Source organism: Mycobacterium sp. IS-836 (assembly GCF_001954275.1).
Taxonomy (GTDB): Bacteria; Actinomycetota; Actinomycetes; order Mycobacteriales; family Mycobacteriaceae; genus Mycobacterium.
This window is the reverse complement of the sequence record NZ_MBEU01000062.1, coordinates 1-57,671: the sequence shown is the minus strand read 5'-3', so window position 1 is coordinate 57,671 and position 57,671 is coordinate 1. Positions and strand designations below refer to the sequence as shown.

The following is a 57,671-nucleotide window of genomic DNA, read 5'->3' as shown; positions in this document are numbered from 1 at the left end:
CACGTTCGGGCCCGCCTTGACCACGGTCACCGGGACGACCCGGTTGTTCTCGTCGAACACCTGCGTCATGCCCAGCTTGGTACCCAGAATGCCTTTTCTTGCCATGAGTTCTGGATCTCCTACTGGATGTTGACGTCGACACTGGCCGGAAGATCGATGCGCATGAGCGCGTCAACGGTCTTCGGCGTGGGATCGAGGATGTCGATCAACCGCTTGTGGGTCCGCATTTCGAAGTGCTCTCGCGAGTCCTTGTACTTATGCGGAGAGCGGATGACGCAATACACGTTCTTCTCAGTCGGCAGCGGCACCGGCCCTACGACGCTGGCACCCGTACGGACGACGGTCTCGACGATCTTTCGCGCCGATGCGTCGATAGCCTCATGGTCGTAGGCCTTGAGCCTGATGCGGATCTTCTGTCCCGCCACGCTTCTCCTACCCTCACTCCACTTAAGGTCCGGGTCCGGACCTGGTGCCCCCGGCGCGCCGAATCGACCCGGCCGGTCAGGGCCGATCGAGCGTCGCGCCGGATACTGCGCCGCTGTTTACCTGTCGTGGTCCACCGGCCCCCGCGGTCGGGCGTGTCACCCTTACGCAGCCTCGTTCGCGGCCAAATTAGTCGCGTTCCAAGGATGGGACCGGACGCGCCCGGTTGGGCGCTGGTCGTATGCCCGGCCAGGAGAACCCGGCGCAAGGCAACCCGAACAGTATGCCTGACGATCGCGGCTCTGGCCAAATCTCGGGCAAACCTCGCCGGCATGGTCCCACCCGGCGGGGAATCCGGTGGTCAGGCCCCCGTTTGCCACGGCCGAATCGGGGTCAGGCGCCCGCCGATTCGGCACTCGCCGCGGCGCTTCTGTTCTGCGCCCGCTGAACGTGCAAGAAGCCGTCGACGGCGGCGCGCGCACACTCGCGGTAATCGAAGTCCGGCAGGGTGGACAGGCGCCCCAGCACCAGCGGGCCGATCAGCAGCGCGATGGCGCGCGATCGGTCAACCTCCCCGAGCTCTGCCGCGGCCTCCGGGCTGTCGAATACGGCGTCGAACGGCGCCGCGTACTGCGCGGCGATGCGTTCCCGCAACGTGGTGATCGAGGAGCTGTCGGCGCCGCGGGCGTGCCGGGGCCCCGGCATCTCTTCGAGGTCGCGCCCGAGGGCCAACCAGGACATGGCGGTCATGACGGCCGGCGCCTGGGCCACCGCTTCGGCTTGGGCCAGCACGATCGCGATCAGCCGATCCCGCAGCGAGCCCTCGTCCGGCGGGGCCGGTGACGGCGGTATGAGGCTGTTGAACGCCGCCGCCAGCAAATCGTTTCCGCTGGGAAAGTGGCGATACAGGGTGGCCCTCGCTACGTTGGCGCTTCGGGTGACCGCATCGACGGTCACCGCGCTGGGACCCCCCGAGCGCAACAGCGCCGCCGCGGCTTCGAGCAAGCGAGCCCGGGACCGCGCGGGACGGGGATCGGTAGTCGCCTCGGTAATTGTGAGCCACCTCCGTGTTTGAAAACAAGACTATCGGTCTACCTACAAGACCATTAGTCTCAAAACCTCTACGCCCCCGAGGGGAGGCGCTTTTTTATGGTCGCAACCCTTATCCGGCCTGACCAGCGTACTGATGCGGCGAGCATTGGCGGTAGTCCCCGAGCGCGCGCCTGGACGCTGACGGTCGCCTGCATGGGCGTCGCCCTGGTCGTCGGGTCGATGACGGCGCTGAACACCGCCCTGGGAGACCTCGCGGTGGCCACCTCCGCGACGCAGACCCAACTGACGTGGGTCGTGGACGGATACACGCTGGCGCTGGCCTGTCTGCTGCTGCCGGCCGGGGCGATCGGCGACCGCTATGGCCGGCGGGGTGCGCTACTCGCTGGATTGGTGGTGTTCGCGCTCGGCTCGGCCGCGCCGGCGATATTGCACAATCCGCTGCAGATCATCGCGGGCCGGGCGGTGGCCGGTATCGGCGCCGCCTTTGTGATGCCCGCGACGCTGTCGCTGCTGACCGTGGCCTACCCGAAGGAAGACCGGATGAAGGCCGTCGGTATCTGGGCCGGCACGGCCGGTTCCGGCGGAGTCCTCGGCATGCTCGGTTCTGGCCTGCTGCTTCGGTTTTGGGATTGGCACGCCATCTTCTGGTCGCTAGGCGCCGCCGGACTGGTGATCTTCGCCCTCGGCTGCACGGTGTCCTCGTCGCGCGAAACCCACGCTCCCCGAGTCGATTGGCTCGGTGCGGTCCTCATCGGCGCGGCGGTGGCGATCGCCGTGTTTGCCATCCTGAACGCCCCCGAGCACGGGTGGAACGATCCGCTGGTGTGGGGCGGAATACTCGTAGGCATCGCCGCCGCGGTGGTGTTCGGGGTGGTCGAATTGCGCAGGCGGCACCCGCTGCTGGACGTTCGATTGTTCGCCGATCCCAATTTCGCCACCGGCGTCGCGGCGATCGTCATTCTGTTCGGCGCAACGTTCGGGTTCTTCTTCATCGGCATGCAGTACGTCCAGCAGATCATGGGCTACTCGGCACTGACGACGTCACTGGCCTTCGGTCCGTTCATGGTTCCGTTGGCAATTTGCTCCGCGTTGTCTTTCTGGTATGTGCCGAAATTGGGCCTGCGCCTTGTGCTATTCATCGGCACGCTGTTGATGGCGGTTGGCTTCGCCTGCATGTCTTTCCTGACCCTGCACTCGACGTACACCGAATTCGCCTGGCCAACATTGATATTGGCCACCGGCATCGGAATGTGCACCGCGCCGACGACGTCGGCCATCATGGGGGCGGTTCCCGACGAGAAGCAGGGCGTCGCCTCCGCGGTGAACGACACGTCGCGGGAGATGGGCGGGGCGCTGGGAATCGCGGTGGCCGGCTCGATCCTGGCCGGACGCTATTCCCACGAGCTCGCACCGAGACTGGCGACCTTTCCCGCGCCGGTCCGCGGCCCCGCCACCGACTCGCTGGCCAAGGCCGTCGAAGTGGCCGGCAGGCTCGGACCGCAGGGCACGGCGCTGGCCGAGGTCAGCAAGGCCGCGTTCCTGACGGCCATGCACGCGTCCACGATCGTGATGGCCGCGATCGTCGCCCTCGCCGCGGTCCTGATCGGGCTCTGGGCCCCCGGACGCGACGGCCGGCAGGTGCGGCCGATGCGCCGGCTCCGCGGTGAAATATTGTGCGGGAGAACAACAACGGGCGCCTAGACGTCGCCCGACCCGGCCCGATTAAGTTCGTTCGGATACTTGAAACGATGCGTTTGTTCTGGTATCAGAAATATATATCGACAGGTACAGATCATCTCGCAGGGTGAGGTGGATGTGATGTTGATGGACGTGCCCACGGTGCGCGGCGACGCGCCGGCGGTGGTTGAACCGGTATGCCCGGCGGTGTTCGAGGCGGCGGCGATTGTGGAGGCCGAGTGGATCCGCCTGAGGCGCTCGAGCGCGCCGGTTCACCATGCCAGCTGCGGGCTTCGCGCGAGCCTGCGGACTCGGCGCCAACTTCGCACCGGGGTCGCCACCATGTCGACGTCACAGCCCTTGACAGCTAAGCGCGGCCGGCTGCGACCGCGGCGGCCGGTCGGCGCCGTGTGGGCGCGGGAACGCTCGCCTCCGATTCGGTCGTGATGCGTACCCTGCCAGCGGTATTCGTGATGCGAGGGGGTGATCGGGAGAGGAGTCACGACGCAACCACAGGGAGCGGCCGTCGCGCCGTCCGCGAATATTGCGACGCATAGTCGCGCTGACGCACTTCTGCGCGCGCATCGCCACTTGTCGTGGCCATCTACGTGGACCGCACGAACGTTTGCTCTCCCGGGGGCGGGCCGCGCCGGGCTTGGCGTTAAGCGGGTCGGCGGCCCGCCCTCACTCAACGAACTCGGCCGCCCGGTGCCCGAGCATCACGATCGTCGCGTGCGGACCGCGGCTGGTGACCATGGGCAGGACTGACCCGTCGATCACCCACAGGTTCTCCACCCCGCGCACCCGGCACCGGTGATCCACGACGGCCCGTGGGTCATCCTCGGCACCCATCGGTGCGCTGGCGCACAGGTGCTGGCAGGTCGACCACACGGGCGACCCGACATGGGTTGCCGCACCGGCTAATTCGCGTGCCAATTCGCTGCCCTGGCGCAGCGCCGCGACGTCATCGGGCTCGCTGTCGTAGCGGTGCTCGATCCGCGGCCCGACGCGGGGGTCCGGCGAGGTGAGCGTGATCCGTCCGCGGGAGCGGGGCGCCATGAGCGCCACCCCGATGTGCGGCCAGTCCGGATGGCCCGCGGTGCCGTCGCCGGTCATGGCGACGAAGCCTCCCGTGTACGGCCTGATCTCAAGACCGTCGGTGGTACTCAGGATGACCTCGACGACGGGCCGGCCCGGGGCCACGGTCCAGTTGGTCGGCAGCACCCACTCGGGGTGGTCGCTGCAGAACATTCCGACCGGCAGGGGCGCCACCAGCGGCACGCCGGCGGCGCGCAGCATCGACTCGTCGCCGACGCCGGAGAGCATCAGCAGGTGGGCCGACTGAATCGCGCCGGCACACAACACGATTCGATCGGCACGCAGACTGACCGGCCCTTCCGGGCCGATCGCGTCCACCCCCACCACGTCGGCGCCGGAGAAACGCAATCGAGCGGCCCGCGTCGCCGCCAGCAAGGTCAGGTTCGACCGCCCAAGGGCGGGCAACAGGTATCCGACACCCGATCCGATGCGGACGCCGTCGACGATGTTGAGCGGGACCGCGCCCACGCCCGATACCAGTTCCGGCCCACAATCGTTGAGGTCGGCGATCCAGGAAAAGCCCGCACGTTCGGCCGCGGTGATGAAAAGCTCGGTGGTGCCGGTCATTTCGCGCGTTCGACGCACCAGGATGGGGCCGCTGTCGCCGTGGGCGGGACCGTCGAAATCCAGGTCCGTCTCGATGGCGCGGAAATGGCTCAGCACATCCGACCACGCCCAGCCGGGCATCGCGGCGCGATCGAAGTCGCGCGGCAACCCGCGGCAGAAGTAACCGCCGTTGATCGCCCCCGAGCCACCGACCGTGGATCCGCGCACGATCGGCAGCTGCAGAGCGTGCCGGTCGGTGAGCCGGGTCAGATAGCGCAGGGCCAACGGGCTGCCGACCCCGATCGGCAGTTGCAACCCATTGGTGGCCTGAGCCAGTAGTTCCGGATCGGCGAGCGCGGGCCCGGCCTCCAGGACGGTCACCGTGCGGCTGGGATCTGCGGAAAGACGTTCGGCGACAACCGATCCAGCACTTCCCGCGCCGATGATCAGCACATCGCTGTGCGGGACGGCTTTACTCAAGGCGAAGTCAAGGCGACGGCTAACTCCGAATCTGCGGTTTGAGCGCGCGCAGGTTGCGCTCGCGGACCACACCCCACCACAGCCCCAGGCCATAGGCCAGGTCGTCGACGCGCTTCAGCAACAGGTAGGTCAGCAGGCCGATCGGCTCGTCGTCGTCGCCATTGGCGTCCCGGCGGCTGAGCCAGTCCACCACGCCGTCCATCACGGCCGCGACGAGCACAACCCGTCTACAGTGCCGCGACACGATGGCCGCCAGCAGCGCCAGGGGCCAGTAGTGCCGGCACAGGGCCGACGCCAGCTGCAGGGCCGCCGACCACAGGCCGCGAGCGGCGATCAGCAGCACGTCGGCGACCGAGGTCTCGGCGGTGCGCATGGCTTTGGCGATCCGGCGACCCGTCAGGATGGCGACCACGAGCGACGCCATCCGCGAAACGCTCGTCCCGAGGGCCATGAGTATCCAGGCCATCAGCGCCCAGCCGGATATCACCACCGGCGCCGTCTTGTCCGGGTGACGCACCGACAGCGGGGCCGCCGAGCCGCCGTAAAAAGCCTTGCGCGCCAACCAATCCCGTAGTTCGGTACGGTGATCGTGGGCGACCAGCGCGATCGGCTCGTAGCGCAGCCGAGCGCCCGCTTCGATGAGCCGCCAGCACAGGTCGACGTCCTCGCCGGACTGCATGGACTCGTCGAACCCCCCGACAGCGCCGATCGCCGACCGGCGGCAGATGATCGCCGCGCTGGGCACATACGACACCGTGCTGTGGGGTAACACCGGGGCTTCGCGTTCCCCGAGGTCCAGCGACGAGTGCACGGCCTCGTAGCGCGCCACCAGGTTCTCGCTGTGGGACAGGCCGACGATGCGCGGTGCGACCAGGGCGACGGTGGGGTCGCAGAAATGACCGAGCAGGGCCTCCAGCCAGCCGCGGCGCGGCGCGACGTCCGAATCCAGGAAGGCGACGAAGTCGGTGGCGCAGGCGGCCAGCCCGGTGTTGCGGGCCGCCGCCGGACCCTTGCTATACGTGTGGCGCAGCACCTCGATGTCGCAGTGGGCGCCGACGAAGTCCTCGGGCTCTATGGGGGGCGACGATCCGTCGTCGACCACGATGACGCGCAGCCCGCGCAGCGAGCTCACCAGGCGACGGACACCAGAAACGTTGTTCCGCACCGGAATTACCACGGTCACGTCGCGATGCGACGGCCCACCCGCGGGCCGCGGATGGGCCACCGTGGCGTCCAGCAGGGTGCGCGCCAGTTGGGCGCTGACGTCGTCGCGAACCTTGAGCCGGCCATCGGCCAGCATGTCCTGAGCGGCGGGTGCCAGCTTCAGCAGGCGGGTCGGCGAGCCACCCAGCAGGGCCGAGCCATCGCCCAGCACCCGCACGCGGCGATCGACCTGCACGGCGAATCCATCCGGCAGTCGGGGCCCACTCATGTCAGCATCCCGTCGGGCCCGGGCGCCCACCGGACGACTCGACGCACGCACCCGTCGACCATCTCCGCCAAGATGCGCTTCCCCTCGGCGGCGGTCGCGGTGGTCGGATCCCCCAGCACACCCACGCGGCTGACCGCCGCGACGCCGCCCCGGCGCATCGGTTCGAGCAACTCGGGCAGGGGCGCCCGGTTGCCCGGGAGCCACCGGTCGGTCAGCACGTCGGTCGGCGAGATATGGAGCAACAGTGACGTTTCGGTATGGCCGGCATGGGCGTCGCCGCCCGCGGCGGCGCACGGCGACCACCCGACGTCCCGGCCTTCCGCGCGCAGCGTGGCGACCGCCTTGTTCAGCGCGCCGACATTGCCGCCGTGGCCGTTGACAAAGGCCAGCCGCCGGGCCCAGCACGCGGCTGACCTGCCATACTCCACCAGCATCGTCGTCAGGGCCTCGGCGCCGATGGAGATCGTTCCCGCGAAACTTTGATGCTCGCCGCTGGCGCCGTAGGCGATGGCCGGAGCCACCAACCACTCTTGCCCGAGCCGCGTGGCAGCCCCCCGGGCGACCGCGGTCGCGATCCTGGTGTCGGTGTCCAGCGGCAGGTGTGGACCGTGCTGTTCGGTCGATCCCAGCGGGATAATTATCGGCGGCGAGGTGCTTAATAGCTGGCTCGACGTCACAGTTCCTAATTCGCCGAGTACGGGCACTGGCTGATGGTAGGACGAATTCACCTGGCGTGCACCAATTGTTGTACGTTCAAAGGAAATTTTTTTCTCGGCCGTTCATTGATCGGCCCGATTTTCGGCTCGTCCGTCACGGTCGCCACGTCGGTACCACGATTTTCGCATCGATTATGTGGGGAAAACTGCCCGGTTTGACCTGAATTAGCGCGCGTTCCGCGCACCGGGAACGCCCAGCGCCCGCGCGAAACCAGCGGGCATCACAACATCGTCCGGACACAACGCGTGCACAGAGGAGTGCCCGAGGCCCATCAGCGCGCAGTCGATGCCCGCGCGCAGAATGTCGAGAACGTTTTCGACGCCGGTCTGGCCGGCCGCCGCGAGGCCCCACAGATAGGCGCGGCCGATCATCACGGCGCGCGCCCCCAGGGCCACCGCCTTGACGACGTCGCTCCCCCGCCGGATGCCACCGTCCAGCAACACCTCGACCTGGTCACCGACCGCCGCCACGACCGCGGGCAGGGCGCGGATCGACGCCGGCGTCCCGTCGAGGTTGTTGCCGCCGTGGTTGGACACCGATATCGCCGAAACACCCGCGTCCACAGCTCTTTTCGCGTCGTCGACGCGCATCACGCCCTTGAGCATGAACGGCCCACCCCAGAGTTCCCGCAGCCAGGCGATGTCCTCCCAGGTCGGCGGCGGCGTCGACATCCACTCCCCGTAGGCGGCAAAGAACGGCGGGCCGGGCTCGCCGCGGCGGCCCTGGTTCGGCACCCGCAGCTCGGGTGGCCTGCCCGTCTTGCCGAACTTCCACAGCCAGCGCGGCCGCAGGATCGCCTCGGGCGACAACCGCAGGATGGTCCGCAGGTTCATCGCCTCGGGAATCTTGGGGCTGCCCCAGTCGCGGCCGTGCGAGAACGTCCAGTCGGTGGTGACGATCAGACCGACCGCGCCGGCCTGACGCGCCCGTTCCACCCGCTCGGCGATCGCGTCCCGCCCGCCGAGCCAGTACACCTGGAAGAAGACTTTGGGGTTTGCTGCGACGACATCTTCGATGGGTTTGCTAGCAAACGACGAAAGCCCCATCGCCGTTCCTCGCGCGGCCGCGGCACGCGCGACAGCAACCTCACCGTCCGGGTCGACCGCCTGCACGCCGGTCGGCGAGATGATTACTGGCAGCGAAATATCTTGTCCCATAACGGTGGTCGACAGATCACGCTTTTCCTGCGCACCGATGACATGCGGCGCAAAGCCCAGCTCACTGAAGGCTTCGACATTGTCGGAGACCGTAATTCCTTTTTCGCTCGCTGAAATCAGCGAGGAATAAACGGATTTTGGTAGCCGTCGCTTGGCGCGTTGCTGGGCGATGGCGACCGTTTCAAACCATTCGTCGGCCATTTTATAGCGGGCTTTCATTGCAAAGGCGCTCCGGCGGATTTGCCGGCGTTAGCGCCGAAGGTCGCATGGTCAGTGTCAACGGCACCGGCTGGCGCACCCCGCGCGAGTGGTCGGCCCGGGGCCGGGGCGTTTCGCGCGTCCGGTCGAGCGCCGCGACGCTGTGCCCCTGGACGCATTCGGGATCCGGGCCGTCCAGCGGCAGGCCGGTGAAGAACTTGGCCGCCATGCATCCGCCCCGGCAGCTGTCGTAGTGCCCGCAGCTGCCACACGCGCCCGCGGACTGCGGTTCGCGCAACTCGCGAAACAGCGGGGCGTTCTTCCAGACATTGTCAAACCCACCGTCGGACAACACGTTTCCGGCCAGGAAGCGGTCGTGAATGGCGAACGGGCAGGCGTACACGTCGCCCACCGGGTCGATGAGGCAGACCACCCGCCCGGCCCCGCACATGTTGAGGCCGGCCAGGGCGCCGGAGGAGCCAAGCGGCGACAGATGGAAGAACGAGTCGCCGGTGAGCACCCTCTCCCCCTTGGCGACCAGCCAGTCGTAGAGCTGCACCTGCTGGGCGGCGGTGGGATGCAGATCGTCCCAGACGTCCGCGCCGCGCCCTGACGGACGCAGCCGGGTGATCCGCAGGGTGGCACCGTAACGGCCTGCCAGCGCGGCGAATTCGTCGAGCTGGTCGACGTTGTGGCGGGTGACCACGACGGAGATCTTCGCGTCACGGAAGCCCGCGGCGGCCAGGTTCTCCAGCGCCCGCACCGCCATCGCGAAGGACCCCGGCCCGCGGACGGCGTCGTTGACCTCGGCGGTGGCCCCGTCGAGCGAAATCTGGACGTCGACGTAGTCGCTGGCCGCCAACCGCGCTGCGACCTCCGGCGTGATCCGGACCCCGTTGGTGGAGAACTTGACGCCGACGTGGTGCGCGGTGGCGTAGTCGACGAGCTCCCAAAAATCAGGCCGCACAGTGGGTTCCCCGCCACCGATGTTGACGTAGAACACCTGCATGCGTTCCAGCTCGTCGATGATGTCCATGCAGTCACGGGTGGACAATTCGCGCGGGTCCCGTTTGCCCGAGGAGGACAGGCAGTGCACGCAGGCCAGGTTGCACGCGTATGTCAGCTCCCAGGTCAGGCAGATGGGGGCGTCCAGGCCATGCTCGAACTGCTCGATAAGTCGCGGTACGGCCAGCGTCATGAAGCCTCCTGAGGCACCAGCATGTTGGATTCGGCGAGCACACCCAGCGCGTGCAGATACGGCTGCTGTCCGGAGTCGTCCACCCCGGCCGCGCGGCAGGCGGACCGGACGTCCGGATGGTCGGCCAGCGACCGCACCACCTCGAGGATGGTGCGGTTCTTCAGAAAGGACAGCTTGCGGGTGCCGAAGTGATAGAGCAGTGCGCCAAAGGGTTCCGGGCGAACCGCCACCTGAGGGTGCAACCGCCAGCCGCGGTCGGGGTCGAGCACGGGAGTCAGTAGACCCCGCACATCCCGTCGATGGACACCTCTTCGACCAGAGTCTCGGTAACGAGCTCGGCGTCCGTGTCGGTCTCGCGGTCCATATGCATTGCCTCTCGTCAGGTCTCGACAACGATCGTCGAGCTTGTCACAATCGTCGTCAGAATATGGCATCGAGTGCCGAAATGGAAGGGCGGGTCTGATGCTGCCGCAGTCGCGGGTGGGCCGGCGCCGCTCGACGACACCGGAACACATCACCGACGTCGCTATCGAGTTGTTCACCGCCCGGGGTTTCGCCGAGGTGAGCGTCGACGACGTCGCGCAAGCCGCCGGCATCTCCCGCCGCACGCTGTTTCGCTACTACGCGTCCAAGAACGCCATCCCCTGGGGCGAGTTCGATATCCACCTCGCGCACCTACGGGAACTGCTCGACAGCGTCGACCCGCGCGTCCCGCTGGGCCGGGCGCTGCGCGCGGCCCTGTTGGCCTTCAACACTTTTGACGAGTCCGAGAGCGTCCGGCACCGCCAGCGCATGCGGGTCATCCTGCAAACGCCGGAACTGCAGGCCTATTCGATGACGATGTACGCCGGCTGGCGCGAGGTGATCGCCGAGTTCGTCGCCCGCCGCTCGGGCGTCAAGACGACCGACCTGCTTCCCCAGACGGTCGCCTGGAGCATGCTCGCCGTCGCGTTGTCGGCCTACGAGCACTGGCTGGGCGACGGATCCGTCACGTTGCCGACCGCGCTCGGCGACGCCTTCGACGTCGTCGGCGCGGGGCTGGGGAAGCTGGGGCGATGAGCGGTACCGCGCACTTGGTGCACACCCTGCGTTCGCAGGGGCGGTTCTGCGGCGCCTCGGGATCCCCGATGTACGACGAGCTGTTCGAAATGGTGGCCGCCGACGTCGAGGCCGGCGGTGTCTTCGCGAGCATCCTCTCCGGCCACGAAGACGATCCGTCGCGTGAAGCCGTGCCGCTTCGGCTGCTGGGCGGCTTGCACCGGTTGGTGCTCGACGGGCGAGCCGCGGCGTTGCGCCGCTGGTATCCCAGCACCGGCGGCACGTGGGACGCCGAACCCGCGTGGCCCGCGATCACCCGCGTCGCGGGCGACCACGCCGACGCGCTGCGCGATGCGCTCGCCCGACCACCGCAAACCAACGAGGTGGGCCGGTCCGCCGCGCTAATCGGCGGCCTGCTGCGGCTGGACCGCGGATTCGATTTGCCGGTAAGGCTTTTCGAGATCGGCTCGAGCGCCGGGCTGAACCTGCGGGCCGACCACTACCATTACCTGTACGCCGGCGGCCGGTGGGGACCCGCCGGCTCGCCGGTGATCATCGACGACGCCTGGCGCGGGCGGCTGCCGCCCGACGGCGCGGTGCGGATCGTGGAGCGCCACGGCTACGACATCGCGCCCGTCGACGTTACCGGGACCGACGGGGAAATGACCGCGCTGAGCTACGTCTGGCCCGACCAGGCCGCCCGGCTGGATCGGCTACGCGGCGCCATCGCCGTCGCGCGCGAGGTGCCCGCGCGGCTGAACCGCCGGCGGGCCGGCGACGCGGTCGCCAACCTGACGCTGGCCGACGGCGCGCTGACCGTGCTGTGGCATTCGATCACCTGGCAATATCTCGCCGCCGACGAACGCGCCGCGATTCGCCGCGGCGTCGACGCGCTCGGCGCGAGGGCCACCGCGTCCGCGCCGTTCGCCCACCTCACCCTGGAGCCCGCGCGCGACGGGCCCGGCACACCCGTCAGGTTCCTGGTCCGGGCGCGTCGCTGGCCGGGTGGCGAGCTGGAGATTCTGGGCGAATGCCATCCGCATGGCCCGCCCGTGAACTGGCAATAAGTGCGATCCCCAAAGATTTTCGCTAACACCCCGTCGGAGTTCGCCTCGCCGCGACGACGATAAGGGTGTGAGCGCCGAAGCGGACCACCGATCGGATCCTCGACGCGCGCTGCTGGCGCTGTACGACGAGGCGTTGCCGGTGGTGTACGGCTACTTCGCCCGTCGCTGTGGCGATGCCGCCGAGGACCTGACGTCGGAGACGTTCCTTGCGGCGATGGATGCCGCGCGCAGGAGCGACGCGCCGGCGATCTCGGTGCCGTGGTTGCTCGGCGTGGCGCGGCACAAGCTGGCCGACCACTATCGGCGGCGGGCGGCCCGGCCGACGGTGCCGGTAGCCGAGCCACCCGAACCGGTCGGTGCTGCGACGGCCGACGACTGGGACGCCGAGCTGGATCGCATGATCGCCGAAGCGGTGCTGGCCAGGCTGGCCGAGCCTCACCGCACGGTGCTCGTGCTGCGCTACATGGACGACTGCTCGGTGCCCGAATGCGCCGAGCTGATCGGCCGCACCGTCCATGCCACCGAGGCACTGCTGGTCCGCGCCCGGCGCGCTTTCAGACAGCAATATCCGGAAGGAGGCACGTCATGAGTCAACACAACGATCCATTGAGCGTGCTGCGCACCGATGACCTTCCGGTCCAACCCGATCCGGCGTTCGCGGCCCGGCTGCGCCGCCGGCTGGAATCCGCACTATCCCTCCCGGAAGGAGTCGTCATGAGCGGTACCGCCAGCACGATTTCCGAGTTGACCCAACCGTCGGCTCCTCAGCGGGATCCGCGTCCGGCGGCGTTGCCCTATCTGAGCGTGGCGGACGCGCGTGCGGCCATCGCCTGGTATACGGACGCTTTGGACGCGGCGGTGGTCGGTGAACCAATTGTGATGGACGACGGGCGAATTGGTCACGCCGAGCTGTCGATCGCGGGCGGCGTGCTGTATCTCGCCGACGAGTATCCAGAACTCGGGCTCAAAGCGCCTGCGCCCGGCTCGGTTTCGGTCAGCCTGATGCTGCGTGTCGACGACACCGATGCGGCTCTGCAGAAGGCGCGTGACCACGGAGCCGCCGTCCAACGCGAGATCTACGAGAACTACGGATCCCGCAGCGCCACCATCATCGACCCGTTCGGCCACCGCTGGATGCTGTCGGGCCCGACGGTCGCCGGCATCCGCCACGGCGACATCGGTTACGTCTCGGTGTGGGTCCCCGACGCCGACCGCGCGGCCGCCTTCTATGGTCACGTGCTGGGCTGGTCGTACGATCCCACGACTCGTCAGGTCACGAATACCGAACTGTCGACCGGGATTTCGGCCAGCTCCGGGCCGCCGACCCTCTTCTGCTGCTACGCCGTCGACGACATCGCGGCGGCTCGGACGGCGATCGCTGAGGCGGGCGGGACCCCGGGCGAGACCCGTCGCGCCGACTTCGGCACCGTGCTCGACGCCACCGACCCGCAGGGTGCGGCGTTCGCGGTATACGAACCGGCCCAGGGGCAAAAGCGCCCGGAACTCAACGGATCTGGACCCGGCGAGCTGTCGTACGTCACCTACGAGGTGCCGGATTCGGCCGGCTTCCGCGATTTCTACGGCCGGGTGCTGGGTTGGACATTCGAACCCGGCCGCGTCGCGGACGGCTGGCAGGTGGTGGGAACGCATCCGATGGCCGGAGCCGCCGGCGGCGGCCGGCGTTCGACCACCGTGCCGATGTGGACGGTGGCGGACATCGAGGCGGCCGTCGCACGCGTGCGGGAAGCGGGCGGCACCGTGCTGGCCGAGCCGGCCCGTCAGCCCTACGGCATCTCCGCCGAATGCGTCGACGATCAGGGCGCGCGCTTCTACCTCGGCGAGCTCTAGGCGGGATTCAGGATTTCCGAAATGGGTGTGGCGGCGGCGATCTTGGCCCGGACCTTCATCACCTTGCCGGGCATCCCGCCGCCCACCACACCGACGACCACCCCGTCGCGCTCGTAGTAGGCCAGGAACTTGCGTCCGTCGTCCTCGACGACGTGCACGATGTCGGTGGCCTCCGGCTCGCCCAGGCACTGGATCTTGATGTCGTACTGGTCGCTCCAGAAGTACGGCACGACCACGGCCGACGGCACGTCCTGGCCGAGCATCGCAGGCACCACCACCCGGGCCTGGTCGGCGACGTTGCTCCAATGTTCCACGCGCGCTTGGTGTCCCGTCGCATCACGCCACGAGGCGACGTCGCCCAGCGCCCACACGTTGGGCGCGCTGGTGCGCCCGGCCTCGTCGCAGATGACTCCGTTGTCGACCTCGACGCCGCTGCCCTCGAGCCACTCGGTCGCCGGCCGTGAGCCGATCCCGACCACCACCAGGTCGGCCGCCAGTTCGGTGCCGTCGGTGAGCACCACGGTGTCGACGCGGGAATCGCCGCGCACTTCCGCCACGCTGACACCGAGGCGAACGTCGACGCCTTCGTCGCGGTGCAGCCGCGCCACCAGCTCACCGATCTGTTCGCCGAGCACCGATGCCAGCGGTGTCGGCTGCGGCTCGACCAGCACCACGTCGACGCCCAGGCTGCGCAGGCTCGCCGCGACCTCGCAGCCGATGAATCCGGCGCCGATGACCACGGCCCGCTGCGCCTGCGACGCGTGCTGGCGCAGCGCCATGCTCTCGTCGAACGACCTCAGCACCCGAATGCCCTCGAGGTCGGGGAACGCCGGAATGCGCCGCGGCACCAGGCCGGTCGCGACGACGAGCTCGTCGTAGCCCAGCTCTGTGCCGTCGTCGAGGGTCAGGGTCCGCGCGGTCGTGTCGAGACGTGTGGCGGCCGAGCCCAGTCGCAGCGTGATGTCGTTCTCGTCGTACCACTCGCGCGGTTTGAGGGCGACGTCGTCGACCTCTTTGCGCAGTACTTCCTTGGACAACGGCGGGCGATCGTAGGGCAGATGAACCTCGTCGCTGACGATGGTGATGCGACCGGAGTAGTCGGATCGACGCAGTTGCTCGGCCGTCCGCGCACCGGCGAGCCCGCCGCCGACGATCACAACCCCCTTTTCGAAGCCCTTTTCAGTCACGTGGAGTTCTTACCACGCTGGCCCGCTAGTACTTCAGGGCGCCCTTGTCGACGGGGATCTGGGTGCCCGACAGGGTGCCTGAGCCGTCACCGGCGAGCCACACCACGACGTCGGATACTTCGTCGGCCGTCATGAACCCCTTGTACTGCAACGGCATTGGCGGGAAGCTGTGCACGAATCGGGGGTGCTTGGCGAAGATCTCCATCATCGCCTCCGGCTCGATCATCGGGGTGTCGATCGAATACGGGTGGATGGAGTTGACCCGGATGTCGTATTCGCCGAGTTCGATCGCCAGGGTGTTGGTCAGCGCGGTCAGCCCGTGCTTGCTGGCCGCGTAGTGGCCGTTGCCGGGCGTCGCTTTGATGCCCGCCGACGAGCTGACGACGATGATGGAACCGCCGTTGCCGGCCTCGATCATCGCCGGGATCGTGGCGCGCAGGGTGCGCCAGGTGCCGGTCAGGTTGATCCCGATGACCGTGTCCCACTGCTCATCGGTGAGTTCCCAGACCCGGCCCCAACCCAGCACCCCGGCGTTGGCGACCAGAACGTCGAGGCGGCCGAATTGTTCGACACCGTCGGCCACCAGTTGGCGCAGCGCGGTGTCGTCGCGGATGTCCACCTCGCGGGCCAGCACCTTGCGGCCCTCGGCTTCCACCAGGCGGACGGTCTCGGTGAGATCCTCGGGCGTGGCCGGCGTGTAGGTCAGGGTGTCAGAGGCTCGCGCGCAGATATCGAGCGCGATGATGTCTGCGCCCTCGCGGGCGAGTCGCACCGCGTGCGACCGACCCTGGGCGCGGGCGGCGCCGGTGACGAATGCCACCCGTCCTTGCAGTGATCCAACCTGTGCAGCCACGAAGACAGGCTAGCAGCGAAACTGGAACGTGTTCTAACTCGGTCGAGATTCAGATCTCCGAGATGATCTGAGTCCGCCGGTTGGTGTACTCCTCGTCGCTCAGGGCACCGCTGGCCCGCAGCTTCTCGAGCTCGGCGAGCCGGTCGGCGATCGACGCTTGCGGCGGCGGCGGAGGGGCCGGCGCGCCCGCGCCCGCGGGTTGTGGCTGCTGCTCGGCCGCCCGGCGCACCACCGCCTGGATCTGCTGCCGCAATGCCGGATTCGACCGGATGTCGACCATCCGATTGAGCGGGACGTTGTTGGCCTTGAGGATCTGCAAAATCTCCATCAGCGGGCCGGCCTGCCCGCTGAGGTCGTAGGTCCGGTTGTCTTCGGCCACGGTGAATTGGGCGGGCACCAGCCCGTTGACCAAAGCGCTTCGCTCCCAGTCGATTCGGTATTCCTGGGTGGTGGGATTGACCAGGACGACAAGCTTGCGCGCGGTGAGGTTGCCCAGCCGGGTCACGCTGGCGATGACGCGGTCCTGGCTGTCGAACGGCACGAAACCGGGCCCGGCGATGTGCAGGTCCACCTTCACCAGCGGTTGCTCGTTGATCCGGGTTCCCGTTTCGGTGAGCCCGGTGATTTGAGCGAGCGCCAGCACCCCGTGCCGCTCGAGTTCGGCCGTCTTGGCGGCCGACTTCTCCCCGAAATTGGTCAGCCAGAGCGCGATCAACACGTCCGCCACCGTGATGAGCAGGCCGACGTAGAACATCCACGACAGCAGGCTGCCCAGCCCCATCGTGAAGTAGACGACCAAAAAGATCGGCCCAACCAGGCCTCCGCACAGCAACACCACTAACTGGGTCTTCAGGTAGCGCGCAAACACGTGTCTCTCCTCGCCTTGCTGGGAATCCGTGTCAGATTAACGCCCGCGGCCCTCCGGCGAGCGTCATACGTGCAAACCACGTCCGGGTGTCACTGCGGCGCCTGGTGCGCCGGCTGCCCAGTGAACGACGCCCCCGCCCCCGCCGCCGGAGAAAAAGCACGCTTCGCCGGAGAAACAGCGGCGGATGCCGCCGCCGATGCCGCGAGCGGTGCCGGCATCGCGGAGGCCGGAGAGGCTTCCGGCGGTTCCGCCTCCGCGCCCGCGACGGGCTGGGTGCTGTGCACCAGCGTCGCCGGTGTCGGGGAATGGGTTTCCGGCTGCACCGCCCCCGACGGCGCGCCGGCAGGTGCCAGCGGCCCGGGCCGCACGGGAGTGGCCGCGAGCGGCGCGGCCACCGCTGGGGGCGCCGCCGGGCCCGCCGACGCCGGCGACACAGCCGCCGCCAGGTTTGCCGCCGGTGCCGCGGCTGCCGGTGCGCCCGTCAGCCCGGCCGTCGCCACCGCCGGCACCCCGGCGACCATCGAACCCGCCGAGCCCGCGGTTCCCAGCACACTTTGCCCGGCGGCCTGCAGGGGCCCCGCGTTCGCGGCCTCGGTGGCGGCGTACTCGGCGCCACTAGAACCCATCAACTGCACGAACTGCTGATGGAACAGCGCCGCCTGGGCGCTGAGCTGCTGGTAGATCTGGGAGTGCGTGTCGAACAACGCGGCGATGCTCGCCGACACCTCGTCGGCGCCGGGCGGCAGCACGCTGGACGTCGGCCCCGCCGCCGCGGCGTTTGCTGAGCCGATCGTGGAGCCGATGCTGGCCAGGTCGGATGCCGCCGCCGCCACGTATGCGGGCGTCGCCTTTACGTACGACATCTACACCCTCCGACCAGGCCACGGCGGTCAAGTAAGCACCCGGCCGCCAACCGCAGACTGGACAAACCAAATCGTAGGCCCGCACCCGGGCTTTTTGCGACTTTTTGGCCAGCTTCGTCCCTGGCCGGAACGCACAAAGCCCGGACTGCCGAGAGCGGCAATCCGGGCTTTGCGGAAGAGACTTACTTGATGATCTTGACGACCCGGCCGGCGCCGACGGTGCGGCCACCCTCGCGGATCGCGAATCGCAGGCCCTCGTCCATGGCGACGGGCTGGATCAGCTTCACCGTGATGTTGGTGTTGTCACCGGGCATCACCATCTCGGTGCCCTCCGGCAGCGTCACCACACCGGTCACGTCGGTGGTGCGGAAGTAGAACTGCGGACGGTAGTTGTTGAAGAACGGCGTGTGCCGGCCGCCCTCGTCCTTGGACAGGATGTAGACCTGGCCCTCGAACTCGGTGTGCGGCGTGGTGGTGCCGGGCTTGGTCACGACCTGTCCGCGCTCGACGTCCTCGCGCTTGATACCACGCAGCAGCAGCCCGACGTTGTCGCCGGCCTGGCCCTGGTCGAGCAGCTTGCGGAACATCTCCACGCCGGTGACCGTGGTCTTGGTGGTCTCCGGACGGATGCCGACGATCTCGACTTCCTCGTTCACGTTGATCACGCCGCGCTCGACACGACCGGTGACCACGGTGCCGCGGCCGGTGATCGTGAAGACGTCCTCGACGGGCATCAGGAACGGCTTGTCGGTCTCGCGGACCGGGTCCGGGATCGACTCGTCCACCGCGGCCATCAGCTCCTCGACGGACTCGACCCACTTGGCGTCGCCCTCGAGCGCCTTGAGCGCCGAGACCCGGATCACCGGGGCCTCCTCGTCGAACTCCTGGGCGGCCAGCAGTTCGCGGACCTCCATCTCGACGAGCTCGAGCAGCTCCTCGTCATCCACGGCGTCGGCCTTGTTCAGGGCCACCAGGATGTACGGCACGCCGACCTGGCGGGCCAACAGCACGTGCTCGCGGGTCTGCGGCATCGGGCCGTCGGTCGCGGCCACCACCAGGATCGCGCCGTCCATCTGGGCGGCGCCGGTGATCATGTTCTTGATGTAGTCGGCGTGACCAGGGGCGTCGACGTGCGCGTAGTGGCGCTTGTCGGTCTGGTACTCGACGTGCGCGATGTTGATCGTGATACCGCGCTGACGCTCCTCGGGAGCGTTGTCGATCTGATCGAACGCCTTCGACTCGTTCAGGTCCGGAAACTTGTCATGCAGGACCTTGGTGATAGCCGCGGTCAGGGTGGTCTTGCCGTGGTCAACGTGACCGATGGTCCCGATGTTGACGTGGGGCTTGGTCCGCTGGAACTTCGCCTTCGCCACTTTTGTGTCCTCCGACTTGTTTGGTGCTTATTAAGCAGTGTTGATGTTTTCCGTTGTGCCGCGGTGACCGCGTCAGCTTACTCGTAGCGTTTTGTCTACTCGCCCGTCGCCTTCGCAATGATCTCCTTCGACACCTGCGCCGGGACTTCGGCGTAGCTGTCGAACACCATGGAGTAGTTCGCCCGGCCTTGCGTCTTGGACCTCAGGTCGCCGACGTAGCCGAACATCTCGGACAGCGGCACGTGTGCCCGAACGACGCGCGCACCGGCCCGCTCCTCCATGGCCTGGATCTGGCCACGGCGGGAGTTCAGGTCGCCGATCACGTCACCCATGTAGTCCTCGGGTGTGGTCACTTCGACCGCCATGATCGGCTCCAGGATCACCGGCTGGGCTTGCGCCGCAGCCTTTTTCAGTACCTGCGACCCCGCGATCTTGAACGCCATCTCCGAGGAGTCCACCTCGTGGTACGCGCCGTCGAGCAGGGTGACCTTCAGGTTCACCAGCGGGTAGCCGGCCAGCACGCCGTACTGCATTGCGTCCTGCGCGCCGGCGTCCACCGACGGGATGTACTCGCGCGGGATGCGGCCACCGGTGACCTTGTTCTGGAACTCGTAGGTCGCGCCGTCTTCGCCGGTGAACGGCTCGAGGTTGATGATGACCTTCGCGAACTGGCCCGAGCCACCCGTCTGCTTCTTGTGGGTGAACTCGACGTTCTGCACCACCCGCTTGATGGTCTCCTTGTAGGCCACCTGCGGCTTGCCGACGTTGGCCTCGACCTTGAATTCGCGGCGCATCCGGTCCACCAGGATGTCCAGGTGCAGCTCGCCCATGCCGCCGATCACGGTCTGGCCGGTCTCGGAATCGAGGTGCACCTTGAACGTCGGGTCCTCTTCGGCGAGCTTCTGGATCGACAGGGACAGTTTCTCCTGGTCGCTCTTGGTCTTGGGCTCGATGGCCACCTCGATCACCGGGGCGGGGAACGTCATCGACTCCAGCACGACCTGCTGGTTCGGGTCGCTCAGGGTGTCACCGGTGGTGGTGTCCTTGAGGCCGATCACCGCGTAGATGTGACCCGCGGAAGCGCGCTCGACTGGGTTCTCCTTGTTGGAGTGCATCTGGAACAGCTTGCCCAGCCGCTCCTTCTTGCCCTTGGTGGCGTTGATGACCTGGCTGCCGGACTCGACGGTGCCTGAGTACACGCGGATGTAGGTCAGCTTGCCGAAGAACGGGTGCGTGGCGATCTTGAACGCCAGCGCGGAGAACGGCTCGTCGGTGGTCGCGTTGCGCACGACCTCCTCGTCCTCCTTGCCCGGCGCGTGCCCGACGGCCGGCGGCACGTCCAGGGGCGACGGCAGGTAGTCCACGACTGCGTCGAGCATGGGCTGCACGCCCTTGTTCTTGAACGCGCTGCCGCACAGCACCGGATAGATCTCCGATGCGATGGTCAGCTTGCGAATCGCGGCCTTGATCTCCTCGACCGTGATCTCCTCGCCGCCTACGTACTTCTCCAGCAGCTCCTCGTCGGTCTCCGCTACGACCTCGAGCAGCTTCGTCCGGTATTCCTCGGCCGTTTCGGCGAGGTCGGCCGGGATCTCGACGGTGTCGTAGGTCTCGCCGAGCTTCGTTTCACCGCGCCACACCTTGGCGTTCATCTCGACCAGGTCGACGATGCCCTCGAAGTCGCCCTCCGAGCCGATCGGCAGCTGGATCGGCACCGCGTTGGCGCCGAGGCGCTCCTCCATCGTGCGGACCGAGAAATAGAAGTCCGCGCCGATCTTGTCCATCTTGTTGACGAAGCAGATGCGGGGGACGTCGTACTTGTCGGCCTGCCGCCAGACCTGCTCGGACTGCGGCTCGACGCCCTCCTTGCCGTCGAACACGGCAACGGCCCCGTCGAGCACGCGCAGGTTGCGCTCCACCTCGACGGTGAAGTCGACGTGTCCCGGGGTGTCGATGATGTTGAGCTGGTTGTCTTTCCAGAACGTCGTCGTGGCCGCGGAGGTGATGGTGATTCCGCGTTCCTGCTCCTGTTCCATCCAGTCCATGGTGGCTGCGCCGTCATGGACCTCACCGATCTTGTAGTTGATGCCGGTGTAGTACAGGATCCGCTCGGTGGTTGTCGTCTTGCCGGCATCGATGTGCGCCATGATGCCGAAGTTGCGGACCTTGCTCAGGTCGGTCAGCACGTCCTTCTGTGCCACAGAAGTCTTCCCACTCTTTCTAAGTTGCTTAGTTAACTCGCTGTCGGTTTGCGCCCGGCCGGCCGCACTGCCGGTTGGCGCCCTTCCGGCCCCTACCAGCGATAGTGCGCGAAGGCGCGGTTTGCCTCGGCCATCTTGTGGGTGTCCTCACGCCGCTTGACGGAGGCCCCGAGGCCGTTGCTGGCGTCCAGGATCTCGTTTGCCAGCCGCTCGATCATGGTCTTCTCCCGGCGCTGCCGAGAGAAGCTGACAAGCCAGCGCAGCGCCAGCGTGGTGGACCGGTCCGGACGCACCTCGACGGGCACCTGGTACGTCGCACCACCGACGCGGCGGCTGCGCACCTCCAGGGCGGGCTTGACGTTGTCGAGAGCGCGCTTGAGGGTGATTACAGGATCGGTGCCGGTCTTTTCCCGGGCGTTCTCGAGCGCTCCATAAACAATGCGCTCGGCCAGCGATTTCTTCCCCTTGAGCAGAACTTTGTTGACCAGCTGGGTGACCAGCTGCGATCCGTAGACAGGGTCGTTGACCAGCGGACGCTTGGGCGCGGGCCCCTTGCGCGGCATTAGCTCTTCTCCTTCTTGGCGCCGTAACGGCTGCGAGCCTGCTTGCGGTTCTTGACACCCTGGGTGTCGAGCGAACCGCGGATGATCTTGTACCGCACACCGGGCAGGTCCTTGACTCGGCCACCACGCACCAGCACCATCGAGTGCTCCTGCAGGTTGTGGCCCTCACCGGGGATGTAGGCGGTGACCTCGACCTGGCTGGTCAGCTTCACGCGCGCGACCTTGCGAAGCGCCGAGTTCGGCTTCTTCGGGGTGGTGGTGTACACGCGGGTGCATACGCCACGGCGCTGCGGGCTGCCCTTCAGAGCCGCGGTCTTGACCTTGCCGATCTTGTCCCGACGACCCTTGCGGACCAGCTGCTGAATGGTTGGCATCTACCGGCTTTCTGTGTTCGGCGTCTTGCTAGCTCGGGTGGTGTCGCATGCGCTCAGCACCGGATTCATCCGTTGCATCGTGGACATGCGAATTCGCCCGGCATCCACTTCCTTACGTCAGGCGCCGTAAGCCGCCAGGCACGAGCAACCACAATACCCGCCGCTGGTCGTGCAGGTCAAAGTGGCTTAGGTCGGGTTCGCGCCCTTGTGCGCCGTCCGCCTTTCCAGGCCCGTCGCGAGGCGCAGCACCATGTCGGAGAACAGCGCATCCGTGTCGATGTCGTCCATCACACCCGTCATTTCCAGCAACACGAAGCCGTGCAGCGCGGACCAGAATTCGAGCGCCGCGTAGAACGCCTCCTCCCCGTCCAGTCCGTAGGAGGACAGCACCGCGATCACGGGCGCGGCCGCGTTGCGGGTGGCGGCGGTGTACTCGGGGTCGTCACCGCCCAGCGGCATCCGGGTGAACGCCGAGTAGCGCCCCGGATGGTGGTGGGCGTAGCTGCGGTAGGCACCGGCCATGACCAGCACCGCGTCGTCGCGGGCCCGCCCCTCGCCGACGCGGTTCAGCATCGTGATGATGTCGTCGATGACCCGGATCCGCACCGCGCGCCGCAGGTCCTCCAGGCTGTCCACGTGGTTGTACAGCGATGGCCCCTTGGTCCCGAGCTGCGTCGCGAGCGCGTTGATGGTCAGCGAGTCCCAGCCTTCCCGGTCCAGGAAGGTCAGCGCGCCGTCGACGATGCCGTCGCGGCTCAGCTTGGCCGGGCGGGAGGCGGACCTCCCGGCGCGTTGTCGCCCGCCGGCTGACGGTTGTTCCGGCTGAGCTGTCATGGCGACCGCACCTCGATTTCACTGAACGGTTGGAGGTCAACTAATGACTCTAGTTGACGCAGGCGGGAAACGGACCCGGCCCGGCCGGGGCGGCGCCGCGGCGATGTGAGAGAAAAAAGTCTGCCATCGAGCAGGCAAATGCACGTACGCTCAGTCCAGCGAATACCAGCCGAAGCGAAGGGGGCCGGCAGTGAGGTGGACAACCGTCGCCGGGTCGCTTGCAACCTGTGCCATCGTTTCACTGACCGCCGGGGTACCCCCGGCCCACGCCAAGAACGGCGACACCCACGTCATCGGCCAGGGCGTCGAGCAGACGCTGGACTGCAACGACGCCACCCTGATCGTCAACGGCACCGATAACACCGTCAACGCGATGGGCAACTGCTGGGCGGTGACGGTGATGGGCTCGGGCAACACCGTCATCGCCGACTCGGTGACCCACGACATCACCGTGTACGGCTACAACCAGACGGTCTTCTACCACAACGGTGCGCCGATACTGTGGGATCGCGGCCGCGAATTGGGCATGACCAACCGGCTCCAGCAGGTGCCCGCCTGAGACAAGGGGATTCGACGAATGATGCGTGCAGCCCTAAACATTGAGCACCCACGCGGCCTGGCCGCCCTCGCGCTGGCGCCCGCGCTCGCGGCCCTGGTGCTGGCCGGCTGCAGTTCGACGGCCAACCCGCCCGGCGGATCCGCCACGACGACCGCGAGCAGCGCGACCACGACGACAAGCGCCGGGGCCGCGACCACAAGCACGAGCGGCGCGAGCACCACCGCATCGGTCGAGATCGGCAACACGCTGAACTACGGATCGATGGGAACCACGGCCACGCTCGACTGCGCCAGCGGTAAATCACTGAACGTGCTCGGTTCGAACAACACCCTGACCGTGACCGGCACCTGCGAGAAGGTGGACATCGGCGGCGCCAACAACAAGATCACGATCGACAAGATCAACACCAAACTTACGGTGCTGGGAACGGACAACACCATCACCTACAAAGACGGTGATCCAAAGGTCTCCAACCACGGCTCCGGCAACACCATCAACAAGGGCGGCTAACCGAAAGCCGTTGATGGCGTGTCTAATTCGCGGGCGTGCCGTGTCGGCCCGCTCCCCCGGCGAATCGGCCCGCCCCCTCTAGCGCCTCTGCGGCGACCCGGGAAATGCTGGCGAATTCGCCATCCAGCGCCGCGGATTCCGGCAGTCCCCACTGATTCAGCGCCGACAGCCGATCCGAGCGCAGGCACTGCTGCGGCAGGGCGGCCAATTCGGCCGCCAAGTCCTCGGCCGCCTGCCGGGCCCGGCCTTTGGGCACAACCCGATTCGCCAATCCCATCGCGAGTGCTTCGTCGGCTTTGACACCGCGGCCGGTGAGGATCATGTCCATCGCCCGGCTGTGCCCGATCAGCCGCGGTAGCCGCACGGTGCCGCCGTCGATCAGCGGCACGCCCCAGCGGCGGCAGAAGACGCCGAATACGGCGTCCTCCTCGGCCACCCGCATGTCGCACCACAACGCCAACTCCAGCCCCCCGGCGACGGCGTAGCCGCTCACCGCGGCGATCACCGGCTTGGAGAGAACCATTCGCGACGGGCCCATCGGCCCGGGACCGGTCCGGTGCACCGCGTTGGCATCCGCCGTGCCGAAGGACTTCAAATCGGCTCCCGCGCAAAAGGTTCCGCCGTCGCCCCACAGCACGGCCACCGACGCCGAATCGTCACGGTCGAATTGTTCGAAAGCCGCGTACAGCGCCGCGGCCGTCGGACCATTGACGGCGTTGCGCGCCTGCGGCCGGTTGATGATCACTGTCGTCACCGGGCCATTGCGCTCCACTCGCACCGGGTCACTCATGTCGCCTCCTGGAGTTGGGTCGGTTCGCGTCGCTTGAGAAGCTCGGCAGCGAAGTCGTGGTACGCCGCGCGCAGCCGGGCACCCGGCCAGTCGGGCGGTAGCAATTCGTCGGGCAGCACCGGGTCGGTGAGCAGGTGTCGCACCGTCGCCGCGGCCACCATAAAGCGGGCGGGAACGTCGGGCGCGGCGGCCATCTCGTCGAGCAGTCGGTGGCCGGTCTGCGCCCACGCGGGCAGATCCCACAGCCGCCCGGCGAGCTCAGCGGGGGCGTCGTCGCGCGCCGTCAGGGTCCGCACCTGGGCTTCGAGTTTGCGATCCAGGTCCAGCTCCAGGTTGTCCGGCCGCATCCACACGCCCTCGCGCAGTTCGCCAAAGCGCTTGCTGTGCATGGCGGTTCGTAGGGCCGCCCTGGTACGCGCGTCGTTGCCCACGCTCGTCACGATCAGGAGGACCCAGCCGCCGCGCCAGGCCCGGACCCGTGGATCGATGGCATCGTCCTGCCGGCGCTGGCGGGCCAGCAGGCGATCCGACAGCCGGTAGCCGTCGGCGGAGCGGATCAGGTCGCCGGCGCCGACCATGCGGGTCAGGGCGACCCGCAACGTCGCCTCCTTGATGCCGAAATCGTTTGTCAGCCTGATCAATTCGCTGGCGGTGGCCCAGGCGGGGTGGGCGCCGAGCAGCACACTGAGCACCACCGAGCGCGCCGTCATGTTGGGCATGGCTACACCTGTGACGCGCGGCGGCCGTAGTCCCCGAAGGGCTCGTCGCGATGCTTGACGGCGTCCCGGAAGCCATGCTTGACCGCATCGGCGACGAAGGCGTGCCCCTCCGGCGTGTGCCGGGCAACGCCGTCGAACACGGTGCTGACCATCCTGCTGGTGGCCACACCCTGTTGCAGCAGAGCGGAATTCAGCGCGAGCTTGACCATGATCAGCTGGTTGATCGGCACCGCCGCGATCCGCTCCACCAGGCGCTCGGTGCGCTCGTCGAGGTCTTTCGCGTCGGGCGCCTCGACGGCCAGGCCCCATTCGGCGGCTTGCGCTCCGGTGATGCAATCACCGGTCAGCAGAAGGCGTTTGGCGCGCTGGTCACCGAGCCGGTGCGCCCACAGGCCCGCCGCCGGGACGCCCCACACCCGGGTTGGCGGGTAGCCGATCTTGGCGTCGGCGGCGGCGATCACCTGGTCGGCGTGCAGCGCGATATCGGTGCCGCCGGCCACGCAGTAGCCGTGGATCTTGACCACCGTCGGCTTGTCGGCATGCATCAGGCTGGCGAAGCCGCGCACGAAGCGGCTCATCATCTGGTAGTCGATCATCGGGTCCCACGGCTGATCCGGCAGGTGGTTGACCGCCTGCGTCTTGCCGTCGAGCACCGTGCCCGCATACGCGCCCGTTCCGCCGGCCGAACCGGTCCGGTCCGCATAGGCGGACAGATCGAAGCCCGCGCAGAAACCCTCGCCCCGACCGGACACCAGGATGACATGCACGTTCGGGTCAAGGTCGGCACGCTCCACCAACGCCGAGAGCTCCAGCGGGGTGTCGGCGACGATCGCGTTGCCCTTCTCGGGCCGGTTGAAGGTGATGCGGGCAACCCGGTCGGTGACCTCGTAGGTCATCGTCTTCAGGTTGTCGAAGTCGACGGGCCTGATGGCGTGAGTCATCCCTTTACTAGAGCACGCTCGAGGATGGGCGCGAGGTCCAGGCCGGTCGGCATGGTGCCGTATGCCCCACCCCACTGGCCGCCCAGCCGGGTGGCCAGGAAAGCCTCGGCGACGGCCGGATGGCCGTGGCGCACCAGCAGCGAACCCTGCAGCGCCAGCGAGATGTCCTCGGCCACCTTGCGGGCCCGGTAACCGATTGTGTCCATGTCGGTGAGATCTTGCCGCAGCCCCTCGACATGGCGGCCCAGTCGCGGATCCTGGCCGGTGCTCTCGTCGAGTTCGGCGAACAGCACCTCGACGCACTCGGGGCGAGTTGCCATGGCGCGCAACGTGTCCAGCGCGCTGACATTGCCCGAGCCCTCCCAGATGCCCATCAGCGGGGCCTCACGGAACAGGCGCGGCATGCCCGAGTCCTCGACATAGCCGTTGCCGCCCAGGCATTCCAGCGCCTCGGCGGCGTGCGGGGTGGCGCGCTTGCATACCCAGTACTTGCTGGCCGCCAAGCCGATGCGGCGCAACAGCGCCTCCCTTTCGTCCCCGCGCAGCGCCTTGTCGGTGGCACCGGCCATCCGCATCGCAACGATGGTGGCGGCCTCGGCCTCGACCGCGAGGTCGGCCAGCACGTTGCGCATCAACGGCTGGTCGATCAGGTAGGCGCCGAACGCCTTTCGGTGCTGGGCGTGGTGGATGGCACGGGTCAGGCCGGTGCGCATGCTGGTGGCGCTGCCCAGCGTGCAGTCGAGCCGGGTGAGGTTGACCATCTCGATGATGGTCGGCACCCCGCGGCCCTCCTCGCCGACCAACCATGCGATGGCGCCGTCGTATTCGACCTCGCTCGAGGCGTTGGCGTGGTTGCCCAGCTTGTCCTTGAGGCGCTGCAGGAACATTCGGTTGCGGCTGCCGTCGGGCAGTATCCGCGGCAGCAGGAAGCAGGACAGGCCGCCCGGGGCCTGCGCGAGCACCAGGAAGATGTCGCACATCGGCGCCGAGGTGAACCACTTGTGACCGGCCAGGCGGTAGCTGCCGTCGCCGTTGGGGATTGCCTCGGTGGTGCCGGCGCGCACGTCGGAACCGCCTTGCTTCTCCGTCATCGACATGCCGGCCGTGATGCCCCGCTTGGTGGTGGCCAGCTTGAGTTCGGGATCGTATTCGCGACTGGTCAGCAACGGCTCGTAAACGGCCGCCAGTTCTGGGTTGTAGCGCAGCGCCGGGACGACGGCGTAGGTCATCGAGACCGGGCAGGTGTGTCCGGGCTCGACGTTCCAGACCGACATCTTGGCGGCCCGCACCACATGGTTGCCCGGGCGCTCGTCGGCCCACGGCGCCGCGTGCAGGCCGTGCCCGATCGCGGTGCGCATCAGCTCGTGGTAGGCGGGGTCGTACTCGACCTCGTCGACACGGTGACCGTAGCGGTCGTGGGTGTGCAGGATGGGCCGGTTGCGGTCGGCGAGTTCACCCCAGCGCTGGGCTTCGCGGCTACCGGCGATCGCGCCCACCTCGGTCACCTCGTCGACGCCCCATTGCCCGCCCTCGCGGATCAGGGCCTCGACGAGCACGGCGGACGTCGCGGGGTTGTAGTTCTCCAGCGGGGGAACCTGGTTGGTGACGGCATGGGTATCGGGCATGCCGTCCATATTACATTTTCCCGACAGCCGCACAAGAGGTGTAATAGCGGCGAGGACCTTGACTAGGCGGTGTTCTCCCGCAGGAAGGCGATGTCGTCCTTGCGGCCCGCGTCGGCGGTTTCGCAGATCACGGGCGCATCGGCAGCCTTGACCGCCGCGACGAGTAGGTCGGTATCGATCTGGCCGCTGCCCAGGTTGGCGTGGCGGTCGGCGCCCGAGCCCGCCGCGTCCCGTGAGTCGTTGCAGTGCACCAGGTCGATGCGTCCGGTCAGGGCCTTGATCCGGTCGACCGCGTCGATCAGCTCCTCACCCGCGGCCCAGGCATGGCAGGTGTCCAGGCAGAAGCCAATTCCCTTGTCTCCGATGTGATCCCAGAGCCGTCCGATCGTGTCGAAGTGGCGGGCCATCGCATGGTCACCGCCCGCGGTGTTCTCCAGGTACACCTGCACGTCTGATTCGAGGTAGTCCAGCGCCTTGACCCAGCGCTCGAATCCGGCCTCCATGTCGTTGTCGTCGGCGTGGCCGCCATGCACTATTACCGCCGTCGCGTTGATTGCGGCGGCGGCGTCGCAGGTGTCCTGCAAGATCTTTCGCGACGGGATGCGGATGCGGTTGTTGGCAGACGCGACGTTGATGAGGTAGGGCGCGTGGACGTACAGCGGAATGGTCGACGCCTTCAGCGCCTCGGCGTCGTCACGCGGCTTCGGCTTCTTCCAGCTCTGCGGGTTGCCGAGGAAGAACTGCACCGCGTCGGCGCCGTCCGCCTGTGCGGCGGCCAGGGGATCGTCTTGGTGGACGTGTGAACCGATGAGCACGTCGGCCAGTCTAGTGCCGCGAGCAGACACAGAATCGCACTGCGGCGGCCCACGGCGTGCGACTCTGCGACGGCTGCCGAGCGCACGAAAAAGCCCCCGCAGGCTGCGGGGGCTTTTCGCATTGACTTACCGATAGTCGCTGTAGCCGTAATCGTCCAGTGGCACCGCGGCGCCGGTGGCCTGGCCGAAGTCCGGGCTGTAGTACTGATCCTCGTAGGACGGGATCGTGTACGCCGCGGCCCGGGCCTCCTCGGTGGGCTGCACCTGGATGTTGCGGTAGCGGTTGATACCGGTACCGGCCGGGATCAGCTTTCCGATGATCACGTTCTCCTTCAGACCGTTGAGCTTGTCGCTGCGGCAGTTGATCGCCGCATCGGTCAGCACTCGCGTGGTCTCCTGGAACGACGCCGCGGACAGCCACGAGTCGGTGGCCAGCGACGCCTTCGTGATGCCCATCAGCACCGGACGGCCGGCGGCGGGCTCGCCGCCTTCGGCCACCACCCGGCGGTTCTCCGCCTCGAACTCCGCACGGTCGATCAGCGAGCCGGGCAGGAACTCCGTCGCGCCCGAGTCGATGATGGTCACCCGGCGCAGCATCTGGCGAACGATCACCTCGATGTGCTTGTCGTGGATCGACACACCCTGAGCGCGATAGACCTCCTGGACCTCGCGGACCAAGTGGATCTGAACCTCGCGGGGACCCTGCACGCGCAGCACCTCGTGCGGGTCGGCCGAGCCTTCCATCAGCTGCTGGCCCACCTCGACGTGGTCACCGTCGGACAGCACTCCCTCGGAACCGTCGTCGTGCTTGAACACGCGCAGCCGCTGCCGCTTGGAGAGCTTGTCGTAGACGACTTCCTCGCCGCCGTCGTCGGGAATGATGGTGATCTTGTAGAAGCGCTCACCGTCCTCGAGACGGACCCGCCCGGTGACGTCGGCGATCGGCGCCTTGCCGCGCGGCACGCGGGCCTCGAACAGCTCCTGCACACGCGGCAGACCACCGGTGATGTCCTCACCGACACCACCCTGGTGGAAGGTGCGCATGGTCAGCTGCGTGCCGGGCTCACCGATGGACTGGGCGGCGACGATGCCGACGGCCTCGCCGATGTCGACCAGCTTGCCGGTGGCCATGGAGCGCCCGTAGCAGGTCGCACAGACGCCGGTGCCGGTGGTGCACGTCAGCACCGAGCGCACCTTGACCGACGTGATGCCGGCCGCCAGCAAGGCGTCGATCTCCGGGTCGCCCAGGTCCTCGCCGCGAGGGACGACGACGTTGCCCTTCTCGTCGACCGCGTCGGTGCCCAAAGTCCGCGCGTACGCCGAGGTTTCGATGTACGGGTCGCGGATCAGCGTGCCGTCGGGCTGGCGCTCGGCCAGCTCGACGACGATGCCGCGCTCGGTCTCGCAGTCGTGCTCGCGGACGATGACGTCCTGCGAGACGTCCACCAGGCGTCGGGTCAGGTAACCCGAGTCGGCGGTACGCAACGCGGTGTCCGCCAAGCCCTTTCGAGCACCGTGGGTGTTGATGAAGTACTCCAGCACGGTCAGGCCCTCGCGGAACGAGGACTTGACCGGACGCGGGATGAACTCACCCTTCGGGTTGGTCACCAGGCCCTTCATGCCGGCCAGCGTTCTGGTCTGCGTGAAGTTACCCGTGGCGCCCGAGTCGACGATGGTGATGATCGGGTTGTCGGCGGGATAGTGCTCCCGCAGCGCCTGACCCACCTCGTCGGTGGCTTCCTTCCAGATCTCCACCAGCGCCTCGTTGCGCTCGTCGTGGTTCAAAGCACCACGCTGGAACTGCTTTTCGACCTTGTCGGCCCGCTCCTCGTACTGGTCGAGGATCTCCTTCTTGCGCGGCGGCACCAGCACGTCGGCCATCGACACCGTGACACCACTGCGGGTCGCCCAGTAGAAACCGGCGTCCTTGAGCTTGTCGACGGTCTGCGCGACCACGATCATCGGGTAGCGCTCGGCCAGGTCGTTGATGATGGAGGCCTGCACCTTCTTGTGCATCTGCTTGTTCACGAACGCATACCCCAGCGGCAGCAGCTCGTTGAACATCACCCGACCGAGCGTGGTCTCGGCCATCCACGCGTCACCCGGCTGCCAGCCGGACTCGCCGAACAGCTCGGCCTCGAGCTCGGCGGGCGGACGCAGCTGGGTCAACCGCACCTTGATCTTGGCCCGCACCGACAGCACGCCGCGGTCGGCCGCCATGATCGCCTCGGCCGGCGAGGCGTACACGCCGGTCTCCGGACGGTCCTTGGCGGCCGCGACGTATTCACCGGTATCGCCCTCGACCTCGGTGGTCAGGTAGTACAGCCCGGTCACCATGTCCAGTCGCGGCATGGCCAACGGGCGGCCCGAGGCGGGCGACAGGATGTTGTTGGACGACAGCATCAGGATGCGCGCCTCGGCCTGCGCCTCCGCGCTCAACGGCAGGTGCACGGCCATCTGGTCACCGTCGAAGTCGGCGTTGAACGCCTCACACACCAGCGGGTGCAGCTGAATCGCCTTGCCTTCCACCAGCATCGGCTCGAAAGCCTGGATGCCCAGCCGGTGCAGGGTGGGCGCGCGGTTCAGCAGCACCGGGTGCTCGGCGATGACCTCTTCGAGGACATCCCACACCTGGGGACGCTGGCGCTCCACCATCCGCTTGGCGCTCTTGATGTTCTGCGCGTGGTTGAGGTCCACGAGCCGCTTCATCACGAACGGCTTGAACAGCTCGAGCGCCATCAGCTTGGGCAGACCGCACTGGTGCAGCTTGAGCTGCGGGCCGACCACGATGACCGAACGGCCCGAGTAGTCGACGCGCTTACCGAGCAGGTTCTGGCGGAACCGGCCCTGCTTGCCCTTGAGCAGATCCGACAGCGACTTCAGCGGGCGGTTACCCGGCCCGGTGACCGGGCGGCCGCGACGGCCGTTGTCGAACAGCGCGTCAACGGACTCCTGCAACATCCGCTTCTCGTTGTTGACGATGATCTCGGGGGCACCGAGGTCGATCAGCCTCTTGAGCCTGTTGTTCCGGTTGATCACGCGGCGGTACAGGTCGTTGAGGTCGCTGGTGGCGAACCGGCCACCGTCGAGCTGCACCATCGGGCGCAGCTCTGGCGGAATCACCGGGACGGCGTCGAGCACCATGCCCATCGGCGAGTTGCCCGACTGCTGGAACGCGGCGACCACCTTGAGGCGCTTGAGCGCACGAAGCTTCTTCTGCCCCTTGCCGTTTCGGATGACGTCACGCAGCGAGTCGGCCTCGGCGTCGATGTCGAAGTTCTCGATCAACTTCTGGATCGACTCCGCGCCCATGGCGCCGGTGAAGTACTCACCGTAGCGATCGACCAGTTCGCGGTAGAGGTTCTCGTCGACGATCAGCTGCTTGGGAGCCAGCTTGGTGAAGGTGCTCCAGATGTCCTCCAGCCGGTCCAGCTCACGCTGGGCGCGGTCACGGATCTGGCGCATCTCGCGCTCGCCGCCGTCGCGAACCTTGCGCCTGGCGTCGGCCTTGGCGCCCTCGGCCTCCAGCTCGGCAAGGTCGGCTTCGAGCTTCTGCGCACGGGCCTCCAGCTCGGCGTCGCGCTGGTCCTCAACACCCTTGCGCTCCACCACCATTTCGGCCTCGAGCGTGGACAGCTCGTTGTGCCGCATCTCGTCGTCGACGGAAGTGATCACGTACGCGGCGAAGTAGATGATCTTCTCGAGATCCTTCGGCGCGAGGTCGAGCAAGTACCCCAGGCGCGAGGGCACACCCTTGAAGTACCAGATGTGCGTCACCGGAGCGGCCAGCTCGATGTGACCCATCCGCTCGCGGCGCACCTTGGCGCGGGTCACCTCGACGCCGCAGCGCTCACAGATGATGCCCTTGAAGCGGACGCGCTTGTACTTGCCGCAGTAGCACTCCCAGTCGCGAGTCGGTCCGAAGATCTTCTCGCAGAACAGGCCGTCCTTCTCCGGCTTCAGCGTGCGGTAGTTGATCGTCTCCGGCTTCTTGACCTCGCCGTAAGACCATTGCCTGATGTCCTCCGCGGTGGCCAGGCCGATACGGAGTTCATCGAAGAAGTTGACGTCGAGCACGTAACTCCCTTTCCCCTTGCGGGTTTAGTAACTAGTTAAGCCAGGTCCTCAACGGACGCGGATTCGTTGCGGGACAGGTTGATTCCGAGATTCGCGGCGGCCCGCTCCAGGTCCTCGTCCTCACCCTCGCGCAGCTCAATCGCCGCGCCGTCGGACGAGAGCACCTCAACGTTGAGGCACAGCGACTGCAGCTCCTTGAGCAACACCTTGAACGACTCGGGGATGCCCGGCTCGGGGATGTTCTCGCCCTTGACGATCGCCTCGTAAACCTTGACCCGACCGACCGTGTCGTCGGACTTGATGGTCAGCAGCTCCTGCAGCGTGTACGCGGCACCGTAGGCCTGCATGGCCCAGCACTCCATCTCACCGAAGCGCTGGCCACCGAACTGTGCCTTACCACCGAGCGGCTGCTGGGTGATCATCGAGTACGGCCCCGTGGAGCGGGCGTGGATCTTGTCGTCCACCAGGTGGTGCAGCTTCATGATGTACATGTAGCCAACGGTCACCGGGTACGGGAACGGCTCACCGCTGCGGCCGTCGAGCAGCACCGCCTTGCCGTCCGCATCCACCAGCACTTCGTCGTCCCGGTTGGGCAGCGTGGCCGACAACAGCCCCTGCAGCTCGGCCTCCTGGGCACCGTCGAACACCGGCGTCGAAACGATGGCGTTCGGCTCCGCGTCCAGAAGCTCCTTGGGCAACTTGGCCGCCCAGTCGGGAACTCCGTTGGCGGTGTCGATCTTCCAGCCGCTGTGCGCGCACCAACCGAGGTGCGTCTCCAGGATCTGGCCGATGTTCATCCGTCGCGGCACACCATGGGTGTTCAGGATGATGTCCACCGGCGTGCCGTCCGGCAGGAACGGCATGTCCTCGACGGGCAGGATCTTGCCGATCACGCCCTTGTTGCCGTGCCGTCCGGCCAGCTTGTCGCCGTCGGAGATCTTGCGCTTCTGCGCGACGTACACGCGCACCAGCTCGTTCACGCCGGCCGGCAGTTCATCGTCGTCCTCGCGGGAGAACACCCGAATGCCGATCACCTTGCCGGACTCACCGTGCGGCACCTTCAGCGAGGTGTCGCGGACCTCCCGGGCCTTCTCACCGAAGATCGCGCGCAGCAGCCGCTCCTCCGGCGTCAGCTCGGTCTCCCCCTTCGGGGTGACCTTGCCGACCAGGATGTCGCCGTCACGAACCTCGGCGCCGATGCGGACGATGCCGCGTTCGTCGAGGTCGGCGAGCACCTCGTCGGAGACGTTCGGGATGTCCCGCGTGATCTCCTCGGCGCCCAGCTTGGTGTCGCGGGCGTCGATCTCGTGCTCCTCGATGTGGATCGAGGTGAGCACGTCCTCCTCAACCAGGCGGTTGGAGAGGATGATCGCGTCCTCGTAGTTGTGGCCTTCCCACGGCATGATCGCGACGAGCAGGTTCTTGCCCAGCGCCATCTCGCCGTTGTCGGTGCAGGGACCGTCGGCGATCACCTGGCCGGCCTCCACCCGGTCCCCAGCGTCCACGATCGGCGACTGATTGGCGCACGTGCCGTGGTTGGAGCGGGCGAACTTGCGCATCCGGTAGGTGTGCCGGGTGCCGTCGTCGGCCATCACAGTGATGTAGTCGGCGCTGACTTCCTCGATGACACCGGCCTTGTCGGCGACGACGACGTCGCCGGCATCGATCGCGGCACGCAGCTCCATGCCGGTACCCACCAGCGGTGCCTCGCTGCGCACCAGCGGAACCGCCTGACGCTGCATGTTGGCACCCATCAGGGCACGGTTGGCGTCGTCGTGCTCGAGGAACGGAATCATGGCCGTGGCCACCGACACCATCTGGCGCGGCGAGACGTCCATGTAGTCCACCTCGGACGAGGACACGTACTCGACCTCGCCCGCCTTGCGGCGGACCAGGACGCGCGCCTCGGTGAAGCGGCCGTCGTCGTCGATCGGCGAGTTGGCCTGCGCCACCACGTGGCGGTCCTCCTCGTCGGCGGTCAGGTATTCGATCTCGTCGCTGACCACACCGTCGACCACCTTGCGGTACGGCGTCTCGATGAAGCCGAACGGGTTGACCCGCGCGTATACCGAGAGCGACCCGATCAGACCGATGTTCGGACCCTCCGGGGTCTCGATCGGGCACATCCGGCCGTAGTGGGACGGGTGCACGTCGCGGACCTCCAGCCCGGCGCGCTCGCGCGACAGACCACCCGGGCCCAGCGCCGACAGCCGGCGCTTGTGCGTCAGACCCGACAGCGGGTTGTTCTGGTCCATGAACTGCGACAGCTGGCTGGTGCCGAAGAACTCCTTGATCGCGGCGACGACCGGCCGGATGTTGATCAGCGTCTGCGGCGTGATCGCCTCGACGTCCTGAGTGGTCATCCGCTCGCGGACGACGCGCTCCATCCGCGACATGCCGACCCGGATCTGGTTCTGGATCAGCTCGCCCACGGTGCGCAACCGGCGGTTGCCGAAGTGGTCGATGTCGTCGGTCTCCACCGGCACCTCGGTGCCGCCGGGGACGGTCATCGTGGCCTGCCCCTCGTGCAGGCGCACCAGGTATTCGATGGTGGCGACGACGTCTTCCTCGGTCAGCGTCGAGCTGGTGATCGGCTCACCGGCGTGCAGGCCGAGCTTCTTGTTGACCTTGTAACGGCCGACGCGGGCCAGGTCGTAGCGCTTCTCCTTGAAGAAGAGGTTCTCCAGCAGCGTCTGCGCGGACTCCTTGGTCGGCGGTTCGCCCGGACGCAGCTTGCGGTAGATGTCCAGCAGCGCCTCGTCGGTGCCGGCGGTGTTGTCCTTCTCCAGCGTGGACATCATGATCTCGGAGAAACCGAACCGCTCGGTGATCTGCTCGTTGCTCCAGCCGAGCGCCTTGAGCAGCACGGTGACCGGCTGGCGGCGCTTGCGGTCGATGCGCACGCCGACGGTGTCGCGCTTGTCGACGTCGAACTCCAGCCACGCGCCGCGGCTGGGAATCACCTTGACGCTGTGCAGCAGCTTCTCAGTGGACTTGTCGATCGACTCGTCGAAGTACACACCCGGTGAGCGCACCAGCTGGCTGACCACGACGCGCTCGGTGCCGTTGATGATGAACGTGCCCTTCTCGGTCATCATCGGGAAATCACCCATGAACACCGTCTGGCTCTTGATCTCACCGGTGTTGTTGTTGATGAACTCCGCCGTGACGAACAGCGGGGCCGCGTACGTCATGTCCTTGTCTTTGCACTCGTCGACCGGCGCCTTGACCTCGTCAAACCGGGGGTCAGAGAACGACAGGGACATCGAGCCGGAGAAGTCCTCGATCGGAGAGAGCTCGTAGAGCACCTCTTCGAGGCCGCCCACCGGCTTCACATCTCCGCGTGCCGACGCGGCCTCGCGCCAGCGCGGCGAGCCGATCAACCACTCGAACGAGTCGGTTTGCACGTCAAGAAGCCCCGGAACCTCGAGCGGTTCGCGGAGCTTAGCGAAGGAAATTCGGTTGGGTGCTCCAGGAACGGAGCCATTGGTGGAACTTTTTTGGCGACGCTTGCTCTGGCGGGAATCTGCCAAGATGCATCCTTCCAGCACCTCGTGCGACTCACGAGAACCGGGGCCACCGGGCCTGTTCGCCGCGAATTGTGTCGGTTAGGCCGGCGAACGATCTGCCCAGATCTCACGCGCGCAACTAAATAGCTGGGCCGAAGAAGGGGCTCAGGCTAAGACCACGGTGTCGAGTGGCGGGTGAGGTGGGCAGGAGGTAGCCAGCGCAACGTCCAACAATAGCGCAGGCGCGCGCATTCCTCAAGTACCCATCCAGGGAACATCGGCGCTGGCTGGCATCTTGCGTTCCCGACGGCACATGCTGCCCAACAGACTGACCCGTTTACGCCCCGCCGTCAAGAGGAAGAGCGGCAAGTTGCGCGAAGTTATCGTGAAAACTTCGGGTCGCGGCTTATCGGGCGCGCGCGGCGACGAAACCCGCCGAACCGTGCTGGTCGCGCAGTTGCCTTCGGCGGTGCCGCGCGCTAGCCGCCGAACTCGTTCGCCTGGTATTTGTGAGTGCCCTCGAGATCGTCGAGGATCGCTGCCTGGGCGTTCTTGGGCAGGGTGTGCAGGATCTCGCGCACCCGGGCCTGGCGCCGCGCGACCGCCTTGCGCTCGGGCATGCCGGGAGTCGCGACGATCTGGGGCGGTACGCCCTCGATCTCCTCGACGCCGCCGGAGTGGTGACCCGCGTCGACCATGGCCTGCTCTTCGGCCATGGTGGCCTCGTCCTTTTCCTCCGACATACCGATCGGCCCGATGCGGCGGCCGTTGAGGAACTGCCGCACCACGGGCTCGTCGCTGGTCAGCAAGACCTCGCGGGGACCGAACATCACCAGATGCTTGCGGAACAGCATGCCCATGTTGTCCGGCACGGTGCGGGCGATGTTGATGTTGTGCGTGACGATCAGGATGGTTGCGTCGATCTGGGCGTTGATGTCGAGGATCAGCTGGCTCAGGTAGGCGGTACGGACGGGGTCGAGACCCGAGTCGGGCTCGTCACACAGGATGATCTGCGGGTCGAGCACCAACGAGCGGGCCAGGCCCGCGCGCTTGCGCATACCGCCGGAGATCTCCCCGGGGAACTTCTTTTCGTCACCACCAAGACCGACCATTTCCAGCTTCTCCATGACGATGTCACGGATTTCGCTTTCCTTCTTCTTGGTGTGCTCGCGCAACGGGAACGCCGTGTTGTCATACAGATTCATCGAGCCGAACAGGGCGCCGTCCTGAAACATGACGCCGAACAGCGTGCGGATCTCGTAGAGCTCCTTGGCCGAACATTCGATGATGTCGGTGCCGTCGATCATGATCGAGCCGCGTTCCGGACGCAGCAGACCGATGAGGGACTTGAGGAACACCGATTTGCCGGTACCCGACGGCCCCAGCAGGACGCTGACCTCCCCGGCGGGGATATCCAACGTCACGTCTTCCCAGATCCTCGAGGAACCGAAGGACTTCGTGAGTCCATTCACCTCGATAGCGACGCCCATGGGGAATCCTTCCGTCGACGCTCGTGCCCGCAACCTGCCCGTTTGTTGTGGCTTGAGTCACTGTAGCGCACGCCCGAGGCGCCGCATCAGGGTTGCACAGCACCCGGGGGAAAAATTACCCAACTCGAGATCAGCGCTGACCACGCTGGTCAACACGTGTCTAAGCCGGCGTTAGCTGGCCGGCGCCCAGTTGCCGTGGAAGCCCATGGGCACCCGCTGCGGCAGATGCACCGTCGCTACCGGCTCGAGAGTCTGCGCATCCAACAAGATCAGCTGGCCTTCGTCGCGGCCGCGGTGGTAGCCGTAGCCCATCAGGATGCCGTCGTCCTCGCCGGTGTTCCGCGGGTCGGCGCCGGGGTTGGGCACAAAAGACATCTCGCCGATCAAAAGGGCGGGGTCCAGGGCGGCCACCGTGCTGGATCCCGTCGCGTAGTCATGCTTGTACAGCGCGGTGGACATGTCGGACGCGCCGCCGGAGAGATACCCGCCGTCCACGCCGACGGTGTAGCCGAACCGGTGCGGCCCCCCAAGCAGGGTCTCGTTGATGCGCGGAAACTCCTGCGGCCGATCGTCGCGGCGTTCGCTTGCCACCGCACCGGTCGCCAGGTTGATGGTCCAGCGGTCGAGCGTCGGCCGGCTGTCGCCCGGACCACGAAGGTCCCGGTCGAACATCCGCGAGTAGCGGACCACATCGAGCACCAAAACCTCTGTGCCGTCCCGCATCTCGGAGTAGGCATTGAGCGGGTGGTAGACGTAGCAGGGTTCGACGTCGAACCAGCGGACGTCGTTGTTGCCGCCCTCGCGCGGCATGACTCCGATGCGCGCCGGATAGTTGGCGTTCCACCGGTAGGGCATTTTGTTGAACGGCAGCGGGTTGCGGTTGATCATCGTCGCGATCGGGCTAGGGATGCGGACCCGACCGAGCAACGACTGCAGTACCAGCCGGGTCGGCGAGTTCAGCCAGCGCGGCACCTCCACTGGCACGATCTGAATCGGGTCGAACGTCACCGGCAGGTCGTAGATCACCACATATTTGTCGGTCAGCGAGAAGTCGTGCATCATCGGCGACCCGCTGACCTCGATGTCCACGGTCCGCCGCGCCCGTCCCTGGGTGTCGATCACCGAGTACTGCACGGTCCGTCCGCGTGCGAATGAGTAAGACAGCGCGTGCAATTCGCCGGTCCCCGGGTCGCGGTGCGGATGCGCGGTGAAACCACCGAACAGGGTTCCGTCGAAATCGCACGGCCCCACGGTGTCCAGGTCGTCAGTGAGCACGTAGTTGGCGCCCCCTCCCTCGACGAGCGCTAATGTCCGGCCGCCGTGGGCCAGCACGTTGGTGTTGGGGCCCACCGACAGCATTCCGATCCGCGGGTCCAGTCCCGTGGGCGCCGGTTCACCCAACGCGGCGCATACGGGCGGAGTACGCACCCAGCGGTTGCGGTACCAGCACGCCTTGCCGTCGCGCAGCGCGACGCCGTGCACCATGCCGTCGCCGCTGAACCAGTGGTAGATGGCCGGGTCGACCTCCGCGGCCGGGTTGGGCCCGTTGCGCAGGTAGCGCCCGTCGAGGTGTTCGGGGATGTGCCCCGTGACCGGCAAGTCGGTCGCGGTCACTTCGGCGCTCACCGGCGCCAGGAAGCCCTCGAGGTACGGGTTGCGGGACTTGACAGTTTGCGCGGCGGTCACGGCTGAGCTCCTATAACATTGTTATTTCGCTGTTATTGGCAACGTACGCTCCCGATGAGAAGATGGCAAGGATGACGTCGCAGACGGAACGGACCGTGCGGGACGAGCTGCTCCACGCGGCCGTCTGCCTGCTCGACGACAACGGGCCCGACGCGCTGCAGACCCGCAAGGTGGCCGGTGCCGCCGGGACCTCGACGATGGCGGTGTACACGCACTTCGGCGGGATGCGCTCGCTGATCGCCGAGGTCGCGCAAGAGGGGCTGCGTCAGTTCGACACGGCGCTGACGGTGCCTCAGACGGCCGACCCGGTGGCGGATCTGATGGCCGTCGGGGCCGCCTATCGCCGCTATGCCATCGAACGGCCGCACATGTACCGGCTGATGTTCGGCAGTACCAGCGCACACGGCATCAACGCGCCCGCGGGGAACGTCCTGACGCTGACCATCTCCGAGATCGAGCAGCATCAACCCAGCTTCGCGCACGTCGTGCGCGCTGTGCACCGGTCGGTGCTGGCGGGTCGAATCACCGCGTGCTCGGCCGACGACGACGCCTCGGTTGTGGCGACCGCGGCCCAGTTCTGGGCGCTGATACACGGGTTCGTAATGCTGGAACTGGCCGGTTTCTATGGCAACGAAGGCGAGGCCGTCGGGCCGGTCCTTGGTGCGATCACGACGAATCTGCTTGTCGCCCTGGGAGATTCACCCGAGCGGATCGAGCAGTCGCGCCACGCGGCAATCCGCGTCGGCTAGGCAGACGAAACCCCCGGGCCTGCCGAGGAAAGTCCGGGGGTTTCGTGCAGTGAACTACTTGACGGTGACGGTGGCGCCGGCGGCCTCGAGCTTGGTCTTGGCCTCGTCGGCGGCCTCCTTGGCGACCTTCTCCAGCAGCGGCTTGGGGGCGCCGTCGACCAGGTCCTTGGCCTCCTTGAGGCCCAGGCCGGAGACGATCTCGCGGACAACCTTGATCACGCCGATCTTCTTGTCGCCGGCGGCCTCGAGGATGACGTCGAACTCGGACTGCTCCTCGGCGGCCTCCGCCGGTGCGCCACCGGCGGCGGGGCCGGCAGCGGCAACCGCGACGGGCGCGGCCGCGGTGACCTCGAAGGTCTCCTCGAACTTCTTGACGAAGTCCGAGAGCTCCAACAGGGTCATTTCCTTGAAGACGTCGAGCAGGTCGTCGGTTGAGATTTTTGCCATGGTGTGGGTCCTTCCTGGGTTGGTTTGGGTTGGGTTATTCGGCTTCAGCCGATGTCTCGGTGGATGCTTCGGCGGTCGGTTCGGCGGGTGCTTCTGCGTCCGGTTCGGCGGGTGCTTCGGCAGCCGGTTCGGCGGGTGCTTCGGCGGCGGGTTCGGCCGGCTTCTTTTCCTGTAGTGCGGCCAACAGGCGAGCGACCTGCGAGGCGGGCGCGTTGAACAGGCCGGCCGCCTTGGCGAGGTTGCCCTTCATCGCGCCGGCCAGCTTGGCCAGCAACACCTCGCGGGACTCCAGGTCGGCGATGCGCTCGACCTCGGCAACCGTCAACGGGTGGCCATCCATGTAGCCGCCCTTGATGACCAGCGCCTTGTTGTCCTTGGCGAACTTCTTGAGGGCCTTGGCGGCGTCAACCGCCTCACCGGTGACGAACGCGATGGCCGTCGGGCCGACGAACAGCTCGTCGAGACCCTCGATCCCGGCTTGCGACGCCGCACGCTTGATCAGCGTGTTCTTGGCCACCGAGTAGGTGGCCGACCCCGCCAGAGACCGCCGCAGCTCGGCCAAGTTGGCCACCGTCAGCCCGCGGTATTCGGTGATCAAGGTGGCCGTCGAGCCGGTGAACTGCTCGGCGATGTCTGCAACGGCGGTGGCCTTGTCAGCCTTGGCCATGCATACCTCCTGAGGTGAAAGTCCTAGTGCGACTTGTGGTCTGTGATCACCGGAGAACGACGAACGCCCCGGCGCAGGAAGCGGCCGGGGCGTTGAAATGCGCCGGCGCACGCCGGCGGTAATGCCTCGTCCTCCTGCGTGGGCCGCCGGGATGTTCCCGGACCTTCAACCGATTGCTCGGTGACCGACGGTCTTCGGTGGATCGGCAACCACAATAGCGTGACCACCCGCGATCAGCCAAAACGGCTCCGCTCAGGTGACGGGGTCGACCTCACTCCGGGTACGCGGTGAGCCCCGCCAGCCGGGCCGCGCCGACTAGACCCGCCTCGCCGCCAAGCTCTGCCGGCACCACACGCAGGCCGTGCAGAAAATCCAGTCCGGCGTAGTCGGCCAGTGCCGCGCGCAGTGGGTCGAAAAGCACGCGACCGGATTTCGCCACGCCTCCCCCGATGACGACGAGGTCGAGGTCGCAGACCGCCGCCACCGAGGCGATCATCGCCGCCAGCGCGGTGCCGCCCCGGTGGAACGCCCGCAGCGCCACGGCCTCGCCGCGCGCCGCCCCATCGGCCAGCTCCAGGGCGCCGGCACCGGGCGGCGCGGACCAGCCATTGGCCCGGGCCCAGCGCGCCAACGACGGGCCGGCCGCGACGGTCTCGACGCAGCCGCGGCCACCACAGGTGCAGGGCCGGCCGTCCGGGTCGACGACCACGTGACCGACGTGGCCGGCGTTGCCGGTGCGACCGGCGTAGGGGACGCCGTTGAGCACCAACCCGCCGCCCACCCCGGTGGACACCACCATGCCCAGCAGGAAGCGCGCCCCGCGTCCGGCGCCGCGCCAGTGCTCGCCCAACGCCATGCACGTGCCGTCACCACCCAGCCGCACAGGCACACCGGGCACCGCTGCCGCGACGCGGTCCCGCAGCGGGAACCCGCGCCAGGACCCGATGTTGATCGGGCTGACGCACCCGGTGTGCAGGTCGATCGAACCGGCCGACGCGATGCCCACCGCGGCGACCCCGCCGCCGGCCGCGTGGAGGGCGTCGGCGATCGATGCCGCGACCGCGGCCCAGATCTCCTCGGCGGACACGCCCTGCGGCGTGGGGCGGATGGCCGTGTGTACCAGCGCACCGTCGTCGTCGGCCAAGCCGACGGCGATCTTGGTGCCGCCGATGTCCAGGCAGAGGGTGAGCATGGGCGATCAGTGCCGGTGGGTGTTGTCGGGCTGGTGGGGATCGCCGGGATGCTCGTAGCCGGGAGCGAGCCGCACCAGCTCCGCTGTGCGCGCGTCGAGCCACACCCGGAAGGCGCGCCGCCGGGCGGCGCCGCGCAGATGCTCGGCGATCGCGGACCGCACCTGTCCCAGCGGCGGGCCGACCCGCGACGGGGCGCGCCAGCCGTGGCGGCCCGGGCGCGGCGCGGCGAACCGCAGCGGGTTGCGGGCGTGGTAGTCGGCCACGTCTTGGTCGCTGACCCGGACCGCGGCGGTGACGTCGGCGAACAGGGCCCGCGCGGCCGGATCGGCCAGCGCGGCCGCGGCCACGCTCCCGATCTCCAGCCGGGCCGTGTCGTCGGGCAGTAGCTCCGTCTCGGCCGGGGCGTCCCCCGCGGTCAGACCGCGCGCGGCCACCTCGACCGCGACGACTCGTTCGGTCACGATCAATTGGGTGAGCCAGCGCCGCAGCTGCCGTCCCTCGCTGGTGCCGCCGGCGGGCAGCGCGGCCGCGCGCGGGCCGCGGCGCAACCGCGCCTCGCGGGCGTCGACCTCGTCGACCCCAATCGGCGTGCCGGCGACGGTCGCGACCAGTCGGGCGCTCACTTCACCGTCACCTTCACCGCCGGGGAGTAGACGAGCCGGCCGGCGCAGCCGACTCGGACCAGCGCCCACCACTGGCCGGGTTCAAGCCATGCCGGCGGGGTGACGGCGAACGCGAGCTCGACCGTGCCGCGTGCGGGCAGGACCGCGCCGAGCGCGGGCGGGCCGATCCACTCCCAGGTGCCCCACGGGCTGATCAGATGCGCCTCCAGCGCGACCCCGGCGCAGGCGTGGGTGCCGACCGTGACGGTCAATCGGGCCGTGTCGCCGGCCCGCAGCGTGACGTCGGCGGGCCCGTCGACGAGGTAGAGCAGATCGGCGAGGTCGACCTCGTCCATGCCGACGGCCACCACCGCCACGTCCTCGACCGCCTGGTGCCACGCGGCCGGCACCGAATCCCCGGCGAGGCGCAGCTGGGCGCGGATCGGGTAGAGGCCGGGCGGTGCGCTCGCCGGAATGTCCACCACCGCGTCGGTCTCGCGATACTCGCCGCTGCACAGCGTGAACGGCCGCTCGGTGGGCGTGGCCGACCAGCCGTCCGGACACACCACGGCCACCGCGCCCGCCAGCGCGGAATCGCTGCAGTCGCTGGCCGCGGTGAGCCGGAACACCGCCTTCTCGCCGGGCCGCGCGGTGGCGAGGCGCGGGTGCAGGTGGGCGACCGCGGGCAACCCGCCGAGCGGAGCCGGTCCGCGATTGTGCAGCCAGTAACGCGCGTAAAGCGGCTGGGCGGTCTCGGCGTTCGGGGCCAGCGCGACGGCCCGGCCGTCGCCGCGGGAGGACGGCACGTCGAGCCGGGCCAGCACCGTGGCGACTTGATAGCCGCCCAGGTCGATCGATCGTTTTCGTCCCCGCGGCGTTTCCAGCAGGTCCGCGAGCTCGAGCGCACTCACCTTGCCCAGCGCCGAACCGATGCCGACGCGGGTGGGGGTGCCGCGGGTTTCCACCAGCCGCAGGGCCACCGCACCGGGGTCGACCGGCTTCGCGCTGCCCGCGGTCAGCGGGTTCCCTGCCGCCTTGAGCGCCGCGAGGTGCACCGAGTCGGCGGGCTCGACTCGCAACAGCGATCCGGTCGGCGGCAGCTCGCCCCGCCCTTCGCCCGCGACGACGGCAAGCAGTGGGTGGGAGTACTGCGCGCTGCGGGCCGGCATTCCGGCACGCCGCCAGTCCCCTTCGCCGCCCACCAGCGCGTAGTCGAAATCGTGTGTCCAGTGCTGCAGTTGGAAGTTCGTGCCGTCGGGCGCGGTGCGGCGGGGCCCGTCGATCCAGACGCCGGACGGCCAACCGGTGCACGAGCGCATCAGCGCGGTGTGCAGGGTGCCTTCGGTGTCGACGGCGAAGCTCGGAACGCCGCGGTTGAGGAGCGCGACGGTTCGGGCCTCGAAGGGTTCCATCGCCGCCGGCGCCTGCTGGGCGACCTCGATTTCGGCGTCATCGAGATCCGTTGCCACCGAGGCGATTTCGTCGCTGAGGGTGGTGTCGTCGGAGCCGGCGATCACGAGCACCGGCAGGGCGCGGACCCCGCGCAGGTCGGCGCCGGGCACCCATACGTGAGCCAACGGCGTTGCCGCCGGCACCCACACGCGGGCCCGGCCGGTCTCGGCAAGCTGGCGTTCGAGTTCGGCAGTGTAGTCCGGATCCGCCTCGGCGAGTACGGCTTTGGTGAAGGCGTTGCGGCCGGGCCCGCCCAGGGCGATTCGCACGTCGGGCAGATTGGAGTCGACGGCGAGGTGGCCGTAGCGAGGTTGGTCGGCGCCGCTGCAGGTAGCCGTGACGCCGGCGCGGACCAGCGCGACCATCAGCTCGCGGGCTGGCGGTCCGGACGTCGTCTCGGCCGGCGAGACCACCTCGGCCACGGACACCGCGCGCACGGCGGAATTCGAAACGCGGACCCGGGCCGCCGACGAAAGCCCGAACCAGCCGTAGGCCGGGTTGTCCAGCGTCCACAAGTAGCGCGCGGTGTCCACGGACTCCGACCCGTCGTGCAGCAGGGCGAAACCCCGCCCGATGACGGCGTCACCCACCTCGCTGACCGGCACGGCGCCCGGAACCGGGCACGGCCAGCGCAGGCGCAACAAGCGGTCTTCCCCGGTGAACTCGTCGATGGTGGTCCGGCAGTCCACCCGCGCGACGCCCCGCCACAGGGTGATGGTTTGGGTGTAGCGCAGCAGGGTGCCGATGCCGCCTCGCACCACGAGCCGCTGACCGAGCGGCCCACTGTAGGCCCGGACCCGCGCGGGCGATTCCGACGAGCAGACCACCGGCCCCTTGGGCAGCAGATGCCACGGGCCCTCGCCCTGTCTCGGGTGCGCCGGGTATTCCTCGTAGACGGCAAGCTCGTTGCCCACCCGGCCGGCCGCGATCAGCTGGCGGCCGTCCTGAACCAGCGAGGAGACCGCCCCGCCGCGCGCCGGGTCGACCGCCAGCCGGTAGTGCTCGTTGGCGATCTCGGATCCGGGCACCGGTTCCCAGCCGGCCGGTTCGCCGCCAGGCGCCAGCCGATAGGCCCGCCAGCCCAGCGAGGGCACATCGCTCGCCAGCCAGGCGACCGAGCGGCCGTCGTGCTCGACGTGCGCGGGCAGCTCGACGCCATCGGGGCCCAGCACCCGCACCCCCGCCGCGAGCGGCGGGTCGAGCCGGGCGGTGACGATGTCGGTGCGCCGGTGTGCCAGCGGATTCCACACCACGACCGAACGTCCGCCGGTATCGATCGCGCTGGACAGCAACGCCAGCGAGTTGTCGCGGGCCGCCCGGCCCAGCTCCCACGCGTCGCGCCAGCCGGTCAGCAGGTCGAGGTACACCTGGTCGGATTCCGAGCCGGTGATCGCGTCGTGGTGCGCGCCGTAGGCCAGCTGCACCCACGCCTTGGCCAAGGCGGCCTGGGGGTACTCGGCGCCGGTCATCAGCGCGGCGAACACCGCGAAACGCTCGGCGTCCAGGACGGCGTTCTCGGCGGCCCGGTTGGCTTGTTTCGTGTCGATGTATGACACGTCCTTGCCGGTGTAGATCGGGTTCATGTCGCGGGTCTGAGGCGACGGCGCACACCCCCGCTCGGCGAGTTCGGCGCGCACCGCCGCGAAAAACTCCCGCGGCAGCGCGCAGACGAATCGCGGCCAGGTGTAGCGCCGGGCCCAGTCGCGGTGGATCGCGGTGACCCACTTGTTCGGCGGCGTGTAGTCGGTGCCCACCGGCAGCAGCACATTGCGCGTCAGCGCGACCCTCTTGAGCTGACGGAATAACCGGTAGGTCGCGTCCTGCGCCTCCTGCAGACTCGTCGACGAGTCCATCCCCCAGCCCGCGCCGTAGTGCGCGGGCATGTAGTGGGTCAGCAGGCCGCGACCCGACGGCGCGATCCACTCGAACTCGCTGCAGAACTGCATGCCTTCGACACCGCCGGAGTGGGTCGGGCCCCACTGGTGGTGCGGCCCGCGCGCCCACGAACTCGATGTCAGCCCGGCATCGGCGGCCATTCCGGGAAATTGCGGATCGTGGCCGAATACGTCGAGCTGCCATGCGGTGGCCGGATCGGCGCCGAGCACGTCGCGCTGAAAGCCTATGCCGTGCACCAGGTTCCGGATCGTCGTTTCCGGCCCGGTGAGATTGGTGTTGGGTTCGTTGTAGGTGCCGCCCATCACCTCGACGCGGCCCTCGGCGAGGAAGCGGCGCAAATCGGCGCGGTCCTCGGGCCGGGCGTCCCAGTACGGCTTGAGGTAATCCACCTCGGCCAGAACGAACTTGTACTCGGGCTCGCGGCGGGCCATCTCCAGGTGTGCGTGCACCAGTTCGAAGGCGTTGGCCTGCCGGTCCGGCGGGTCCGCGGCCCATTCGCTGGTATAGGCGCCCTGCGTGTTCCACCACACCGGGTCGTAGTGGAAGTGGCTGATCATGTACATCGTCCACCCGGGCTCGGCGACGACGAACTCGAACGGTGTGCCCGCGCGCCCGGTGTGCACGCGCGCGGCGCGATGCTGACCGACGACGGGACGCTCGACGGCGACCGGAACCTCGATGATGTCGGCGCCTGCGTCGGCGACCGCCTCCCCCCGAAGACCGTCGCCGTCGATGCGGACCCGCGTCGGCCCGGCCACCCCGGCAAGGCTGACACGCACCAGTTGCGACGGCGCGTCCGGCGGCCCGACGAAAAGCTCGGTGGACTCCGCCGAAATCACCTGCATGTCCGCACTTTACGCGGCCAGCGCCGCGATATGGCCGTCGCGTAGGGACGACTGTCACCGGCTGATGGAAAGCTCGGTGCCATGGCAGATCTGACCACCCAACTGGTCGACCAGCTCGACTGGCACTGGCGCAACCAGCTGCGCCCTCGCCTCGACGGCCTGACCGACGACGAGTACTTCTGGCAGCCGGTGCCCAACTGTTGGACCGTGCATCCCGACGGGTCGATCGACTTCGCGTTTCCGGCGCCCAGCCCCGCACCGTTCAGCACGATCGCGTGGCGCATGGCACATGTCATCGTCGGCGTGTTCGCGATGCGCGCCCATCACCATTTCGGCGGACCGCCCGCCGACTATCAGAGTTGGGACTACGCGACCGGCGCCGGCACCGCGCTGCGGCAACTAGACGAGACGTACGCGGCGTGGATCAACGGCGTACGGTCGCTGTCCGCCGCCGACCTGACCCGCCGCTGCGGCCCGGCCGAAGGGCCCTACGCCGACTACCCGCTGAGCGAGCTGGTGTTGCACATCAATCGAGAAGCGATCCACCATGGTGCCGAAATCGCCTGCCTCCGAGACCTGTACCTGCACAGCCACACCATTCAGGAGGATTGAGAATGCCCGCACTGGCCCCGCCCGTCGCCGATGAACGCAGCGCCCTGCGCGAATACTTGGCTTTCCACCAAAGCGCCTACTTCGCCGTGTCGTACGGCCTGACCGACGAGCAGGCCCGGTCCTCCCCCACGGTCAGTGCGCTTTCGATCGGCGGGTTGGTCAAGCACGCCACCGCGATGCAGCGCACCTGGATGGCGCGCGTCGCCGCCGCGCCGGATGAACCGCCGAAAGACACTCGCCCGTTCGAGCAGATCGCCCAGGAATTCGGCGAGCAGCACGTGATGCGGCCCGACGAGACCCTGGACGGGCTGCTGCGGGCCTTCGAAGCGCAGAACGAGAAATCGCTGCGACTGGTGGAAACCGCGGATCTCGACGCCGCCGTGCCCGTTCCGCAAGACATCCCTTGGTTCCCCAAAAACCAGCCGGCCTGGTCGGTGCGCTGGGTGATCCTGCACGTGATCAACGAGCTGGCCCGGCACGCCGGGCATGCCGACATCATCCGGGAAACCATCGACGGCGCCACCATGTACGAATTGATTGCCGGCCTGGAGAACTGGCAGATCGAGGGCTGGGTACAGCCCTGGAAAGCAAAGTGAGTGCGCTCACACCGAATTGGGACTTGACACCGCCGGTTTGGCAGACTGCTGGAATGAGTTCTACCAAACACCGCGAGGTGGCCAGGCTCGACCGCGTGCCCTTACCGGTCGAAGCGGCCCGGGTGGCAGCCACCGGTTGGCAGGTCACCCGCACCGCGGCTCGCGTCGTCACCAAGCTGCCGGGCAGGGGCCCGTGGCAGCAGAAGGTGATCAAGCAGCTCCCACAGACCTTTGCCGATCTGGGGCCGACGTACGTGAAGTTCGGGCAGATCATCGCGTCCAGCCCCGGGGCGTTCGGCGAGTCGCTGTCCCGCGAATTCCGCGACCTGCTCGACCGCGTGCCGCCGGCCGACAAGGACGAGGTGCACAAGCTGTTCGCCGAGGAGCTCGGCGCCCAGCCGTCGGAGTTGTTCGCCAGCTTCGACGAAGAACCGTTCGCGTCGGCGTCCATCGCCCAGGTGCACTACGCGACCCTGCACAGCGGCGAGGACGTCGTCGTCAAGATCCAGCGGCCGGGCATCCGCCGCCGCGTCGCCGCGGACCTACAGATCCTGAAGCGCTTCGCGCAGACGGTGGAACTGGCCAAGCTCGGCCGGCGGTTGTCCGCCCAAGACGTGGTCGCCGACTTTTCCGACAACCTCGCCGAGGAACTGAACTTCCGCCTCGAGGCGCAATCGATGGAGGCCTGGGTCTCCCACTTGCACGCCTCGCCGCTGGGCCGCAACATCCGGGTCCCCCAGGTGTACTGGGACCTGACGACCGACCGGGTGCTGACGATGGAGCGGGTGCACGGCATCCGCATCGATAACGCCGCCGCCATCCGCAAGGCCGGGTTCGACGGCACCGAGCTGGTCAAAGCGTTGCTGTTCAGCCTGTTCGAGGGCGGTCTGCGGCACGGGCTGTTCCACGGCGACCTGCACGCGGGCAACCTCTACGTCGACGACCAGGGGCGCATCGTCTTCTTCGACTTCGGCATCATGGGCCGCATCGACCCGCGCACCCGCTGGTTGCTGCGCGAACTCGTGTACGCGCTGCTGGTGAAGAAGGACCACGCCGCGGCCGGCAAGATCGTCGTGCTGATGGGCGCCGTCGGCACCATGAAGCCCGAAGCCCAGGCCGCGAAGGACCTGGAGCGCTTCGCCACGCCGCTGACCATGCAGACGCTGGGCGAGTTGTCCTACGCCGACATCGGGCGCCAGCTTTCCGCACTGGCCGACGCCTACGACGTCAAGCTGCCCCGCGAGCTGGTGCTGATCGGCAAGCAGTTCCTCTACGTCGAGCGGTACATGAAGCTGCTCGCGCCCAAGTGGCAGATGATGTCGGATCCGCAGCTGACGGGATACTTCGCGAACTTCATGGTCGAGGTCAGCCGCGAGCACCAGACCGACGTGGAGGTCTAGTGCAGATCCGCAGCGGCTACGCGACAGCGGGGGCCACCTCGCGCGGCGCCTCGAGCGACCTGAAGCTCTACTACGAGGACATGGGCGACATCGCCGACCCACCCGTGCTGCTGATCATGGGCCTGGGCGCGCAGCTGCTGCTGTGGCGAACGGCGTTCTGCGAGAAGCTCGTTGGGCAGGGCCTGCGGGTGATCCGCTATGACAACCGCGACGTCGGCCTGTCCAGCAAGACCGAGCACCGCAGCTCCGGACAGCCGCTGGTGACGCGGCTGGCCCGCTCTTGGCTCGGCCTGCGCAGCAACGCGGCATACACGCTGGAAGACATGGCCGACGACGCCGCGGCCCTGCTCGATCACCTGGGTCTCGAGCACGCCCACATCGTCGGGGCATCGATGGGCGGCATGATCGCCCAGGTTTTCGCGGCACGCTTCCCGAAGCGGACGAAAACGTTGGGAATCCTGTTCTCCAGCAACAACTCGCCGTTCCTGCCGCCGCCGGCCCCGAGCGCGTTGCTCGCGCTGCTCAAGGGTCCACCGCGGAACGCGCCGCGCGATGTGATCATCGACAACGCGGTGCGCGTCAGCAATATCATCGGCAGCCCCCGCTACCGCATGCCCGAAGAGCAGGTTCGCGCCGACGCGGCCGAGGGGTACGACCGCAACTACTACCCGCAGGGCATCGCCCGCCATTTCGCCGCAATCCTGGCCAGCGGCAGCCTGGCACCCTACGACCGCCGCATCGCCGCACCGACCGTGGTGGTCCACGGCCGCTCCGACAAGCTGATGCGGCCCTTTGGTGGCCGGGCGATCGCGCGCGCCATCAGCGGCGCTCGGCTAATCTTGTTCGACGGCATGGGCCATGACCTACCTCAGCAACTGTGGGATCCGCTGATCAGCGTGCTGACTAGTAACTTCGCCGAGGCCCGCTAAATCCCCGACCGCGCGGCGTTTAGGGTATCCCTGCCGAATTTCACACGCGTCTCACAGGGTTGATACCGTTGGCGTTGGGAGGATGTCTGGTAATGGCGGAGCTGAAGCCGTATTACGAAGAGTCGCAAGCAACCTACGACATTTCTGACGACTTCTTCGCGCTCTTTCTCGACCCCAACATGGTGTACACCTGCGCCTACTTCGAAAACGACGACATGACGCTGGAAGAGGCGCAGCTCGCCAAGCTGGATCTGGCGCTGGACAAGCTGAACCTCGAACCCGGCATGACGCTGCTCGACGTAGGTTGCGGCTGGGGCGGGGCGCTGGTCCGCGCGGTCGAGAAGTACGACGTCAATGTCATCGGGCTCACGCTGAGCCGCAATCACTACGAGCGCAGCAAGGCCCGGCTGGCCGAAATCCCCACGACGCGCCATGCTGAGGCGCGGCTGCAGGGCTGGGAAGAGTTTGACGAGCAAGCCGATCGGATCATGAGCTTCGAGGCCTTCGACGCGTTCAAGAAGGAACGCTGGCCCGCGTTCTGGGATTGGGCCTACAAGACCCTTCCCGATGACAGCCGGATGCTGATGCACAGCATCTTCACGTATCCGCAGTCGCAGTGGAAGGAGCGCGGCATCCCGATCACGATGACGGACCTGCGCTTCTTCCACTTCCTCGGCACCGAAATCTTTCCCGGCGGCCAGATGTGCGGCGAACGCGACATCGTCGATTTGGCGCAAGAGAGCGGTTTCTCGATCGAGAAGATCCAATATCTCCAGCCGCATTACGCACGGACCCTGGACACGTGGGCGGCCAATCTGCAGGCCAATCGCGAACGCGCCATCGCCGTCCAGTCCGAAGAGGTCTACAACCGCTTCATGCGCTACCTGACCGGCTGCGCGGAACTTTTCCGCAAGGGGATCTCGAACGTAGCGCAGTACACGCTCACCAAATAGCTTTAATGACGGGGGCACCACGCCATGGCCGAGAAACTGACGCCGCACTTTGCCGACGTGCAGGCGCACTACGACCTCTCTGACGACTTCTTCCGCCTCTTCCTAGACCCAACGCAGACGTACAGCTGCGCGTACTTCGAGCGCGACGACATGACGCTGGAAGAGGCCCAGATCGCCAAGATCGACCTGGCGCTGGGCAAGCTGGGCCTGCGGCCGGGCATGACGTTGCTCGACGTCGGCTGCGGCTGGGGCGCCACCATGCGGCGGGCCATCGAACGCTACGACGTGAATGTCGTCGGCTTGACGTTGTCAAAGAACCAGGCCGCCCATGTGCAGAAGATGCTCGACGAGATGGACACCCCCCGCAGCAAGCGGGTGTTGCTGAACGGCTGGGAACAGTTCGACGAGCCCGTCGACCGGATCGTGTCGATCGGCGCGTTCGAGCACTTCGGCCACGAGCGTTACGACGACTTCTTCCGCATGGCCCACGCCGTCCTGCCCGCTGACGGGGTGATGCTGCTGCACACGATCACCGGGCTGACGCCGCAGGAGTGCACTGAACAGGGCATCCCCCTGACGTTCGAAATGGCCCGCTTCATCAAGTTCATCGTCACCGAGATCTTCCCGGGCGGCCGGTTGCCGTCGATCGAGAAGGTCGAGCAGCATTCGTCGAAGGCGGGCTTCACGCTGACCCGCCGGCAGTCGCTGCAGCTGCACTACGCCAGGACCCTCGACTTGTGGGCCGAGGCGCTCCAGGCGCACCGGGACGAGGCCATCGCGATCCAGTCCGAAGAGGTCTACGAGCGGTACATGAAGTACCTGACCGGCTGCGCCAAGGCATTCCGCACCCGCTACGCCGACGTCAACCAATTCACCCTGGAGAAGTAGCGCGCATTTTTATAGAGATGTGACTGAGCTCAAACCAACCCGTGGCCAGGGCGTGTGGGCGACGAATCGGATTTCCGACTAAGATTCCCCCTGATCAAGTTCGCCGTGGGGGGCAGCTGGCGACGCGCCTGTTGCCCGGCTCCACGAAAGGACCCATTCGCGCACCATGGACAATCTCGACGCCGTCATAGTCGGTGCAGGTTTCGGGGGGATTGGCACAGCCATCCAGCTGAAGCGGCTTGGATACGACAACATCGTCATCCTCGATCGCGACTCGGATCTGGGCGGAACCTGGCACGTCAACCATTACCCCGGCCTGGCCGTCGACATCCCTTCCACCACCTACTCGTATTGGTTCGAGCCCAATCCGTACTGGTCGCGGCTGTTCGCGCCGGGCGCCGAACTGAAGCAGTATGCCGAACGTGTCGCCGACAAGTACGACGTGCGCCGCCACATGCGATTCAACGCGACGGTCGAGAGCTCAAGTTGGGATGAGGACCAGCGGTTATGGCAGGTGGCGCTGGCCGACGGCACGAGCCTGGCGACACGCTTTCTGATCACCGCGACAGGCTTCCTGTCCCAGCCACACACCCCCGACATCCCTGGAATGGAGACTTTCGAAGGCAAGGTCATCCACACCACCGCGTGGGACAACGACTACGAGTTCGACGGCCGTCGGGTCGGAATCATCGGTACCGGGGCGACCGCGGTTCAGTTGATACCCGAGCTGGCCGCCAAAGTCGCCGAGCTGACGGTGTACCAGCGGACGGCGATCCATGTGGTGCCCAAGATCGACTTCGCGATCCCGGTTTGGCTTCAGCAGGTATTCGCTCGGGTGCCGCTGGTGCACCGGGCCTTCCGGCTGGTCACCGACACGCTCTTCGAGTTGATGATGGTGACCGGTGTGCTGCACTACCGGCAGTTCCGGCGGCTGAACATAGCCGCGGCGGATCTTGCCAAGATCAACCGGTTCATCTCGGTCCGCGATAAGGAACTGCGGCGCAGACTGACGCCCGACTACGACTTCGGCTGCAAGCGACCCACCTGGTCCAACAGCTATTACCGGACCTTTACCAAGCCGCATGTGCATCTCGAGACCAACAGCATCGAGCGGATCGAGCCCGACGGTATCGTCACCGCCGACGGGCGCAAGACCGTCATCGACACGCTGGCGCTGGCCACCGGTTTTGATCTCTGGAACACCAACTTCCCGGCCATCGAGGTGATCGGGCGCCAAGGCCGCAACCTGGGGAAGTGGTGGCGCGAGAACCGGTTCCAGGCCTACGAGGGGGTGTCCATTCCGTACTTCCCCAACTACTTGAGCTTGGCCAGTCCGTTCGCCTTTTCCGGCCTGTCGTTCTTCAACACGATGGAATACCAGATGCGGCACATGGACCGGCTGTTCGGGGAAATGCAGCGCAGAGGAGCGACGGAATTCGAGGTGACCGAGGAAGCGAATGCGCGCTTCCTGGACCGGATGACCGACCTTCTCGACAACACGGTGTTCTACGCGGGCGACTGCGCCACTTCGCGCTCCTACTATTTCAACCCCGATGGCGAGGCGACACTGCTGCGCCCCACGTCGACGCGCAACGCGGTACGTGAAGGATCACGATTCCCGCTGAGCGATTACCAGTTCCGCTGACCGGCCGCGCCCCGGCAAAATTCGGTCTGTGCCGGTCAAACCCCAGCGCCCTATTCGGTATCGTTTGACACCGACCGAGATGCGTGCCTGCCGCAGGCAATGACCATCATCCAGGAGAAAAAGAAGAAAATGGCTGATCAACCGGCTAGCCCGACCAAGATACGGACGGCTCCCGAGGACATTCAGGCGCACTACGACGTCTCGGACGACTTCTTCGCCCTGTTCCAGGACCCGACCAGGACCTACAGCTGCGCTTACTTCCAGCGCGACGACATGACGCTGGAAGAGGCGCAGTACGCCAAGATCGACCTGAACCTGGACAAGCTGGACCTCAAGCCGGGCATGACCCTGCTGGACATTGGCTGCGGCTGGGGCACCACCATGAAGCGCGCAGTCGAGCGGTTCGACGTCAACGTCATCGGCCTGACGTTGTCCAAGAACCAGCACGCCCGCTGCGAGCAGGTGCTAGGGGCTCTGGACACGAACCGGTCGCGCCAGGTGCGCCTGCAGAACTGGGAGGACTTCAACGAGTCCGTCGACCGCATCGTGTCGATCGAGGCGTTCGAGCACTTCGGGCACGAGAACTACGACGACTTCTTCAAGAGGTGCTTCGACATCATGCCCGAGGACGGCCGGATGACCGTCCAGAGCAGCGTCAGCTACCACCCGTACGAGATGGCGGCCCTCGGCAAGAAGCTGACCTTCGAGACGGCCCGTTTCATCAAGTTCATCATCACCGAAATCTTCCCGGGTGGCCGGCTGCCGTCCACCCAGATGATGGTCGACCACGGCGAGAAGGCGGGTTTCGTAGTGCCCGAGCCGCTTTCGCTGCGCCCGCACTACATCAAGACGCTGCACATCTGGGGCGACACGCTCGAGTCCAACAGAGACAAGGCCATCCAGGTCACCTCCGAAGAGGTCTACAACCGCTACATCAAGTACCTGCGGGGCTGCGAGCACTACTTCACCGAGGAGATGCTGGACGTCAGCCTGGTGACTTACCTGAAGCCGGGGGCCGCCGCCTAATTTTCGGTGGTTGTCGGATCGGTGCTGCGGCATTCGTCGAACAGGTCGAGAGTGGAGCACGAGGCTTCGCTCACGACCGGAGGTGACGAACATGCAGTATTTCGCGCTGTTAATCAGCCAGGAGCAAGACCGCGCACCTGAGGATGCGGCGACCGCGATGGCGGCGTGGGAAGCCTTTCACGCCCAAGCCGGCCCCGCGATCAGATCCGGCGACGCGCTGGCACCCGCCGCCGCGGCGGTGACGATCACGGGCGGCCCGGACGCGCCGATGGTCACCGACGGGCCCTTCGCCGAGGCCGCAGAGGTGGCCTGCGGCTTCTACGTGTTCGAAGCGGAAAACCTCGACGAGGCGTTGGCACTGGCGCGTGACGTCCCGCTCGCCACGTTCGGGGCCGTGGAGGTGTGGCCGACAGTCCACTCAATTGAGCTGTCGCGCAAGCTCACCGGCAACGACTGGCTCGCACTGCTGCTGGAACCGCCCGAATCGGCGCACACACCGGGCACACCGGAGTGGGAGGCAGTGGCGGCAAAGCACGCTGATCTGCACGCGGCCGCGGGCGACCACATCATCGGCGGCGCCGCGTTGCACGACCGGACCACGGCGACGACGGTGCGGGTGCGCGACGGCGAGGTCCTGATCACCGACGGGCCATACGTGGAAGGCGCCGAGATAGCCACCGGGATCTACCTGCTGAGCGCCGCGGATCGCGACGAGGCCGTCAAGCTCGCTTCGATGATCCCCGCCTCGACCGTGCAGGTGCGGCAGCTGGCCGGGATCTCCGCGCTCTAGCTCGCCAGTGACAGGCCTGGACGGCGTCTTCCGCCGGGAATGGGGACCGGCCGTCGCCGCGCTCGCGCGGTGGTCCGGGGACCTCACCGTCGCCGAGGACGCCGTCCAGGAGGCCTGCGCCGAGGCGCTGCGGACCTGGCCACGTGACGGCGTGCCCGACAGTCCCGGCGGGTGGCTGGTGACCGTCGCCCGCAACCGCGCCCGCGACCGGCTGCGTCGCGAATCCATCCGTCCCGGAAAGGAATTGGCGGCGATGGTCGACGAGATCAGGGCCCGGACCGACCGGGTGGACGTCCACCCGGTCCGTGACGACGAGTTGCGGATGATTTTCACCTGCGCGCACCCGGCGCTGGACCGGCAGTCGCAGCTGGCGCTGACGCTGCGGTTGGTGTCCGGGTTGACCGTCGCCGAGATCGCCCGGGCCCTGCTGCAGACCGAACCCGCCATCGGCCAGCGAATCACGCGCGCCAAGAACAAGATCCGGCACGCCAACATCCCGCTGCGGGTGCCGCCGGCCGAGCTGCTTGCCGAGCGCACACCGCACGTGCTCGGTTGCATCTACTCGGTGTTCACCGAGGGCTATTGGTCGACGGCGGGACCGTCGGCGATTCGAGACGAGCTGTGCGACGAGGGAATTCGGTTGGCTGGAGAATTGTGTGCGCTGATGCCCGACGAGCCCGAGGCGCATGCCCTGGCGGCACTGATGCTGCTGCACGATTCGCGACGGGCGACCCGGGTGGACGACGCCGGCATGCTGGTGCCGCTCGAGGATCAGGACCGCCGCCGTTGGGACCGCGGCCGCATCGCGCGCGGGCTGGAGCGGTTGCGGGCGGCCGAGGGATCGACGGGCGCCTACCTGCCGCAGGCGGTGATCGCGGCGCTGCACGCGACGGCCCCGTCCTGGGAGCAGACCGACTGGGTCGCGATCTGCGCCGCCTACGACCGGCTATGGCGGATGACCGACTCCCCGGTCGTCGGCGCCAATCGCGCGCTGGCGATCGGCTTTCGCGACGGCCCGGGGGCGGGCCTGGCCGCGCTGGAGAAGGTGGCGCACGATCCCCGGCTGGCCCGATCCAATCTCGTCGCGACGGTGCGCGCCGATCTGCTGCGGCGCGCCGGCCGGCCGGCCGCGCCCCGGGGGGGGGGGGGGGGGGGCGCCGCGCCGGCGGGGGGGGGGGGGGGGGGGGGGGGCGGGAGGGGGGGGGGGGGGGG

General features: G+C 67.5%; 51 protein-coding genes (1 of these 51 running past the window's edge). 18 read left to right on the top strand and 33 right to left on the bottom strand.

Annotated features, from left to right (window positions below):
* The 3 genes from rplC to A5747_RS16770 all read right to left on the bottom strand — a co-directional run.
* Positions 1–105, bottom strand: partial view of a 50S ribosomal protein L3 gene (gene rplC, locus A5747_RS16780; RefSeq protein ID WP_076126210.1) — the 5' portion only. Its footprint begins 549 nt before the window's first position; 105 of the gene's 654 nt are visible here — the first part of the coding sequence; its start codon is at positions 103–105; its stop codon lies beyond the left edge, outside the window.
* Between the two features lie 14 nt (positions 106–119).
* The gene (rpsJ, locus tag A5747_RS16775) at positions 120–425 is read right to left on the bottom strand and encodes a 30S ribosomal protein S10 (protein ID WP_003873519.1); all 306 of its coding nucleotides are present in this window, start codon (positions 423–425) and stop codon (positions 120–122) included.
* A 391-nt stretch (positions 426–816) separates the two neighbouring features.
* Positions 817–1,428, bottom strand: a complete 612-nt coding sequence (locus A5747_RS16770) for a TetR/AcrR family transcriptional regulator (protein WP_255376719.1) — start codon at positions 1,426–1,428, stop codon at positions 817–819.
* A gap of 144 nt (positions 1,429–1,572) precedes the next feature.
* On the opposite strand from A5747_RS16770, the gene A5747_RS16765 reads away from it, so the two are divergent.
* Positions 1,573–3,177, top strand: coding sequence for an MFS transporter (locus tag A5747_RS16765; RefSeq protein WP_076126205.1), 1,605 nt, complete (start codon positions 1,573–1,575; stop codon positions 3,175–3,177).
* 660 nt (positions 3,178–3,837) lie between these two features.
* On the opposite strand, the gene mftG is transcribed toward A5747_RS16765, so the two are convergent.
* From mftG to mftA, 7 genes are all read right to left on the bottom strand, one after another.
* The gene (gene mftG, locus A5747_RS16755; RefSeq protein WP_076126202.1) at positions 3,838–5,277 is read right to left on the bottom strand and encodes a mycofactocin system GMC family oxidoreductase MftG; all 1,440 of its coding nucleotides are present in this window, start codon (positions 5,275–5,277) and stop codon (positions 3,838–3,840) included.
* A gap of 19 nt (positions 5,278–5,296) precedes the next feature.
* A complete protein-coding gene (mftF, locus tag A5747_RS16750) occupies positions 5,297–6,709 on the bottom strand; it encodes a mycofactocin biosynthesis glycosyltransferase MftF (protein ID WP_076126200.1) in 1,413 nt (470 codons plus the stop codon).
* Positions 6,706–7,437 (bottom strand): mycofactocin biosynthesis peptidyl-dipeptidase MftE, encoded by a 732-nt coding sequence (gene mftE / locus A5747_RS16745; protein ID WP_076126198.1) that lies wholly within the window; start codon positions 7,435–7,437, stop codon positions 6,706–6,708. Before mftE ends, mftF begins: the two co-directional genes overlap by 4 nt.
* 153 nt (positions 7,438–7,590) lie before the next feature.
* Positions 7,591–8,784 carry a pre-mycofactocin synthase MftD gene (gene mftD / locus A5747_RS16740; protein ID WP_076126196.1) on the bottom strand — a complete coding sequence of 398 codons (1,194 nt, stop codon included), beginning with the start codon at positions 8,782–8,784 and terminating at the stop codon, positions 7,591–7,593.
* Position 8,785: 1 nt separating this feature from the next.
* Complete coding sequence (gene mftC, locus A5747_RS16735; RefSeq protein WP_076126194.1) at positions 8,786–9,979, bottom strand: mycofactocin radical SAM maturase; 1,194 nt, start codon at positions 9,977–9,979, stop codon at positions 8,786–8,788.
* Positions 9,976–10,269 carry a mycofactocin biosynthesis chaperone MftB gene (gene mftB / locus A5747_RS16730; RefSeq protein ID WP_076126192.1) on the bottom strand — a complete coding sequence of 98 codons (294 nt, stop codon included), beginning with the start codon at positions 10,267–10,269 and terminating at the stop codon, positions 9,976–9,978. Before mftB ends, mftC begins: the two co-directional genes overlap by 4 nt.
* Positions 10,254–10,343 (bottom strand): mycofactocin precursor MftA, encoded by a 90-nt coding sequence (gene mftA / locus A5747_RS16725; protein ID WP_076126501.1) that lies wholly within the window; start codon positions 10,341–10,343, stop codon positions 10,254–10,256. Before mftA ends, mftB begins: the two co-directional genes overlap by 16 nt.
* Before the next feature lie 98 nt (positions 10,344–10,441).
* Between mftA and mftR the strand changes: the two genes are divergently transcribed.
* The 4 genes from mftR (at position 10,442) to A5747_RS16705 (ending at position 13,932) form a co-directional block, all read left to right on the top strand.
* Positions 10,442–11,038 carry a mycofactocin system transcriptional regulator gene (mftR, locus tag A5747_RS16720; protein ID WP_139333127.1) on the top strand — a complete coding sequence of 199 codons (597 nt, stop codon included), beginning with the start codon at positions 10,442–10,444 and terminating at the stop codon, positions 11,036–11,038.
* Positions 11,035–12,084 (top strand): DUF2332 domain-containing protein, encoded by a 1,050-nt coding sequence (locus A5747_RS16715; protein WP_076126190.1) that lies wholly within the window; start codon positions 11,035–11,037, stop codon positions 12,082–12,084. The genes mftR and A5747_RS16715 overlap by 4 nt, the downstream gene beginning before the upstream one ends.
* Positions 12,085–12,151: 67 nt before the next feature.
* Positions 12,152–12,673 (top strand): RNA polymerase sigma factor, encoded by a 522-nt coding sequence (locus A5747_RS16710; protein WP_076126188.1) that lies wholly within the window; start codon positions 12,152–12,154, stop codon positions 12,671–12,673.
* Positions 12,670–13,932 (top strand): VOC family protein, encoded by a 1,263-nt coding sequence (locus A5747_RS16705; RefSeq protein ID WP_076126186.1) that lies wholly within the window; start codon positions 12,670–12,672, stop codon positions 13,930–13,932. Before A5747_RS16710 ends, A5747_RS16705 begins: the two co-directional genes overlap by 4 nt.
* On the opposite strand, the gene A5747_RS16700 is transcribed toward A5747_RS16705, so the two are convergent.
* The 9 genes from A5747_RS16700 to A5747_RS16660 form a co-directional block, all read right to left on the bottom strand.
* Complete coding sequence (locus tag A5747_RS16700; RefSeq protein ID WP_076126184.1) at positions 13,929–15,119, bottom strand: NAD(P)/FAD-dependent oxidoreductase; 1,191 nt, start codon at positions 15,117–15,119, stop codon at positions 13,929–13,931. The genes A5747_RS16705 and A5747_RS16700 overlap by 4 nt on opposite strands.
* A 25-nt stretch (positions 15,120–15,144) precedes the next feature.
* Positions 15,145–15,972, bottom strand: coding sequence for a mycofactocin-coupled SDR family oxidoreductase (locus A5747_RS16695; RefSeq protein ID WP_076126182.1), 828 nt, complete (start codon positions 15,970–15,972; stop codon positions 15,145–15,147).
* Positions 15,973–16,021: 49 nt separating this feature from the next.
* Entirely contained in the window at positions 16,022–16,840 is an 819-nt protein-coding gene (locus A5747_RS16690; protein ID WP_076126180.1) for an SHOCT domain-containing protein, read from the bottom strand.
* Between the two features lie 89 nt (positions 16,841–16,929).
* Entirely contained in the window at positions 16,930–17,703 is a 774-nt protein-coding gene (locus A5747_RS25690; protein ID WP_076126178.1) for a PE family protein, read from the bottom strand.
* 182 nt (positions 17,704–17,885) lie between these two features.
* Complete coding sequence (gene tuf, locus A5747_RS16680; protein WP_076061470.1) at positions 17,886–19,076, bottom strand: elongation factor Tu; 1,191 nt, start codon at positions 19,074–19,076, stop codon at positions 17,886–17,888.
* A gap of 95 nt (positions 19,077–19,171) precedes the next feature.
* Positions 19,172–21,277 carry an elongation factor G gene (gene fusA, locus A5747_RS16675; protein WP_076126176.1) on the bottom strand — a complete coding sequence of 702 codons (2,106 nt, stop codon included), beginning with the start codon at positions 21,275–21,277 and terminating at the stop codon, positions 19,172–19,174.
* A 92-nt stretch (positions 21,278–21,369) separates the two neighbouring features.
* Positions 21,370–21,840: a 30S ribosomal protein S7 gene (gene rpsG / locus A5747_RS16670; protein ID WP_066907284.1), complete on the bottom strand. Its 471-nt coding sequence runs from the start codon at positions 21,838–21,840 to the stop codon at positions 21,370–21,372.
* On the bottom strand, positions 21,840–22,214 hold the full coding sequence (rpsL, locus tag A5747_RS16665) for a 30S ribosomal protein S12 (RefSeq protein ID WP_003879423.1): 375 nt from the start codon (positions 22,212–22,214) through the stop codon (positions 21,840–21,842). Before rpsL ends, rpsG begins: the two co-directional genes overlap by 1 nt.
* A gap of 186 nt (positions 22,215–22,400) precedes the next feature.
* A complete protein-coding gene (locus tag A5747_RS16660) occupies positions 22,401–23,048 on the bottom strand; it encodes a TetR/AcrR family transcriptional regulator (RefSeq protein ID WP_076126173.1) in 648 nt (215 codons plus the stop codon).
* 190 nt (positions 23,049–23,238) lie between these two features.
* Here A5747_RS16660 and A5747_RS16655 point away from each other — a divergent pair, with 190 nt between their 5' ends.
* Both A5747_RS16655 and A5747_RS16650 read left to right on the top strand, forming a co-directional pair.
* The gene (locus A5747_RS16655; protein WP_076126171.1) at positions 23,239–23,607 is read left to right on the top strand and encodes a DUF3060 domain-containing protein; all 369 of its coding nucleotides are present in this window, start codon (positions 23,239–23,241) and stop codon (positions 23,605–23,607) included.
* Positions 23,608–23,628: 21 nt separating this feature from the next.
* A complete protein-coding gene (locus A5747_RS16650; RefSeq protein WP_076126498.1) occupies positions 23,629–24,117 on the top strand; it encodes a DUF3060 domain-containing protein in 489 nt (162 codons plus the stop codon).
* Positions 24,118–24,139: 22 nt separating this feature from the next.
* Here A5747_RS16650 and A5747_RS16645 read toward each other — a convergent pair whose 3' ends face one another.
* The 9 genes from A5747_RS16645 to A5747_RS16605 all read right to left on the bottom strand — a co-directional run bounded on the left by A5747_RS16645 (position 24,140) and on the right by A5747_RS16605 (position 39,769).
* Positions 24,140–24,907, bottom strand: a complete 768-nt coding sequence (locus tag A5747_RS16645; protein WP_076126170.1) for a crotonase/enoyl-CoA hydratase family protein — start codon at positions 24,905–24,907, stop codon at positions 24,140–24,142.
* Complete coding sequence (locus tag A5747_RS16640) at positions 24,904–25,626, bottom strand: PaaX family transcriptional regulator C-terminal domain-containing protein (RefSeq protein ID WP_076126168.1); 723 nt, start codon at positions 25,624–25,626, stop codon at positions 24,904–24,906. Before A5747_RS16640 ends, A5747_RS16645 begins: the two co-directional genes overlap by 4 nt.
* 2 nt (positions 25,627–25,628) lie before the next feature.
* Positions 25,629–26,567, bottom strand: a complete 939-nt coding sequence (locus A5747_RS16635) for a crotonase/enoyl-CoA hydratase family protein (RefSeq protein ID WP_076126166.1) — start codon at positions 26,565–26,567, stop codon at positions 25,629–25,631.
* Positions 26,564–28,192 carry an acyl-CoA dehydrogenase family protein gene (locus tag A5747_RS16630; RefSeq protein WP_076126495.1) on the bottom strand — a complete coding sequence of 543 codons (1,629 nt, stop codon included), beginning with the start codon at positions 28,190–28,192 and terminating at the stop codon, positions 26,564–26,566. The genes A5747_RS16635 and A5747_RS16630 overlap by 4 nt, the downstream gene beginning before the upstream one ends.
* Positions 28,193–28,254: 62 nt before the next feature.
* Positions 28,255–29,007, bottom strand: coding sequence for a deoxyribonuclease IV (locus A5747_RS16625; RefSeq protein ID WP_076126164.1), 753 nt, complete (start codon positions 29,005–29,007; stop codon positions 28,255–28,257).
* Positions 29,008–29,133: 126 nt separating this feature from the next.
* Entirely contained in the window at positions 29,134–33,084 is a 3,951-nt protein-coding gene (locus A5747_RS16620) for a DNA-directed RNA polymerase subunit beta' (RefSeq protein ID WP_076126162.1), read from the bottom strand.
* Positions 33,085–33,119: 35 nt separating this feature from the next.
* Positions 33,120–36,617: a DNA-directed RNA polymerase subunit beta gene (locus A5747_RS16615; protein ID WP_142245624.1), complete on the bottom strand. Its 3,498-nt coding sequence runs from the start codon at positions 36,615–36,617 to the stop codon at positions 33,120–33,122.
* A gap of 455 nt (positions 36,618–37,072) precedes the next feature.
* On the bottom strand, positions 37,073–38,083 hold the full coding sequence (locus A5747_RS16610) for an ABC transporter ATP-binding protein (RefSeq protein ID WP_076126157.1): 1,011 nt from the start codon (positions 38,081–38,083) through the stop codon (positions 37,073–37,075).
* A 171-nt stretch (positions 38,084–38,254) separates the two neighbouring features.
* Positions 38,255–39,769 (bottom strand): carotenoid oxygenase family protein, encoded by a 1,515-nt coding sequence (locus A5747_RS16605; protein ID WP_076126154.1) that lies wholly within the window; start codon positions 39,767–39,769, stop codon positions 38,255–38,257.
* 71 nt (positions 39,770–39,840) lie between these two features.
* On the opposite strand from A5747_RS16605, the gene A5747_RS16600 reads away from it, so the two are divergent.
* Positions 39,841–40,518: a TetR/AcrR family transcriptional regulator gene (locus A5747_RS16600; protein ID WP_198938211.1), complete on the top strand. Its 678-nt coding sequence runs from the start codon at positions 39,841–39,843 to the stop codon at positions 40,516–40,518.
* Between the two features lie 54 nt (positions 40,519–40,572).
* Here the strand turns inward: A5747_RS16600 and rplL are convergent, their stop codons facing one another.
* The 5 genes from rplL to A5747_RS16575 form a co-directional block, all read right to left on the bottom strand.
* Entirely contained in the window at positions 40,573–40,965 is a 393-nt protein-coding gene (rplL, locus tag A5747_RS16595) for a 50S ribosomal protein L7/L12 (RefSeq protein ID WP_076061444.1), read from the bottom strand.
* 34 nt (positions 40,966–40,999) lie between these two features.
* Complete coding sequence (rplJ, locus tag A5747_RS16590) at positions 41,000–41,632, bottom strand: 50S ribosomal protein L10 (RefSeq protein WP_076126150.1); 633 nt, start codon at positions 41,630–41,632, stop codon at positions 41,000–41,002.
* A 271-nt stretch (positions 41,633–41,903) separates the two neighbouring features.
* Complete coding sequence (locus A5747_RS16585; RefSeq protein WP_076126147.1) at positions 41,904–42,824, bottom strand: ROK family protein; 921 nt, start codon at positions 42,822–42,824, stop codon at positions 41,904–41,906.
* Between the two features lie 6 nt (positions 42,825–42,830).
* Positions 42,831–43,496, bottom strand: coding sequence for a malonyl CoA-ACP transacylase (locus tag A5747_RS16580; protein ID WP_139333527.1), 666 nt, complete (start codon positions 43,494–43,496; stop codon positions 42,831–42,833).
* On the bottom strand, positions 43,445–47,620 hold the full coding sequence (locus A5747_RS16575; RefSeq protein ID WP_076126142.1) for an NEW3 domain-containing protein: 4,176 nt from the start codon (positions 47,618–47,620) through the stop codon (positions 43,445–43,447). The genes A5747_RS16580 and A5747_RS16575 overlap by 52 nt, the downstream gene beginning before the upstream one ends.
* Positions 47,621–47,701: 81 nt before the next feature.
* On the opposite strand from A5747_RS16575, the gene A5747_RS16570 reads away from it, so the two are divergent.
* The 10 genes from A5747_RS16570 to A5747_RS16525 form a co-directional block, all read left to right on the top strand.
* On the top strand, positions 47,702–48,232 hold the full coding sequence (locus tag A5747_RS16570) for a DinB family protein (protein WP_076126140.1): 531 nt from the start codon (positions 47,702–47,704) through the stop codon (positions 48,230–48,232).
* Positions 48,233–48,234: 2 nt separating this feature from the next.
* Complete coding sequence (locus A5747_RS16565; RefSeq protein WP_076126138.1) at positions 48,235–48,828, top strand: DinB family protein; 594 nt, start codon at positions 48,235–48,237, stop codon at positions 48,826–48,828.
* Between the two features lie 53 nt (positions 48,829–48,881).
* A complete protein-coding gene (locus A5747_RS16560) occupies positions 48,882–50,228 on the top strand; it encodes an AarF/ABC1/UbiB kinase family protein (protein ID WP_175611368.1) in 1,347 nt (448 codons plus the stop codon).
* The gene (locus A5747_RS16555; RefSeq protein ID WP_076126135.1) at positions 50,228–51,157 is read left to right on the top strand and encodes an alpha/beta fold hydrolase; all 930 of its coding nucleotides are present in this window, start codon (positions 50,228–50,230) and stop codon (positions 51,155–51,157) included. The genes A5747_RS16560 and A5747_RS16555 overlap by 1 nt, the downstream gene beginning before the upstream one ends.
* A gap of 92 nt (positions 51,158–51,249) precedes the next feature.
* Positions 51,250–52,110 (top strand): cyclopropane mycolic acid synthase family methyltransferase, encoded by an 861-nt coding sequence (locus tag A5747_RS16550; protein ID WP_076126133.1) that lies wholly within the window; start codon positions 51,250–51,252, stop codon positions 52,108–52,110.
* 24 nt (positions 52,111–52,134) lie between these two features.
* On the top strand, positions 52,135–52,998 hold the full coding sequence (gene mmaA2, locus A5747_RS16545) for a cyclopropane mycolic acid synthase MmaA2 (protein WP_076126131.1): 864 nt from the start codon (positions 52,135–52,137) through the stop codon (positions 52,996–52,998).
* A gap of 166 nt (positions 52,999–53,164) precedes the next feature.
* On the top strand, positions 53,165–54,643 hold the full coding sequence (locus A5747_RS16540) for an NAD(P)/FAD-dependent oxidoreductase (protein WP_076126129.1): 1,479 nt from the start codon (positions 53,165–53,167) through the stop codon (positions 54,641–54,643).
* 129 nt (positions 54,644–54,772) lie between these two features.
* The gene (gene mmaA4, locus A5747_RS16535; protein ID WP_076126490.1) at positions 54,773–55,669 is read left to right on the top strand and encodes a hydroxymycolate synthase MmaA4; all 897 of its coding nucleotides are present in this window, start codon (positions 54,773–54,775) and stop codon (positions 55,667–55,669) included.
* A 91-nt stretch (positions 55,670–55,760) separates the two neighbouring features.
* Positions 55,761–56,459 carry a YciI family protein gene (locus A5747_RS16530; RefSeq protein WP_076126127.1) on the top strand — a complete coding sequence of 233 codons (699 nt, stop codon included), beginning with the start codon at positions 55,761–55,763 and terminating at the stop codon, positions 56,457–56,459.
* A gap of 7 nt (positions 56,460–56,466) precedes the next feature.
* Positions 56,467–57,671 (top strand): RNA polymerase sigma factor (locus A5747_RS16525; RefSeq protein WP_142245623.1); only part of this gene is annotated, 1,205 nt, incomplete at its 3' end.

Excerpts from the sequence above, each read along its gene's own strand:
- A5747_RS16765 (WP_076126205.1), top strand. The coding sequence starts at position 1,573 with ATGGTCGCAACCCTTATCCGGCCTGACCAGCGTACTGATGCGGCGAGC.
- mftF (WP_076126200.1), bottom strand. The coding sequence starts at position 6,709 with ATGAGTGGGCCCCGACTGCCGGATGGATTCGCCGTGCAGGTCGATCGC.
- mftD (WP_076126196.1), bottom strand. The coding sequence starts at position 8,784 with ATGGCCGACGAATGGTTTGAAACGGTCGCCATCGCCCAGCAACGCGCC.
- mftC (WP_076126194.1), bottom strand. The coding sequence starts at position 9,979 with ATGACGCTGGCCGTACCGCGACTTATCGAGCAGTTCGAGCATGGCCTG.
- mftA (WP_076126501.1), bottom strand. The coding sequence starts at position 10,343 with ATGGACCGCGAGACCGACACGGACGCCGAGCTCGTTACCGAGACTCTG.
- mftR (WP_139333127.1), top strand. The coding sequence starts at position 10,442 with ATGCTGCCGCAGTCGCGGGTGGGCCGGCGCCGCTCGACGACACCGGAA.
- A5747_RS16715 (WP_076126190.1), top strand. The coding sequence starts at position 11,035 with ATGAGCGGTACCGCGCACTTGGTGCACACCCTGCGTTCGCAGGGGCGG.
- A5747_RS16705 (WP_076126186.1), top strand. The coding sequence starts at position 12,670 with ATGAGTCAACACAACGATCCATTGAGCGTGCTGCGCACCGATGACCTT.
- A5747_RS25690 (WP_076126178.1), bottom strand. The coding sequence starts at position 17,703 with ATGTCGTACGTAAAGGCGACGCCCGCATACGTGGCGGCGGCGGCATCC.
- rpsG (WP_066907284.1), bottom strand. The coding sequence starts at position 21,840 with ATGCCGCGCAAGGGGCCCGCGCCCAAGCGTCCGCTGGTCAACGACCCT.
- rpsL (WP_003879423.1), bottom strand. The coding sequence starts at position 22,214 with ATGCCAACCATTCAGCAGCTGGTCCGCAAGGGTCGTCGGGACAAGATC.
- A5747_RS16660 (WP_076126173.1), bottom strand. The coding sequence starts at position 23,048 with ATGACAGCTCAGCCGGAACAACCGTCAGCCGGCGGGCGACAACGCGCC.
- A5747_RS16650 (WP_076126498.1), top strand. The coding sequence starts at position 23,629 with ATGCGTGCAGCCCTAAACATTGAGCACCCACGCGGCCTGGCCGCCCTC.
- A5747_RS16645 (WP_076126170.1), bottom strand. The coding sequence starts at position 24,907 with ATGAGTGACCCGGTGCGAGTGGAGCGCAATGGCCCGGTGACGACAGTG.
- A5747_RS16640 (WP_076126168.1), bottom strand. The coding sequence starts at position 25,626 with ATGCCCAACATGACGGCGCGCTCGGTGGTGCTCAGTGTGCTGCTCGGC.
- A5747_RS16635 (WP_076126166.1), bottom strand. The coding sequence starts at position 26,567 with ATGACTCACGCCATCAGGCCCGTCGACTTCGACAACCTGAAGACGATG.
- A5747_RS16630 (WP_076126495.1), bottom strand. The coding sequence starts at position 28,192 with ATGCCCGATACCCATGCCGTCACCAACCAGGTTCCCCCGCTGGAGAAC.
- A5747_RS16610 (WP_076126157.1), bottom strand. The coding sequence starts at position 38,083 with ATGGGCGTCGCTATCGAGGTGAATGGACTCACGAAGTCCTTCGGTTCC.
- A5747_RS16600 (WP_198938211.1), top strand. The coding sequence starts at position 39,841 with ATGACGTCGCAGACGGAACGGACCGTGCGGGACGAGCTGCTCCACGCG.
- rplL (WP_076061444.1), bottom strand. The coding sequence starts at position 40,965 with ATGGCAAAAATCTCAACCGACGACCTGCTCGACGTCTTCAAGGAAATG.
- rplJ (WP_076126150.1), bottom strand. The coding sequence starts at position 41,632 with ATGGCCAAGGCTGACAAGGCCACCGCCGTTGCAGACATCGCCGAGCAG.
- A5747_RS16585 (WP_076126147.1), bottom strand. The coding sequence starts at position 42,824 with ATGCTCACCCTCTGCCTGGACATCGGCGGCACCAAGATCGCCGTCGGC.
- A5747_RS16575 (WP_076126142.1), bottom strand. The coding sequence starts at position 47,620 with ATGCAGGTGATTTCGGCGGAGTCCACCGAGCTTTTCGTCGGGCCGCCG.
- A5747_RS16570 (WP_076126140.1), top strand. The coding sequence starts at position 47,702 with ATGGCAGATCTGACCACCCAACTGGTCGACCAGCTCGACTGGCACTGG.
- A5747_RS16565 (WP_076126138.1), top strand. The coding sequence starts at position 48,235 with ATGCCCGCACTGGCCCCGCCCGTCGCCGATGAACGCAGCGCCCTGCGC.
- A5747_RS16560 (WP_175611368.1), top strand. The coding sequence starts at position 48,882 with ATGAGTTCTACCAAACACCGCGAGGTGGCCAGGCTCGACCGCGTGCCC.
- A5747_RS16550 (WP_076126133.1), top strand. The coding sequence starts at position 51,250 with ATGGCGGAGCTGAAGCCGTATTACGAAGAGTCGCAAGCAACCTACGAC.
- mmaA2 (WP_076126131.1), top strand. The coding sequence starts at position 52,135 with ATGGCCGAGAAACTGACGCCGCACTTTGCCGACGTGCAGGCGCACTAC.
- A5747_RS16540 (WP_076126129.1), top strand. The coding sequence starts at position 53,165 with ATGGACAATCTCGACGCCGTCATAGTCGGTGCAGGTTTCGGGGGGATT.
- mmaA4 (WP_076126490.1), top strand. The coding sequence starts at position 54,773 with ATGGCTGATCAACCGGCTAGCCCGACCAAGATACGGACGGCTCCCGAG.
- A5747_RS16530 (WP_076126127.1), top strand. The coding sequence starts at position 55,761 with ATGCAGTATTTCGCGCTGTTAATCAGCCAGGAGCAAGACCGCGCACCT.